This is a genomic window from Streptomyces sp. PsTaAH-137, from assembly GCF_003259365.1.
Classification (GTDB): Bacteria; Actinomycetota; Actinomycetes; order Streptomycetales; family Streptomycetaceae; genus Streptomyces.
Genome location: NZ_QLLY01000001.1, coordinates 571,744 through 629,414 on the forward strand (window position 1 = coordinate 571,744; position 57,671 = coordinate 629,414).

Below are 57,671 nucleotides of genomic sequence, written 5' to 3' on the forward strand. Positions count from 1 at the left end.
GACGTCAAGGACGTCAAGCCCGAGGTCATCCCGCAGTCGACGGCGAGCAAGGGCCGTGCGGAGATGTACACCGTCGTCCGCGGCGACACCCTGTCCGGCATCGCCGAGACACGGAAGGTGAGCGGCGGCTGGACCCGTCTGTACGCAGCCAACCGTACGGTCGTCGGCGGCGACCCGGACCTCATCGTCCCCGGTCAGCGGCTGACGGTGCCCGGACACGGCAAGAGCGCGCCGAAGCAGCCCGACACCCACCGGGCCACGCCGAAGAAGTCCGACGCCAAGAAGTCGGACACGAAGAAGTCGGACACGCAGAAGGCCGAGTCCCAGAAGGCCGAGTCCCGGAAGGCCGAGGCCAAGAAGACCGAGGCGAAGAAGGCCGGCGCCGAGAAGCACGGGACCAAGAAGGCCGGTTCCGCGCAGAAGGCGTCGGGCGGCGTCGTGGCCCCGGTCTCCGCCTCCATCGGCACCCCGTACCACGCGGCCGGTTCCTCCTGGTCGAAGGGCTACCACACGGGCGTCGACTTCGTGGTGCCCACCGGCACCTCCGTGAAGGCGATCGAGGCCGGCACGGTCGTCTCGGCCGGCTGGGGCGGCTCGTACGGCTACGAGATCGTGATCCGGCACGCCGACGGCAAGTACAGCCAGTACGGGCACCTGTCGGCGCTCACCGTCAAGAGCGGGCAGCGCGTGGTGACCGGGCAGCGCATCGCCCGCTCCGGGTCCACGGGCAACAGCACGGGCCCGCATCTGCACTTCGAGGTGCGGACCGGGCCCGGCTTCGGCAGCGACGTGGACCCGCTCGCCTATCTGCGGGCCCACGGCGTCAGGATCTGAGGAACCGGTCCGCGCACGGCCCGCGCAGCCCGTCGCGCCGGTCCTCGGACTGGCGCGGCAGGCTGTCCAGCGCCGCGGGACTGTCCGGGATCCTCGGGCTGTCCCTGGCCGCCGGGCCCTCCGGGGCCGCCGGACCGTCGGGAACGGTCAGCTCGTCGGGAACGGCCGTGGCCGTCCGTTCGGCCCGGCCGTCACGCTCCGCATTCTCGGCATGCCCCGCGTTCTCCCGTGAGCCCTGAGCGACGATGTGCGTCGGCTGCTGCTCGCGTCCGATGCGCTCGGTCGTCAGCAGGATCAGACCACCCGCCGCGACGACACCGCAGCCCAGCGCCAGCACCGTGCCGATCGTGCCGTGACGGAACGTCTCGCCGAACAGCGTGAGGCCGACGGCCGCCGCGACCACCGGGTTCACGACCGTGGCCGTCGCCAGCGGCACCGCCAGGCCCGCGCCCCGGTAGGACGCCTGCGACACCAGCATGCCGGTGACGGCCAGGCCCGCGATCGCCAGCAGCGTCGCCAGCTGCTCCAGCGGCTCGCCCGACCAGTCCACGGCCACCGACTTCGTGAACACCGACGCCATGCCGAACGCCCCGCCCGCCGCGACGGCCAGCAGCACCGAGCGCACCACCGGGTGCCGGTGCGCGGCCCGCGCCGACGTCATCAGGACCAGGGCGCCACCGGCCGTGATCAGGCCGACGAGCAGCCGCTCCGTGCCGCCCAGGGACTGCTCGGAGGAGCTTCCGGTGAGCGCGAGGAGGCCCGCGAGACCGGCCGTCGCCATGACCGCCCCGCGCCACGCGGTGGCCCCTGCCCGACGCCCCACGAGCAGGGCCGCCATCGGCAGCGCCAGGACGATCGTGAGCGCGCCCAGCGGCTGCACCAGGCTCAGCGGGCCCAGAGCGAGCGCCACGACGTGCAGGAGGGCGCCCAGGCCGTTCAGGCACCCCGCGCCCCACCACGCGGGCCTGCGCAGCGGCGCGTACGCCGTCTGCGGAGAGGTCTCCGCCACCCGCTCCTGCACGATCGCCCCGCCCGCGTAGGCCACCGCGGAGACGAGGGACAGCAGCACGGACAGCGCCAGGGCGCTCATGAGGCGTTCCTGGGGGAGCGGTGCGGCCGACGGTCGGTTGTCATATCTCCACGATCTCTCGTTCCGGCCTTTCGTGTCGTCCGCCCTGAGCAGTCATTGAGTACTACTGCCGATGGAGTACCCAGGATTCCGAGTCATCCCCAGGGCGGGTGTCCAGAGCGCTACCGAACGTGTCGGCCCTCTTCCGCGCGTGGCGTTCATGGGTGACCATGAGACGCGCCCCGCCTCCAGCCGTTCTCGAGCGGCGGTGGGAGGGCGGCTCTGACCAGTGGCGTTGGTGCCCGACCGATGACAGGGGTCGCGCGTGCGAGTGGGGTTGCTCAGCCGGGAATATCCGCCGGACGTCTACGGCGGTGCGGGGGTGCACGTCGAGTTCCTGGCGCGTGAGCTCCGGCCGCTCGTCGACCTGGAGGTGCACACCTGGGGCGAGGGCGCGGGCGACGGGGTGCGCAGGCACCGCGCCTGGCCGGCCCTGGACGGGGCGAACGACGCGCTGCGCACGCTCTCCGTGGACCTCTCCATGGCCGCCGCCCTCGAAGGGCGCCAGCTCGTCCACTCCCACACCTGGTACACGAACCTCGCGGGACACCTCGCGGCGCTGCACCTCGGCATCCCGCACGTGCTGACCGCCCACTCCCTCGAACCGCTGCGCCCGTGGAAGGCCGAGCAGCTCGGTGGCGGGTACGCCCTGTCGGCCTGGGCGGAGCGCACCGCGATCGAGGCCGCGGACGGGGTCATCGCGGTGTCCCGGGCGATGCGCGACGACATCCTCGCCTGCTACCCGGCGCTGGAGCCGAAGCGGGTCCGCGTCGTGCACAACGGCATCGACGTCTCGCTCTACCAGGCCGACCCCGGCACCGACGTGCTGCGCCGCTTCGGCGTCGACCCGGACCGCCCGTACGTTTTGTTCGTCGGCCGCATCACCCGGCAGAAGGGCGTGCCCCATCTGCTGCGCGCCGCCCACGAGTTGACCAAGGGTGTGCAGCTGGTGCTGTGCGCGGGCGCGCCGGACACCCCCGAGATCGGGCGCGAGTTCCGGGAGCTGGTGGAGGAGCTGAAGCGGACGCGCGACGGGGTGCACTGGATCCCGTCGATGCTGCCCCGCTCCGAGGTCGTCCAACTCCTCGGCCACGCGACGGCGTTCGTCTGCCCGTCGATCTACGAACCGCTCGGCATCGTCAACCTGGAGGCGATGGCCTGCGGCACCGCCGTCGTGGCCTCCAAGGTCGGCGGCATCCCCGAGGTGGTGGCCCACGGCGAGACCGGTCTGCTCGTGCCGTACGCGGAGCAGGACCCGCAGGGCTTCGAGCGCGGCCTGGCCGAGGCGCTGAACACGGTGGTCGCCGACGCCGGCGAGGCGCGCCGCCTGGGCGCGGCCGGACGGGAGCGGGCCGCCGCGGAATTCGGCTGGGACGCGATAGCCCGGCGCACGGTCGGGGTATACGAGGAGATCCTGAACGGCGCTTGAGACATGGGGGGTTGATGGTCATGCGCGGTGGGCCTTCGGTACTCGGGATCGTTCTGGCGGGAGGAGAGGGGAAGCGGCTGATGCCACTCACCGCGGACCGGGCGAAACCGGCGGTGACCTTCGGCGGCATGTACCGCCTCGTCGACTTCGTGCTCTCCAACCTCGTCAACGCCGACATCCTGCGCATCTGCGTCCTGACGCAGTACAAGTCGCACTCGCTGGACCGGCACGTGACGACGACCTGGCGGATGTCGAGCCTGCTCGGCAACTACGTCACGCCGGTCCCCGCCCAGCAGCGGCTCGGCCCGCGCTGGTACTCGGGCAGCGCGGACGCCATCCTCCAGTCGCTGAACCTGGTCCACGACGAACAGCCCGACTTCATCGCGGTGTTCGGCGCCGACCACGTCTACCGGATGGACCCGCGGCAGATGCTCACCCAGCACATCGAGTCCGGCGCGGGCGTCACCGTCGCCGGGATCCGGGTGCCCCGCGCCGAGGCGTCCGCGTTCGGCATCATCACGCCCGCCCGCGACGGCACCCGCGTCGAGGCGTTCCTGGAGAAGCCCAGCGACCCGCCGCCGCTGCCCGGCTCCCCGAACCAGGTCTTCGCCTCCATGGGCAACTACCTCTTCACCACCAAGACGCTCGTCGACGCCCTCAAGGAGGACGCCGAGGACGACAACTCCGCGCACGACATGGGCGGTTCGATCCTTCCGCTGCTCACCGAGCGCGGGGTCGCCCAGGTCTACGACTTCGACGGCAACCACGTCCCCGGCGAGACCGAGCGCGACCACGGCTACTGGCGCGACGTCGGCACGCTCGACACGTACTACGACGCCCACATGGACCTGGTCTCCGACCGGCCCGCCTTCAACCTGGACAACCGCCGCTGGCCGATCTACACCCACGCCGGACAGCTGCCGCCCGCCCGGTTCTGCGCCGCCGGCATCGCGAGCGAGTCCATCGTCAGCCCCGGCTGCGTGATCCGCGGGCAGGTCACCCGCTCCGTCCTGTCGCCCGGGGTCAGCGTCGAGGACGGCGCGGTCGTCCAGGGCTCGGTGCTGCACGACAACGTCCGGATAGGCCGCGGCGCCGTGGTGCGCGGCGCCGTCCTCGACAAGAACGTGGAGGTCCCGGCGGGCGCCACCATCGGCGTCAACCCGGGCCGCGACGCCGAGCTGTACACCGTCTCCAAGGGCGGGGTGATCGCGCTCGGCAAGGGGCAGGCCGTGCGCTGACCTACTCCCCGGCAGGGGCCGGCGGCGTGCCCTCGAAGCCGTTGGCCCAGTAGCGCCCGCGCAGCGACAGATCGAGCAGCATGCGGGTCGCCTCCTCCGGTGACATGGGGTGCGGGTCCGACTCCAGCCACCAGTGCAGTACGGCGAGTTGCTCGCCCACCCAGGCGCGGGCCAGCACGTCGACGCTGATCCGCGGAGTGACCTTCTCGTGCGCCGCGCGCGCCCGGAACACCTCCGCGGTCGCCTCGGTCTGCGCCGCGGTGAACTGACGCAGCGCCCGTCCGTCGCCCTCGCCGCGCAGCATCATCCGGTACGCGTCCCGCTCCTGCTCGGCGTGGCGGAAGATCTCCAGTGCCGGCTTGCCGGTGAAGCCCACCTCGGACGCCGGGACCAGCGGCCGCAGCCGCTCCTCCAGCTCGTCCAGCAGATCCGTCACGACGCGGTCGAGCAGCTCGTCCTTGTCGGTGTAGTGGCTGTAGAAGGTGGCCCGGCCCAGGTCGGCCCGTTCGGTGATGTCCTCCACCGTCACGGCGGCATAGCCCCGTTCGAGGACCAGTGACACCAGCGCGTCCCGCAGCAGGCGTCGGGTGCGGCGTACTCGGCGATCGCCTGCTTCCGGCGGCATGGTCCCGGCTCCTCTCGGCTCCCTGACTGAGGACCGCAGCCTACCGGATTATTGACAGCCCGAAAGTTTCTGTACATGGTGTCCATTAGTGGCCGCCGTGAACATTTGAGCCGACGAGCGTGGGAGCAGCCCGTGAACCTGGGCACGTACATCACTCGAAGCAGTACCTTCTGGCCGGAGCGCGAAGCCCTGGTCTGCGGTGAGCGCAGGCTGAGTTACGCGGACCTGGAGCGCACCACCAACCGCCTGGCCTCCGCGCTGACCGGCCGCGGTCTGGTGCGCGGCGAGACCGTGGCGACGTACGCGGGCAACTGCGCCGAGGTCGTCGAGACCGAGATGGCCCTGTGCAAGGCCGGGCTCGTGCGGGTGCCGATCAGCCCCCGGCTCTCCGTCGACGAGGTCGCGCACATCCTGGGCGACGCGTCCGTGCGGGTGCTGTTCGCGGACACGGGCCGGCTGGACGCGGCACGCGCCGCACTCCACAGGTCCGGCGCCGACTGCCTCCTGGTGCACTACGGCGAACAAGACGGCCTCGCCTACGCCGAGTTGCTCGGTGAGGGGCATGACGGGACCGTCGCCGTCGAGGTCGACGAGCACGACCCCGCCGTCCTCAACTTCACCTCGGGCTCCACCGGCCGGCTCAAGGCCGCCGTCCAGACCCAGGGCAACCGGCTCGCCAACCTCCGCAAGCGGATGATGAGTCCGGAGAGCGCGCCCTCCACCGGAGAGCGCTATCTCGCCGCCGGTCCCATCACCCACGCCCCCGGGATGCCGCTGCTCGCCTCCCTCACCTACGGATCCACGGTCGTCGTCCTGCCGCAGTGGGACACGGAGCTGTTCCTGAGCACCGTCGAGCGGGAGCGGATCACGGCCACGTTCGTCGTGCCGACCATGCTGAACATGCTCCTCGCGCACCCCAGGACGGCCGCCACTGATCTCTCCAGCCTCAAGGCGCTGCACGTCGGCGGCGCGCCTGTCGCCCCACAGCGGCTCAAGGAGGCCGTCGAGACCTTCGGGCCGATCGTCGTCCAGGGCTACGGGCAGGTCGAGACGACCAGCGGCATCACCGTGCTGACCCGCCAGGACGTGCTCACCGGCGCCACCACCGACCCGGAACTCCTGAAGTCCTGCGGTCGGCCCGTCTTCGACACCGAGGTGCGCGTCGTCGACGAGACCGGCGCTGCCGTGCCCGCGGGCACCGTCGGTGAGGTCATCGCCCGCGGGCCCGACTGCGTGACCGAGTACTGGCACGAGCCCGAACTCACCGCCGAGACCTTCAAGGACGGCTGGGTGCACACCGGCGACCTGGGCTATCTGCGCGCCGACGGCTACCTCTTCATCGTCGACCGCAAGAAGGACATGATCATCTCCGGCGGTTACAACGTGTACAGCAGCGAGGTCGAGGCCGTCCTGTACACGCATCCCGCCCTCGCCGAGGTGTGCGTCGTCGGCGTCCCCGACGAGCACTGGGGCGAGGCCGTCAAGGCCGTCGTCGTCCGCAGGCCCGACAGCGCCGTCGGCGAGGACGAGGTGATCGCCTTCTGCGCCGAACGTCTGGCCCGCGTGAAGAAGCCGCGGTCCGTCGAGTTCGTCGACGCGCTGCCCGTCAACCGCAACGGCAAGATCGACCGCCGGGCCGTCCGTGCCCGCCTGCGGGCCGCCGCCGAGCGCCGCGCCCACTGACAGGAGACCGCCGTGACCTTCACTCTCACGCCCGCCCACGAGGACAACCCCCGGCTCCAGGACCTGGTGGGCCGGCTGCGCGACTACCTCGACGGGGAACTCGCCGACTACGAAGCCGGGCTGGGGCTCGGCCCGGAGAGCGTCTACACCCGGGCCGACCTCGAACCCGTCTGGCGGCGCAGCCGCGAACTCGGCTTCTACGGCGTCCACCTGCCGCCCGACCAGGGCGGCCAGGGACTGACGTACACCGAACTCGCCGCGCTGAAGGAGGAGGTGGGAGCCTCCGGGCGGATACTCCAGCACAGCGTCCTCGGCGACATGGGCGGACCGCTGCGGGCCGGCTCCGTCCTCGAGTACGCCACCGACCACCAGCTGGAGAAGTACCTGCTGCCGGTCGTCCGCGGCGAGCGCGCCTGCTGCTTCTCGCTGACCGAGACCGACGCCGGCTCCGACGTACGCGCCCTGCGGACCGTCGCCGTACCGGAGGAGAACGGGGACGGCTGGCGGATCAGCGGACACAAGGTGTTCTCCTCGGCGGGACCGTTCGCCGACTTCTCCGTGCTCATCGCGCGCATGGCACCCGAGCCGGGCGCGCCGGACGACGCGCCCCCGGTCTTCTCCGCCTTCCTCGTCGACCTAGACGCGCCCGGCTGCACCGTCCGGCCTGGCGAGACACCGATGTCCGGCGAGCGCATCGAGAGCGACATCGTCCTCGACGACTGCCGCGTGGGGCCGGAGCAGCTGCTGGGGAACGTGGGCGACGGACTGCGGATCGGGCTCGGCCGCGTCACCACCAACCGGCTGCTGCACTGCCCGACCGTCCTCGGCCTCACCCGCCGCGCCCTCGGCCTCACCCTCGACTTCGCCCGCACCCGGGAGGTCTTCGGCGCACCGCTCGGCGCGCTCCAGTCGGTCCAGCACAAGCTCGCCGACATGGCCACCGCCTACTACGCGGCGCGCAGCATGACCTACGACGCGCTGGCCGCGCTCGACGCGGGCGGCAAGCCGCGCACCGAAGCCTTCATGTGCAAGCTGTTCGTCGCCGAGAACGCCTTCCGGATCGCCGACGAGGCCGTGCAGATCCACGGCAAGGCCGGTCTGGTGCGCGGCGCCGAGATCGAATGGATCTTCCGCAGGCTGCGGATGTTCCGGGTCCTGACCGGCTCCTCCGAGATCCAGAAGAACGGGATCGCGCGCAACCTGCTCGTCCCGAAGGACCCCACCTGACCGGCCCCGGTCAGCCCGCCACGGACCTGACGTCGATCGGCACCGCACCCGTGCGGTAGCCGCGCTCGTCCAGCAGGTTCCCGTTCAGCTTCATCGGCCACAGGGCCACCGCCCGGTCGACGACGGTCAGGGCGGGCACCCGCTCGGCGAGCCGGACCTCGAAGCGCTGGGCGTCGTCGAGCGAGCGGACCCAGGCGACCAGCTTGAGGTTGTGCCGGCCGATCACGCCCGCGCACAGCCGCACCTCGCGTGCGCCGGTGACCTGCTCGGCCACCGTGCGCAGCTCGGCGGGCGCGGCGCGGCCCCACAGGATCAGCGAGACCGGCCACTCCGACAGGGGCCTGGCCACCTCGCAGCGGAACTGCGCCATACCGGAGGAAAGGAGGCGGTTCACCCGGCGACGGACGGTGTCGGGGCTCGTCCCGCACCGCTCGGCCAGGACCGTGTTGCTCGCCCTGCCGTCCACGGACAGTTCGGCGAGCAGGGCGTGGTCGAGGTCGGTCAGCTCGAAGACGGACGCGTCACCCCGGGGCGCCGCGTCCTCGGCGAGCCGGGCGATCTGCTCGCTGCTCAGGGCGCGCAGCCGCCACCGGCTGCCCTCCGTGTACACCGTGCTCGCCAGGTGGGTGCGGGTGGTGACGATGCCGTCGAGCGCGCCGAGCCGGTGCGTCACCCAGTGGGTGAGCGCCGACAGCCGGGGCGCGAGCACCGTCAGCAGCAGGTCACGGCCACCGCTGACGTGCTCGACGGTGATCACGTGCGCCTCCGCCGTGAGCGCGCGGGCGACCTCGGTGAGCCGCCCGTTCGCACAGTCGACCTCGACGAACGCCAGACAGCCCTGCCCGGACTCGGCGGCTGCGGGACCGGGATGGCAGCCGATCCAGGCTGCCCCGCTCCGGGCCAGCCGCTGCCAGCGGCGGGCCACCGTCACCGGGTCCGCACCGACCGCCGCGCCGATCCGGGCCCACCCGGCCCGGGGCGCGATCTGCAGGGCGTGCACCAGGGCCTGATCCAGATCGTCCAGCGCAGCCGTGCCGAATTCCTGCGTCACCGCTCCACCCCTGCGTTTTCCCTGCGATTCATCGTCCGTTCCTGCGGCAGGGCAGCACCCTGACGCCATTCCCTCACTCTCCCCAGTGGTCAGCCGGACCGTACCAGGAGGTTCACCCCCTATGTCGTTCACCGCACGTGCCCAGGAGCTCCAGCCCGACCTGGTCCGGCTGCGCCGCGCCCTGCACCAGGAACCCGAACTCGGCTTCGACCTGCCGCGCACCCAGGAGAAGGTCCTCGCCGCGCTGGACGGACTGCCCCTGGAGATCACCCTCGGCAAGGGGCTCAGCTCCGTCACCGCGGTGCTGCGCGGCGCGAAGCCCGGCGGCGCCGTCCTGCTCCGCGGCGACATGGACGCCCTGCCCGTCACCGAGCGCAGCGGCGTCGCGTACGCCTCCCGGATCCCCGGCGCCATGCACGCCTGCGGCCACGACCTGCACACCGCGGGCCTCGTCGGCGCGGCGACGCTGCTCGCCGAGCGCCGCGAACAGCTCCAGGGCGACGTCGTGTTCATGTTCCAGCCGGGGGAGGAGGGCCACAACGGTGCCAGCCTCATGATCGAGGAGGGGGTGCTGGACGCGGCGGGCAAGCCCCTCGACGCCGCCTACGCCCTGCACGTCGCCGCGAACACCCTGCCCGGCGGCTGGATCGCCACCCGCCCCGGCACCGTCACCTCGGCCTCCGACATCCTGACCGTCACCGTGCGCGGCAAGGGCGGCCACGGCTCGACCCCGTACAGCGCCAAGGACCCGATCCCGGTCGCCTGCGAGATCGTCACCGCGATCCAGACCTGGGTGACCCGCCGCTTCGACCTGTTCGACCCCGCCGTCGTCACCGTCGGCACCTTCCACGCCGGCACCCAGCAGAACGTCATCCCGGACACCGCCACCTTCGAGGCCACCGTGCGCAGCTACTCCGAGGTCGCCCACGAGCGCCTCATCGAAGGGCTGCCGCGCCTGGTGCGCGGCATCGCCGAGGCACACGGCGTCGAGGCCGAGGTGGACTACAAGGTGAGCTACCCGGTCACCGTCAACGCGCCCGACGAGACCGCGTTCGCGATCGACACCGCCCGCGACCTGTTCGACAAGGACGAGGTGTGGCAGGCGCCCAACCCGGCCAACGGCTCCGAGGACTTCGCCTTCGTGCTGCAACGCGTCCCCGGCGCGATGCTCATGATCGGCGCCGCCCCCGAGGGCACCGACGTCGCGAACGCCCCGATGAACCACTCCCCGATGGCCGTCTTCGACGACGCCGTCCTCGCCCGCCAGGCCGCCCTGCTCGCCGCGCTCGCCGAGCGGCGCCTCGCCCGGGGAACAACCGCGTGAGCGCCCAGGGGGGCACCGGCACGGACGCCGGTACGCGGGCCGGTACGCAGAAGGTCCGCGCCGTCGTCGGGCTGCTCATCGCCTTCGAGCTGGTCAGCGGATTCCTCCAGGGCGCGGCCGTGCCGCTGGTGCCCGAGATCCGCGACTGGCAGGGCATCACCACCGGGCAGGCCCAGTGGTTCACCTCGGTCCAGTACCTGGCCGCCGCGATCAGCGTCCCGGCCTTCGGCCGCCTCGGCGACCTGTACGGGCACCGGCGCATGATCCGGGTGGCCCTCGGGACCATCGCGGCGGGCACGGTCCTCGTCGCCTTCGCCCCGAATCTCACCGTGCTGCTGCTGGGCCGCGCGCTGATGGGCCCCCTCGCGGCGCTGCTGCCGCTGGAGATCGGCCTCGTACGGGACCGGCTCAGCGTCGACGGCGGACGCCGGGCCGTCGGCATGCTCGTCGGCGCCCTCACCCTCGGCACCGTGCTCGGGCACGGGCTCGTCGGACCGGTGCTCAGCCTGCTCGGCGATCTGCGCGCGACCCTGATCGTCCTCGCCGTGGCCGCCGTCAGTTGTCTCGTCCTGTCCTTCACCGCGATCCCCGAGTCCCGCACCCGGGGCCGCGGCCGCATGGACTGGTCCGGCGCCGCCCTGCTCGCGCTCGCCCTGGTCACCCTGCTCGGCACGGTCTCGCGCGGCGCCGCCTGGGGCTGGGCCTCGGCGCCCACGCTCGGCGGACTGCTGCTCGCCGCCGTGCTCCTCGCCGTATGGATCAAGGTCCAACTCGTCCGCCCGCACGCCCTGGTGGACGTCCGCGCGGTGGCCCGCCGGCAGAGCGCCCCCTACTACGCGTCCGGGTTCGTGCTCGGCGCCGTGATGCTCGGCGGGCAGTCCGTCGCCGTCAGCTTCATGGCCGAGAACCCGGCTGAGACGGGATACGGCTTCGACCTCGCGCCCTGGCAGATCAGCCTGTACGGCGTCATCCCGAACATCATGGCGTTCGTCGGCTCCGCCCTGTGCGCGGCGCTCGCCGCCCGGATCGGGTACCGCAAGCTGCTCCTCGTCTCCTTCGGCCTGCTGACCGTCGGCTACTTCGGCCTGCTCGGGGTGCACGCGGGGCTCGCCCCGTTCGCCGTGGCCAACGCGCTGGTCGGCGTCGGCTGCGGGCTCGCGCTCGGCGGGCTGCCCACCGTGATCGTGGAGGGCAGCGCCACCGACCGCACCGCCAGCGCCACCGCCGTCTACAACAATCTCAAGACCCTCGGCGGCAGCGTCGGCGGGGCCGTCTTCGCCGTCGCGCTCGGCTCCTTCGTCCTCGGCGGCACGGACACCCCGTCACTGACCGCGTACCTCGCGATCTGGATCGGCGGGGGAGCGGCCTGCGCGCTCGCGGTCCTGGTCCAACTCGGCCTGAGCCGCGGGCGGTCCGCAGCGCGGGCGTCCACCGCTCCCGCCCCGGCGGGGTCGGTGTCCGACCGCGCCGGCTGATCCGCGCACGGGAGCGCGCGCCCCGGGCGCACAGACTGCCCTCCGGTGCCTGGAGCACCGGAGGGCAGCCGGCTCACAGCACGCGCCGCCGCCTCCCGAGCCAGGTCTGCGCGATCACCACGACGGCCAGGAACGCGCCGCTGACCACCTGCTGGTACGCGGAGTCCAGCGAACCGATCTGGTTGATCACGTTCTGGATGACCTTCAGCAGCAGCACGCCCACGAGCGAGCCGCTGATGAAGCCGAAGCCGCCCGTCAGGAGCGTGCCGCCGATGACGACCGCGGAGATCGCCTCCAGCTCCATGCCGGAGCCGAGGATGGTCACCCCGGACACCAGCCACGCCGCGTTCAGCGCACCGGCGAGCCCCGCGCACAGCCCGGACACCGTGTACACGCCGATCTTCGTGCGGGCCACCGGCGCGCCCATCAGCGCCGCCGCGTCCTCGTTGCCGCCGACGGCGTACACGTACTGCCCGAAGCGGGAACGGCGCAGGACGACCGCGCCCGCCACGAACAGCGCCAGCGTGATCCACACCGGCACGCCGATGCCGAGCAGCTTGCCCTGGCCGAGCGTCGCGAAGAACGTGGACTTGTCGACGAGATACGTGGTCGAACCCTCGTCGGTGATCGCCAGCAGCAGTCCGCGCGCGCCCAGCATCGCCGCCAGCGTCACGATGAACGGGGCGAGCCGGGAGCGCGCGATGAGCAGCCCGTTCACCAGGCCGATCAGCCCGCACACCGCGAGCGGCAGCAGCAGCGCCACGACCGTCCCGTACTGCGAGCCCCACGCGGCGAGCACCCCGCCGAGCGCGAACAGCGACCCCACCGACAGGTCGATGCCCCCGGTGACGATCACGAACGTCATGCCGAGCGCCACGACCGCGAGGAACGCCGACGACAGCGCCATGTTCTCCAGGTTGTCGCCGGTCAGGAACGTGTCGAAGGAGAACGACGCGACGATCACCGCGATCACCAGCGTGACCAGGGCGCCGTGCTGCTGGGCGAGCGCGCTCAGCCGTTCCGCGCGCGTCGCGCCGAGCGGCTCGTCCTCGGCCGCCCCGACCTGCCCTGTCGTCTTGCTCGTTGTGGAGTCGGTCATCGTCATCGCTTCCCCCGCTCCCTGGCCGCGTAGACGGCGAGCACGATCACCACGGCCTGCGCGATCTGTGTCCACGACGGCGGCAGGTCGTGCTTGATGAGCGTGGCCGTGAGCAGCTGGATCAGCACCGCGCCCGCGACCGTGCCGCCGATCCGGACCCGGCCGCCGGTGAGCGGCGTACCGCCGACCACCACCGCCGTGATCGCGGAGAGTTCCATCAGATTGCCGAGCGACGTCGGGTCGCTCGCGGTCAGCCGCGCCGTCGCCAGCACCCCGGCGATCGCCGCGAGGACACCCGACGCGACGTAGACCAGGATGAGGACCCGCCGCACCGGAAGCCCCGCGAGCTGCGCGGCCGGTCGGCTGTCGCCGATGGCCAGCAACTGCCGGCCGAACGTGGTGCGCCGCACGACGAAGGCGACCAGCAGGGCCAGCGCCGCCGCGATCAGCACCAGATAGGGGATGCCGAGCACGTCACCGGTGCCGAGCGAGCGCAGCCCCGGATCCCGTACGTCCTTCAGCTGCGGCAGCAGCACGAGGGCGAGACCGCGCCCGGCGACCATCAGCGCCAGCGTGGCGACGATCGGCTGGACTCCGATGAACGCGACCAGCGCCCCGTTCGCGACACCGATCAGGGCGCCGCCGACGAGCGCCGCCACGACGGCGATCAGCGGGCCGTAGCCCAGATAGAGGGAGATCACGGACGTGGCGAGCGCCATCACCGAGCCGACCGACAGGTCGACGCCCTCGCTGCCGATGGCGAGCGCCATGCCGAGCGCCACGATCAGCACCGGCGCCACCTGCACGGCCTGGGTACGGAAGTTCTCCGTCGACAGGAAGTGCGGGGTGAACGCGATGTTCACCAGGAGCAGCACCGCGACACCGGCGTACACGCCGTAGTCCTGGAGGAGGCGCAGCAGCCGGTCGCGGTCGACACCGGCCCTGCCCAGGGTCAGTTCACTCAACGTGCTTCCCTTCGGCGGGAGTCGCGGCGATCGCGCGCATCAGACGATCCTCCGTCACCGCGTCTCCGGTGAGCTCGGCGACCACCGCGCCGTCCTTCAGGACGACGACCCGGTCCGAGCCCTCGATCAGCTCCTCCATGTCGGAGGAGATCAGCAGCACACCGAGACCGTCGTCCGCCAGCTCGTCGATGAGCTTCTGGACCTCGGCCTTGGCGCCGACGTCGATGCCGCGCGTCGGCTCGTCGAGCAGCAGCACCTTCGGGTTCATCGCCAGCCAGCGGGCGAGCAGCACCTTCTGCTGGTTGCCGCCCGACAGCTCGCCGACCTTCTGGTGCGGGCCCGACGCCTTGATGTGGAGCCGCTTCACGAACGTGTCCACGATCTTGTCGATCCGCGCCTCGTCCACCAGACCGAACCGGGACAGGCCCGGCAGCGCGGCCAGCGCGATGTTCTCCCGCACCGAGAGCCCCGGCACGATCCCCTCGGCCTTGCGGTCCTCGGGCAGCAGGCTGATGCCCGCGCGGATCGCCGCCGGAGTGGACCCCGTACGGACCGGCGAGCCGGCCACGACGACCCGGCCGCCGTCCGTCGGCAGCGCGCCCGCGATCGCCTTCGCCGTCTCGCTGCGCCCCGAACCGAGCAGCCCGCCGAGCCCGACGACCTCCCCGGGCCGCACTTCGAGCGACACCCCGTGCAACTGATGCCGGGCTGTCAACTCCTCGGCCCGCAGTACGGGTTCGGCCGCCGCGTCGTGCTCGCCGGAGAACTTGGTCAGCCCCTCGTCCTGTACGTCACCGATGGCGCGGCCGAGCATCAGCGACACCAGGGCCAGCCGGTCCAGTTCGGCGAGATTCCCCGTGTGCACGACCTTGCCGTCGCGCAGCACGGTGACCGCGTCGCACACCTCGTACAGCTCGTCGAGGCGATGGCTGACGTAGACGACCGCGATGCCCCGCTCGCGCAGCATCCGGATCACCCCGAACAGAGTCTGCACCTCGCGCGGCTCCAGCGACGACGTCGGCTCGTCCATGATGACGACCTTCGCGTCGACCGAGACCGCCCGGGCCAGGGCCACCATCTGCTGGGCCCCGACGCCGAGTTCGCGCAACGGGCGCTGCACGTCCACCCGCACGCCGAGTTCGCGCAGCGCCTCGCCGGCCTCCCGGTGCATCCGCCGGAAGTCGATCAGTCCGAGACGGTTGCGCGGCTCACGGCCGAGGAACAGATTGCGCGCCACGCTCATCAGGGGGACGAGATTGACCTCCTGGTAGATCGTGGAGATACCGGCGTGCTGCGCGTCGAGCGGAGTGGCGAAACTGACCGGCTCACCGTCGTAGACGAGTTCCCCCGCGTCCGGATCCGGCCGGTACACGCCGGTGAGGACCTTGATGAGCGTGGACTTGCCCGCCCCGTTCTCCCCGATGAGCGCGTGCACCTCCCCGGCGCGCGCGGTGAAGTCGACACCGTCGAGAGCGCGCACGCCGGGGAACGTCTTGCTGAGACTGGTCACCGACAACATGTCAGAACGCCTTGTTCAGGTCCGTCTTGGCGTTGTCCTTGGTGTAGGCGCTGTCCTTGATGACGATGTCCTGGCCGACCTTGTCGCCCTTGGTGAAGGAGTCGAGGGTCTGGAAGGCGAGCGGGCCGAAGCGCGGGTTCGACTCGATGACACCCGATATCCAGCCGTCGACGATGCCCTGCACCGCGTTCCGCGTGCCGTCCACCGTCACGATCTTCACGGCGCCGGCCTTCTTGCCCGCGCCCTTCAGGGCGTTGACGGCGCCGAGGCCCATCTCGTCGTTCTCGGCGTAGATCCCGGTGATGTCCGGCTTGGACTGGATGAGCTGCTCGGTGACCGCCTGGCCCTTCTCGCGGGCGAACTCACCGGTCTGCTTGAAGACGACCTTCAGGCCCGGTGCCTTCGCCTTGATCTGGTCCTCGAAGCCCTTGGTGCGCTCGGTGGTGACGTTGTTGCCCGCGGCGCCGAGCAGGATCGCGATGGTGCCCTTGCCGCCGGTGGCCTCGATCATCTGGTCGGCGGCGCGCTTGCCCTGCTCGACGAAGTCCGAGCCGATGAAGGACACGTAGTCCTTGCAGGCGGTCGCGTTGATCTTGCGGTCGACGGTGACGATCGGGATGTGCTTGGCGCTCGCCGCGCGCAGCACGGGCTCCCAGCCGTCGGAGTTCAGCGGCGCGATGACCAGCAGGTCCGCGCCCTTGGCGATGAGGTCCTGGACGTCGCTGATCTGCTTGGAGAACTGCGACTGGGCGTTGGCCGTCAGCAGCTTGATGCCGCGCTTCTGGGCCTCGGCCTTGATGGACGCCGTCTCCGCGATACGGAACGGGTTGGCCTCCTTCTCGGACTGGGAGAAGCCCACGGTGGCGCCCTTGAGGTCCAGCTTCTTGCCGCCGAACGCGGCGACGTCACAGGTCTTGCCGTCGCCGGACGAGGCGACCTCCTGGCCTGCGTTGTCGCCCTTCGAGCTGGAACTGGCCTTGTCGGAGCCGGAGTTGTCGTCCTCCGACTTGGCGCAGCCGGTGGCGAGCGCGAGGCTCGCGACGAGGCCGGCGGCGAACAGGGCCCGGGCGGAGGTACGGCGACGGTGGAGCACGGTCTGCGTCATGTTCAGGTCCCCAAAACGGCACGGCCCGGCGCGAAACGCGGCAACGGGGTGGGTCGGCTGGTGCGATGGCTTCAGTGTTCGACCGGTCGGATCGAGAGGTGCATCGGCGGTACAGGGGAGGTTTTTACATCGTTGGAAGGATGCTGTAAAGGGTTCGCGCAACGCCGGGTGCGGGCGCGGTGACGATCCGGTGTCAGCGGCGCCCCAGTGTGCTCTCCCGTTCCACCAGCCTGAATTCGGCGGTCAGTTCACGTCCTGCCTGCTCGGCGGGGTGTTCCAGGCGGTCGAGGAGCGACTGCACCGCGAGCCGGGCGATGGCCAGCTTGTCGGGCGAGATCGTGGTCAGCGTGACCGCCCCGAACCGGCCCTCCGCGATGTCGTCGAAGCCGACCACCGCCACGTCCCACGGAACCCGCAGGCCACGCTCGTGCAGCACCCGCATCGCCCCGATCGCCACCAGGTCGTTGTACGCGAACACCGCGTCGGGCCGGACCCCGGAATCCAGCATCCGGGCCATCGCCTCGGCCCCGTCCCCGCGGTCCCAGCCGCCCGTCGCGCCCACCAGCGTCTCCGGCGCGGGCAGCCCCGCCGCCGTCAACTCCTCGCGCCAGCCCGCCAGTCGCAGCCGGGCCGGCTGGTTCGCCGAGTCGGTGCGTTCGCCCAGGTAGGCGATCCGGGTGCGGCCCCGGCCGATCAGATGGCGCACCGCGGTGCGGGCCGCCGCGACGTTGTCGATGGCGATGTGGTCGTAGGGCAGCCCGTACTCGCGCTCGCCCAGCAGCACCAGCGGCACCTCGTCGCCGTCCCGGCCGCGCAGATCGTCCGCCTCCAGCTCCAGCGGGCTGAGGATCAGCCCGTCGATCACCCGGGCCCGGAACCCCTGGCTGACCAGCAGCTCCTGCTCACGCTCGCCCCGGGTGTGGTCGAGCAGCACCGTCACGTCGTGCTCGGCGGCGGCGTCGATCACCGCCCCGGCCAGCTCGGCGAAGTACGGGTTGCCCAGCTCGGGCAGGGCCAGGGCGATGATGCCCGTACGGCCTTTGCGCAGGTTGCGGGCGGTCAGGTTCGGCCGGTAGCCCAGCTCGTCGATGGCCTCCTGCACCCGGGCCCGCATCGCGGGCGTGACGTGCTGATAGTTGTTCACGACGTTCGAAACGGTCTTGATCGAGACGCCCGCGCGTTCCGCGACATCCTTCAGGCTCACCCGCACGGAATCTCCTTCGGCTCACCGCGCCCGCTCTTCGGACGCGCTTGTCATGACCCTGGACAGCGCGCCGGAACGCGTGCTGTCATGCCAACTGCCGTTCTTTCCAACGATGTACAAACGAGTTGTACCGACTAGAGCGGCGAGCCGCCACCCTTCCTCGACGCCTCATCCGCGTTCCACACCAGGAGGATCCGTGCGCACCAGTAGCTTCAGACACCGGGGCCGACCGCTGGCCCTGCTGCTCACCGCGGCCCTTGGACTCACCGCGCTCTCCGTGGCACCGCACGCCACGGCCGGCACGGCGAAGGCCGCGCAGCCCACTGCCGACGAACCCGTGGTCCCGCACGGGCTCAAGGGCGAGTACTACACCCAATCCGCCCCCGGCGCCTTCGACTTCGACACGCTGAAGGCCACCGGGTTCGACCCGCAGATCGATTTCGGCAGCCTGGAGTCCCGGCTCCAGGCCGCCACCGGCAGCGCCGACGACGCGACCGTGCGCTGGACCGGGAAACTCGTCCCGGAGAAGTCCGGCTCGACAACGTTTTCCCTCATCGGGGACAACGGTTTCCGGCTCTGGGTCGACGGCAGGCTCGTCGTCGACCACTGGGTCGACGACTGGGACAAGGAACAGACCTCGGCGCCGGTCGAGCTGACCGCCGACAAGGCCGTCGACATCAAGGTCGAGTACTTCGAGCACTACGGTGGCTCCAACCTCCACCTGCGCTGGACCGAGCCGGGCGAGGCCAAGGAGGCGATCCCGTCCTCCGCGTTCCGGCTGCCCGACGACTGGAAGTACGACGGCGCCATCGGCACCACCGTCCTGGGCGACGGCCGCACCCTCAAGCTGGACTTCGCGCAGAAGCTCGGCAAGATACCGGCCGATGTCGGTGACCACCTGTCGGCCGTCGTCGGCGGCGCGAAGTGGCCGCTGAACAAGGTCAAGGCGGACCGCGACGACCCCCGGGCGCTCATCGTCGGCCTGAAGGAACCGGTCGTCGGCAACAAGCAGGGCGACGCCGACGGTCTCGCCGACGTCACCTACGACGGCAAGGGTGGTCTGACCGGCAGCGACGGCACGGCCGTCGGGTCCTTCTGGTCGAGCGGCCCGAACCACTCCACGTACGAGCTGAGCACCAAGTGGGGCGACGACGTCACGGCGGGCAACGCCCACCGCGAGTACCCGCGCCCCCAGCTCACCCGCGACGACTGGCAGAACCTCAACGGCACCTGGGAGTTCGCGGGCGCCAAGGAGGGCGACCCGGTCCCCGTCGGCAAGAAGCTCGGCGAGAAGATCCTCGTGCCCTACCCGGTGGAGTCCCAGCTCTCCGGCGTCGAGCGCCACGAGGACCGGATGTTCTACCGGCGGACCTTCACCGTCCCGGCCGGCTGGAAGATCGGGAGCGGCAAGCGGCTCCAGCTGAACTTCGGCGCCGTCGACTGGCAGTCCGAGGTGTACGTCAACGGCAAGAAGGTCGCCGACCACAAGGGCGGCTACGACAAGTTCAGCGCCGACATCACCGACGCGCTGAAGCCGGGCCGCACCCAGGAGCTGATCGTCGGCGTCTACGACCCGACGGACGCCAAGGACGGCGAGAACCCGCCGATGGGCAAGCAGCGCACCGACCCCAGCGGCATCTGGTACACCCCGTCGTCGGGCATCTGGCAGACGGTGTGGATGGAGCCGGTCGCCGGGGACCACGTGGACGACCTGAAGCTGACCCCAGATGTCGAAAAGGGCCAACTGGCCGTCGAGACGACGGGAGTTCGCTCCGGTCTTCCGGTGACCGCCACCGCGTACGCGGGCAAGCGCAAGGTCGCCACCGCCACCGGCACCTCCGGCGGCACGGTCACCCTCAAGATCAAGAATCCGCGCCTGTGGACCCCCGACGACCCCTACCTCTACGACCTCAGGGTGAGCGTCGGCGGCGACCGGGTCGGCAGCTACTTCGGGATGCGCTCGGTCAAGGTCGAGAACGTGAACGGCACCCCGCGCACGGTCCTCAACGGCAAGCCCACCTTCATGATGGCCACCCTCGACCAGGGCTTCTGGCCCGACGGCCTGTACACCGCACCCAGTGACGAGGCCCTCGCGTACGACCTGAAGATGCACAAGCAGATGGGCTTCAACTCCGTCCGCAAGCACATCAAGGTCGAACCCGACCGCTGGTTCTACTGGGCCGACAAGCTGGGCCTGCTCGTCTGGCAGGACATGCCGGCGATGGAGGCGGGCACCAACCCGTCGACGGCCGCCCGCGCCGAGTTCGAGCGCGAGATGAAGGTCATGATCGACCAGCACTACAACCACCCGTCGGTCATCATGTGGGTCACCCTCAACGAGGGCTGGGGCCAGTACGACGAGGCCCGCCTCGCCGACCAGGCGAAGTCCTGGGACCCGACCCGCCTGATCAACTCCATGTCCGGCATCAACCTGGGCCGGGACGGCGGCACCGGCGACATCATCGACGAGCACGGCTACCCGAGCCCCGCCCTGCCGCCGCACCCCGACGGCAAGAGAGCCCTGGTCAGCGGCGAGTACGGCGGCCTCGGCCTCGCCGTGCCCGGCCACGCGTGGGCCGTCCAGCAGAGTTACGTGGACGTGGACCCGGCGACGTACACGGACGACTACCTCGAGAAGCTCGGTGAGGTCCACAAGCTGGCCTGCCAGGGCTCCAACGGCGCCGTCTACACGCAGATCTCCGACGTGGAGGGCGAGCTGAACGGCCTGCTCACCTACGACCGCAGGGTCGTCAAGCCGGACGTGAAGCGCCTGCACGACGCGCAGCAGCAGCTGATCAAGGACGCCTCCCAGGCGACCGTGGCGAACTGCGCCTGATCCCGCACACCCCCTCGGGGCGGGCCCGCACCGCCGGGCCCGCCCCTCTCTCTCGTGGGAGCACTCTCATGACAGTGACACGACGCGGCGTGCTGCAAGCCGCGACGGTGGTCTCCGCGGCCACCGCGTTCGGCCTGCCGGCCGTCACCGCACGCGCGGCGGCGGGCGCCCCGGCCGCCGACGCCTTCACCCGCCTTCCCGTCGGCAGCATCACCGCGAAAGGCTGGCTCGCCGAGCAGCTGAGGATCCAGCTCGCCGGACTCTGCGGCCGCTACGCCGAGACGTCCCACTTCCTCGTCATGGACACCTGCGGCTGGGTCCACCCCGAACTCGGCGGATGGGAAGAACTCCCTTACTGGCTGCGGGGATACGTCCCGCTCGCGATCGCCACCCGGGACGCCGACGCGCTCGCCGCCTGCAAGCGCTGGATCGACGCGATCCTCGCCACCCAGGAGGCGGACGGCTTCTTCGGCCCGCGCGCCCTGCGCACCTCCCTGAACGGCGGCCCCGACTTCTGGCCGTTCCTGCCCCTGCTCATGGCATTGCGCACCTACCAGGAGTACACGCACGACGAACGCATCGTGCCGTTCCTGACCCGCTTCCTCACCTTCATGGAAGCGCAGGGCAAGGGCGCCTTCGACTCCAGCTGGGTCTCCGTGCGCTGGGGCGACGGCATCGACACCGCGCGCTGGCTGTACGAGCGCACGGGCGACGCCTTCCTGAAGAGCCTGGTCGACAAGATGCACCGCTACGGCGCCGACTGGACCGGCGACCTGCCCACCCCGCACAACGTGAACATCGCCCAGGGCTTCAGGGAGCCCGCCCAGTACGCCCAGTGGGCGGACGGCGACACCGACGCCCTGACGCGGGCCACCTACCGCACGTACGACCAAGTCCTGCACGAATACGGGCAGTTCCCCGGCGGCGGCATCGCCGGCGACGAGAACGTCAGGCCCGGCTTCGGCGACCCGCGGCAGGGCTTCGAGACCTGCGGCATCGTCGAGTTCATGGCCAGCCACGAGCTGCTCACCCGCATCACCGGCGACCCGGTGTGGGCCGACCGCTGCGAGGACCTGGCCTTCAACATGCTGCCCGCCTCCCTCGACCCGCAGGGCAAGGGCATCCACTACGTCACCAGCGCCAACAGCGTCGACCTCGACAACTCCCGCAAGACGGACGGGCAGTTCCAGAACGGCTTCGCCATGCAGTCGTTCCAGCCGGGCGTCGACCAGTACCGGTGCTGCCCGCACAACTACGGCATGGGCTGGCCGTACTTCACCGAGGAGCTGTGGCTCGCGACGCCGGACGGCGGACTCGCCGCCGCGCTGTACGCCCCGAGCGAGGTGCGGACGCGGATCGGGGACGCCACCGTGACCGTACGGGAAGAGACGGACTACCCGTTCGACGAGACCGTCACGCTGACCCTGAGCACCGACAAGCCCGTCGCGTTCCCGCTCCGGCTGCGGGTCCCGGGCTGGTGCGACAAGCCCCGCCTCGCCGTCAACGGCCGCACGGTACAGGCGGGTTCCGGCCCTTCCTTCGCCGAGGTCAGCCGTACCTGGAAGAACGGCGACCGCGTCACCCTCCGCCTGCCCCAGCGCATCACCCTGCGTACCTGGAGCGGCAATCACGACAGCGTCAGCGTCGATCACGGGCCGCTCACCTACTCGCTGAAGATCGCCGAGAAGTACGTCCGCACCGGCGGCACCGACACGTTCCCGGAGTACGACGTGCACGCCGCGTCCGCGTGGAACTACGGCCTCGTACCGGGAAGTTCACCGCAACTGCGGCGCCGCTCAGGGCCGCTCCCCGCCAACCCGTTCACCCTGGACGGCACCCCGCTCACCCTCGCGGCCACGGCGCGGCGCCTGCCGGAGTGGATCGCGGACGACGAGCACGTGGTCGCGCCGCTCCAGGCCGGCCCCGCGCGCAGCCGGGCGGCCGTCGAGACCGTGACGCTGGTGCCGATGGGCGCGGCCCGGCTCCGGATCACGTCCTTCCCGACGGCGGCCCCGGACGGACACCCGTGGACCCCCGAGCCGCCGTACCGCCGCATCCAGAACAAGCACAGCGGCAAGGTCCTCGCCGTCGACTCCATGTCCACCGCGAACGACGCGCGGGTCGTCCAGTTCGACAACTCCGGCACCGGCGACCATGCCTGGCAACTGCTCGACGCGGGGGAGGGGCGACTGCGTATCCGCAACGGCCAGAGCGGGAAGTACCTGGCTGTGGAGGGCGGTTCGACCGCCGACAGCGCGCGGGTCGTCCAGTTCGACGATTCCGGCGACGGGCGCCCCGACCTGCTGTGGACCCGAGTCGACCAGGGTGACGGCTGGTTCCTGCTGCGCAACGAGCACAGCGGCAAGGTCCTCGGCGTCGACGGGATGTCCACCAACAACAGCGCACAAGTGGTGCAGTTCACCGACAACGGGACGGAGGACCATCTGTGGCGCCTGACGTCTTGACGGGCCACCGACACCGACGAAGAATGACCGCGCTTGCTGACAACGTTGTCGAGAGGCCTGGTATGAGAAGCCGTACGACGAGAACGCGCACGACCGGGCCGAGGGCCCGCCGCGCCCTGGGAGCGCTCGGCGCGGCCGTGCTCCTGGGCACCGGCCTGGCCGCTCCGGCGGCGCAGGCCGCGACCGCCGACGCCGGGCAACTGACCGATCTGGTCAACCCGTTCATCGGAACCGAGAACGAGGGCAACACCTACCCGGGCGCCGCCGTGCCGTTCGGCATGGTGCAGTTCTCGCCGGACACCGGGCACAACACGGGGTACGACTACTCGGAGAACCACATCCGCGGTTTCTCCACCGTGCACCTCTCGGGCGTCGGCTGCGGCCTCGGCGGCGACCTGCCCGTCCTGCCGACGACCGGCGACATCACGTCGACCGACTACGCGAAGTACGCCGCCGAGTTCAGCCACGACGACGAGAAGGCGTCGCCCGGCTACTACAAGGTGGGCCTGAAGACCGGCATCGAGGCCGAGTTGAGCGCCACGAAGCGGACCGGCGTGCAGCGCTACACCTTCCCCGGCACCGACAAGGCCAACGTCCTCGTCAACGCCGGGCAGTCGCTCCACAAGACCGGGCACACCAAGGTCGAGATCCTCGACAACCGCACCGTGCGCACCGCCATCACCGGCAGCGGCTTCTGCCAGGACACCAAGCAGTACACCGTGTACACGATCACCCGCTTCGACCGGCCGTTCACGGCGTCCGGCACGTGGAAGGGCGACACCGTCACGGCGGGCTCGAAGACCTCGGAGGCGGACGCCGACCGCAACGGCGCCTACGTCCGCTTCGACACCGGCAAGGACCGCACCGTCGAGGCGACCACCGCGATCTCCTACGTCGACGCGAAGGGCGCCGCGCTCAACCTCAGTACCGAGGGCGGCCGTTCCTTCGACCAGGTGCGCGGCGCCGCGCAGGCGGCCTGGGAGGACCGGCTGGACGACGTCCGCGCGCAGGGCGGCACCGACACGCAGCGCCGCACCTTCTACTCGTCCCTCTACCGGTCCTTCCTCGCCCCGAACATCGGCAGCGACGCCGACGGCCGCTACACCGGCTGGGACCAGAAGATCCACCGGGCCCGGGACTTCACCTACTACCAGAACTGGTCCCTGTGGGACACCTACCGCACCCAGGCCCAGCTCCTGTCGCTGCTCGCGCCGCGCGAGTCGCGGGACATGGCGCTGTCCGTCGTCCAGATCGACAAGGACAGCGGCTGGCTGCCCAAGTGGGGCTACGGCACCGTCGAGACGAACATCATGACCGGCGACCCGGTCACCCCGTTCCTCACCAACGCGTTTGAGCAGGGGCTGCTCAAGGGCCACGAGGAGGACGCGTACCGCGCGCTGAAGAAGAACGCCGACGGGGTGCCGCCGGCCGACTCCGCGCCGGTGGGCCGCGAGGCGAACAAGGAGTACCTCGCCGACGGCTTCGCCCCGTACATCAAGGACCGCGCGCACGTGAAGCCGGGCGACTCCGACTACGACCACGGCGCATCGGCCACCCTGGAGTACGCCCTCGCCGACGCGATGCTCGGCCGCATGGCCCGCAAGCTCGGCCACACGGACGACGCGCGGCGGTACGCCGAGCGGGCCCAGAACTACCGCAAGATCTTCGACGGCTCGACCGGCTTCTTCCGGGCCCGTGACGCGGCCGGGAACTTCACCGGACCGGCGGATCCCGCCCAGAGCGAGGGCTTCCACGAGGGCACCAGCTGGCAGTACCAGTGGCTCGTCCCGCAGGACCTGCCCGGCATGGTCTCGCTGATCGGCGGGACGGACGCGGCGAACCAGCGCCTCGACTCGTTCTTCGCCTACGACCAGCTGCTCGCCGACCCCGCGAAGACCGCCCGCGAGGTGTGGGTCAACGGGCCGTACGACTACTACAACGCCGACAAGTACAACCCGCAGAACGAGCCCGACCTGATCGCGCCGTACACGTACCTGTCGACCGGGCAGCCCTGGAAGACCACCGACGTCGTGCACGGCGCCCTCACCCTGTTCACCGACGAGCCGACCGGCATGACCGGCAACGACGACCTCGGCACCATGTCCGCCTGGAACGTGCTCTCCTCCATCGGGATCTTCCCGGTGCAGCCGGGCACCGACACCTGGGGCCTGTCGACCCCCGTCTTCGACCGGGTCGACCTCACCCTCGACCGGCGCTACTACCCGAAGGGCAGGCTGACCGTCCGGGCGCAGGGCACCTCGGACACCGACCGCTACATCCAGTCGGCCCGGGTCGGCGGCGCCACCTACGGCAAGACGTACCTGACCACCGCGGACCTGCGCGGCACGAGCGAGCTGTCGTTCACCGTCGGCCCGCGCCCGTCGTCGTGGGGGACCGGCGCCGACGCGGCACCGCCCGTCGTGAAGTGACGCACCGCACGCTTCCCTGACAGAGCACAGACGTCACACGAGACCCGCCATGCGCAGCCGTACGCGCGCGTGGCGGGTCTTAATCTGCTGTTAACTGTGCGTGCCTAGATCGTACTTGACCGTAATCGACTGTGGGTTGTTGACTTCGTCTCCTCGTTCCCCGTTCCCCCGTCGTCGACGCGAGAGCACTCCATGACTGCGAAGAGCCCGGACCTGCTCGCCCCCCTCGACCTAGCCTTCTGGAACATCGAAACCGCCGAGCACCCCATGCACCTCGGTGCGCTGGGGGTGTTCGAGGCCGACGCGCCGGGCGCCGCCCAGCACGCCTGGGAACTGCTCGCCGCCCGCGCGCCCGCCGTGCCCGGCCTGCGCATGCGGATCGCCGGGGTGCTCGTCCCGGTGGGCGGCGCGGCCCGGGTGCCCGTCGCCGACTTCGACCCGCTGGACCATGTGCGGATCACCGGCCCGGTGACCGACTTCCACGCCGCCGCGGGCGCCCTCATGGAGCGCCCCCTCGACCGCCGCAGGCCGCCCTGGGAGGCGCACGTCCTGCCCGCGGCGGACGGCCGCTCCTTCGCCGTGCTGTTCAAGTTCCACCACGCCCTGGCCGACGGACTGCGCGCCCTCACCCTCGCCGCCGCCGTCATGGACCCGGTCGACCTGCCCGCCGCCCGCGCGCCCAAGCCGGAGCCCACGCCCCGCCGCGGCCTGCGCCTGCCGTTCCCCGGCCTGCGCGACATCACGCTCGGCGACCTCGACCCGCGCCGCTATCCGGCCCACGTCCGCGCCGTGACCGGCGCCACCGCGCAGGCCGTCTCGATCGGCGCCTCCGTGGCACGGGCCACCTGGGGCGTGCGGACCTCGCCCGCGCTGGCCGCCGAGCCCACCGGCACCCGCCGCACGGCGGGCGTCGTCCTCGACCTCGACGACGTGCACCGCATCCGCAAGACCGAGGGCGGCACCGTCAACGACGTCCTGATCGCGGTCGTCGCCGGAGCCGTCCGGCGCTGGCTCGACGAGCGCGGCGACGGCAGCGAGGGCGTCGAGCCGCGTGCCCTGATCCCCGTCTCGCGCCGCCGCCCGCGCACCGCCCACCCGCAGGGCAACCGGCTCTCCGGCTACCTCGTGCGACTGCCCGTCGCCGAGCGCGACCCCATGGAGCGCCTGCGGACGGTCCGCGCCGCGATGGACCGGCACAAGGACCGGGGCCCGCACCGCGGCGCAGGTGCCGTCGCCCTGCTCGCCGACCATGTACCGCCGCTCGGCCACCGGCTCGGCGGCTCGCTCGTCGGCCGGGGCGCCCGCCTGCTCTTCGACCTCATGGTCACCAGCGTCCCGCTGCCCAGCCTCGGCCTGACCCTCGGCGGCTGCCCGCTCACCGAGGTCTTCCCGCTGGCCCCGCTCGCCCAGGGCCAGTCCCTCGCCGTCGCCGTCTCGACGTACCGGGGGCGCGTGCACTACGGGCTCGTCGCCGACGCCGAGGCCGTGCCGGACCTCGACCTGCTGGCCCGCGCGATCACCGCCGAGGTCGCCGCGCTGACGGCGGCCTGCGCACCGGCCGAGGGCACGGGTTTGGAGACACCCGGCACCGCTACGTAAAATTCGCCGTTCAGCAGCGTGCGCGGTTCGCGCGCCACGCGCGGACTTCAGGAAGCAGCGGCGATGACGGTGACAGAGAACCATGAGGCCCCGGAGGCCGAGGACGAGATCGCGTACGGTCCCGGCATCGACCCCGAGCGTCTCGCCGTCTGCCTCTCGGTCCTGGCGGAGCTCGACACGATCGACGTCGACCACCCCGACGCGATCACGGTCCGGCGGGCCACCGCCGGCATCTACCGGACCGTGAAGCAGCGCCGCCGCCAGGACCGCCGCGCCGCCAAGACCGCCCACGACAAGGCCGTCACCGAGGCGACCGCGACCGGCTCCGCGCAGCGCATCGACGACGAGACCGAGGGCATCCTGCCCTCCTCCGTCACCGAGGCGGGCCGGATCGCGGGGATACTCCAGCGCCCGCGCTCCTGCTACACCTGCAAGACCCGGTACGTGGAAGTCGACTACTTCTACCACCAGCTCTGCGCCGACTGCGCCCGCCTGAACCGCGAGAAGCGCGACGTCCGCGCCGACCTGTCCGGCAAGCGCGCGCTGCTCACCGGCGGCCGCGCCAAGATCGGCATGTACATCGCGCTGCGGCTGCTGCGCGACGGCGCGCACACCACCATCACGACCCGCTTCCCGAAGGACGCCATCCGCCGCTTCACGGCGATGGAGGACTCGGGAGACTGGATCCACCGCCTGGAGGTCGTCGGCATCGACCTGCGCGACCCGGCGCAGGCCGTCTCGCTGGCCGACCGGGTCGCCGAGGCGGGCCCGCTCGACATCCTGATCAACAACGCGACGCAGACCGTGCGCAGGCTCCCGTCCGCGTACGCGGCCCTGGTCGACGGCGAGAGCGCGCCGCTGCCCGCCGGTGAGCTGCCGCCCTACTCCGTCATCGGCGCCTTCAACTCGGGCGCCGTCGACGGCATCGCCGCGCTGCCGCTCGGCACCAGCGGCATCGCCGCGCAGAAGGTCGCCGACCTCGCGCTCGTCGCGGGCAACGCCAGCGTGGCCCGGCACCTCGACGGCACCGCCATCGACGCCGGTGGCCTCGTCCCCGACGTCGTCGACAGCAACACCTGGGTGCAGAGCATCGAGCAGATCTCCCCGGTGGAGCTCCTCGAGACCCAGCTGTGCAACTACACGGCGCCGTTCATCCTCATCAGCAAGCTGCGCGCCTCCATGGCCGAGGCCGCGAAGAACGCCGGGAGCGGCCGCGCCTACGTCGTCAACGTCTCGGCGATGGAAGGCGTCTTCGGCCGCGGCTACAAGGGCGCGGGCCACCCGAACACCAACGCGGCCAAGGCCGCGATGAACATGGTGACGCGCACCAGCGCCCAGGAGATGTTCCAGACCGACGGCATCCTCATGACCTCCGTCGACACCGGCTGGATCACCGACGAGCGCCCGCACTTCGACAAGCTGCGCCTCGCCGAGGAGGGCTTCCACGCCCCGCTCGACCTGGTCGACGGCGCCGCCCGCGTCTACGACCCGGTGGTGCGCGGCGAGGCCGGCGACGACGTGTACGGCGTCTTCCTCAAGGACTACGCGCCCGGGAAGTGGTGACGCAGCTGCCGCTGCACGGCATGCGCGTCCCCGGCCGGTGAGGCCGCCCGGACGCGCGTGCCGCCGTCCACCAGCAGATCGGCCCCGGTGATCCACGCGGCCTCGTCGGAGACGAGCCAGCGCACGGCACGCGCCACGTCGTCCGGTTCGCCGATCCGGCCCGCGGGCAGCCCCGCCGCGATCGATTCCTCCGCCCGCTCCCACACGAAGCGGGCCGTCTCGGTGCGGACCAGACCGGGGGAGACGGAGTTCACCCGCACCGACGGGCCCAGTTCGCCCGCCAGTTGTGCGGTCAGGTGGAGCAGCGCCGCCTTGCTCGTGCTGTACGCGCCCACGTGCGGGCCGACGTGCGTGGCGCCCTCGGTGCACACATTGACCACGGCGCCGCCGTGCTCGCGCATCCAGGCCCGCCACGCGCACTGCACCAGACGCAGCGGCGCCTCGACGTTGACGGTGAAGGCCGTGCGCCACGCGTCCGGGTCGGCGTCCATGAGCGGACCGTAGGGCTGGTTCGTCGCCGCGTTGTTCACCACGATGTCGACGCTCCCGAACGCCGCCACGGTCCGCTCCGTCACCTCCCACAGATGGGCGGGGTCGGCGACCGTGCCCGCTGCGCCGATGGCGTCCGCGCCCTGCGCGCGCAGCGCCGCGACCGTGTCCCCGACGCCTTCGGCATCGCGAGCGGTGACACACAACTGCGCGCCCGCGCGGGCGAGTTCCTCGGCGATCGCCCGGCCGATGCCGCGCGAGGCGCCGGTCACGACGGCGGCCCGGCCTGCCAGGGAGCGCTGCGACGTCATGCGCGTACGGTCTCACGGCCGACGGCGACATGACGATCCGTCAGGCGTGCGGTGGTCGTGGATGGTTGGTGGGAATTCCGTGGGGCTGCCCGTCAGCGGGTGCGCAGCGGCGCGGGCTCCCGCCGGTGCTGCTCCGCCACCAGGTCCAGCAGCGGCTGCCAGTCCTCCATCACGCCCGCGTCCAGGCCGACCACCTTGCCCGCGTCGTCCGCCTGGCGCAGTTCCACCGCGTCCGCCCCGTGCGGATCCGCCTCGAACGCCGCCACCTCGGCCGGTGTCATCGGGCCGCCCTGCGCCGCCATCGTCAGCGCGCTCTGCGGCGACAGCGCGCGCGACGGCTCGACCGCCGCCAGATACCGCTTGGCCGGGACATGAAGGCGTATCAGGTGCGCGACCCGGGCGCCGAGCAGTTCGCGCACCGCCTCCGCGGCGGTCTCCGCGTGGCCCGCGTCGTCACCGGGGCGCAGCAGATGGCCCAGGTCGTGGACCAGGCCCGCCACCTGCAACTCCTTGTCGCTGGGGTGCGAGCGGCGCAGCAGCGCCGCCGTCTGGAGGGCGTGGTCGTGCAGATCGACGGGATCGCCGCTGCGGTCGGGGGTGTCCCACGCACCCCGGCAGGCGCGCAGCGCGGCCATCAACTCGTCGACGGTGCGCAGAACGACCCGGTCCATGGACGACTCCTCCCGCAGATCTTCCGAGGTCTGTCCGGAAGCAGACCATGCGGACCTGACCGACCGGTCAACGGGACGTTAACGCCCGCGCACGGTCCGGAGCGGCGCGGCCGCGCGGGCGGCGTGCGCCGATGACGGCGGACCGGTGCCCATGGGGCAGAATTGCCGCGTGCCCCGTCTCGCCGTCCCCGCGCTCCTGGTGACCCTCCTGGTCGCCGTGCTGGGCTGCGCGCAGGGCACCGCCGTCGAGTCGGCGGCGTACGCGCCGGTGGCAGCGGCGGCGGTCGACCGGGCCGTCCCCAGCAGCCCGGGCTGCGCCCCCGAACAGCAGCACGCGCCCGACAGCCGCCAGGGCGTGCCCTCGCGCGGCACGGCCGCGCACGAACTGCTCGCCCCGCTCGCGCACGACCACGGGTGCGGTGCGACGGTTGTCCTCGAAGGCAGCGCGCCCACCGTCCCCGCGGGCCGCGGCCCGCCCCCGCACGACCCGCCGTCACCCGTCGAACTCTCCGTCCTGCGCGTGTAGCGGACACGGCCCCCACCGTCTCCGCTCCCAACCCCCTTCACGCAAGGACGACTTCGCCATGCCGAAAAGCCCCACCCGTCCCGCCTCCTCCAAGGCCCGCCCCCTCGCCCTCGTCGCAGCCGTCGCGGTGGCCGCCGGCCTGCTCGGCACGGTCTCGTACACCGCGACCCGCCCCGAACCCCGCACGGACGTCTCCCGGCAGGAGACCGCTGCGGGACAGCAGCCGGACCCCGCCACGGCCCGGCTCGCGAAGCTCGCCCGGCGCGACACCGACGACCGGCTCGCGCGGGGCAGGACCGACGCGCCCGTCGTCCTCATCGAGTACGCCGACTTCAAGTGCGGCTACTGCGGCAAGTTCGCCCGCGACACCGAACCCGGCCTCGTGAAGAAGTACGTCGACGCGGGCACCCTGCGCGTCGAATGGCGCAACTTCCCGATCTTCGGAGCCGAGTCCGAGGCCGCCGCGCGCGCCGCCTGGGCGGCCGGACAGCAGGGCCGCTTCTGGGAGTTCCACCGCGCCGCCTACGCCGAGGGCGCCAAGGAGAAGGGCTTCGGCGCCGACCGGCTCGACGCGCTCGCCCGCGAGGCGGGCGTGAACGACCTCGACCGGTTCCGCACCGACCGCGACGGCGCGGCGGCCCGCGCGGCCGTGCAGAAGGACCAGGCCGAGGCCTACGCGCTGGGCGCCACCTCGACCCCGTCCTTCCTCGTCAACGGGCAGCCCATCGCCGGGGCCCAGCCCGACGCCGCGTTCGAGCAGGCCATCGAGACGGCGAAGGCGCAGGCCGCCCGGTGAGCGACATCGGCTACCTCGCCGCCTTCCTCGGCGGACTGCTCGCCCTGCTCAGCCCGTGCAGCGCGCTGCTGCTGCCCGCCTTCTTCGCCTACTCCATCGACAGCCCCACCCGCCTCGTCGCCCGCACCGGCATCTTCTATCTCGGGCTCGCCACCACGCTCGTACCGCTGGGGGCCGCGGGCTCCTACGCGGGACGGTTCTTCTACGGCAACCGGGACCTGCTCGTCTCGGCCGGCGGCTGGCTGATCATCGCGCTCGGGGTGCTCCAGATCGCCGGGCGCGGTTTCGCCTCGCGCCGGATGAGCGAACTGTCCGGCCGCATCCGGCCGACCGGCGCCCTGTCCACGTACGCGCTCGGCGCCGTCTACGGCCTCGCCGGATTCTGCGCGGGCCCGATCCTCGGCAGCGTCCTGACGGTGGCCGCGCTCGGCGGGCACCCGGTGTACGGCGGACTGCTGCTCGCCGTCTACGCGCTCGGCATGGCGGTACCGCTGTTCCTGCTCGCACTGCTGTGGCAGCGCTGGGACCTGGGCCGACGGCGCCTGCTGCGCGGGCGGCCGGTCCGGCTCGGCCGCTTCGAGACGCACAGCACCACCCTCGCCTCGGGCCTGTTCTTCATCGCCCTCGGCACCCTCTTCCTCGTCTTCGACGGGACGACCGCGCTGCCCGGACTGCTCGACGTGGACGGCTCGTTCGCCGCCGAGCAGTGGGCCCGCGAGGTCGGCGCCCGTGTCCCCGACGGGGTGCTGCTCGCGGGCGTCGTGGCCCTGGTGGGGGTCGTCCTCGTCGTACGGGCGTGGGGGCGGGGCCGGCCGACGGCAGCCGTACCCGACGAGAACCCCGTGGACCCCGTGAACCCCGCGAACTCAGCGGGAAACTGAACACGAGGTCCGTCCCGCGCGTATCTTCCCGTGTCACCATCCGGCTCGCCGTCCGGGCGAGCCGGATCCGGTCTCCGGGAGGCTTGCTTGCGTCGCGTCAACGGCACCGCCCTCATCCTCGCCGCCCTGGTCGCCACCGTCGGTGCCCTGGCGTTCCCGATCTGGTCGTACGCCAGCCGGTCGGGAACCGGGCAGGCGAACCTGAACGCCGCGACCGTGGCCACCCAGTGGGGCCCGCTGTCGGCGAGCGACCGGGACTTCGTCGTGCGCGTCAGACTCGCCGGGCTGTGGGAGATCCCGGCGGGCCAACAGGCCATGGAGCGCGCGCCGACGAAGGCGATCAGGGACGCGGGCGACCATCTCGTCGTCGGCCACACCGACCTCGACCAGCGGGTGCGCTCCGTGGCCGCGAAGCTGGGCGTGGAGCTTCCCAACCAGCCCAACGCGCAGCAGCAGGGCTGGCTGAACGAGCTGACGGCGGCGAGCGGCAAGGACTATGAGCGGAAGTTCGCCAATCTGCTGCGGGACGCGCACGGAAAGGTCTTCGCGCTGCTGGCGCAGATCCGCCACACGACCCGTAACTCACTGGTGCGGGAACTGGCCACCGATGCCAACCAGACCGTTCTCGACCACATCACCATGCTGGAGAACACCGGTGACGTGGACTTCGACGCGATCGCCAACGAGGCGGCGAACGGCGCGAGTGCCAGCCCGACCGGCCCGCCCCCGCCGAACGGGCAGGCGCCGGACACGCCGGAACCCGCCCTGCCCACCGGCTCCCCGGACGCGACCTCGCGCCCGTCGGCGGAGTCGACCGCGGACGAGGGCCGCACGATCAACACCGACCGCCCCGCCCCCACCTCCTGACCCGTGCGTTCCGGGCCGAAGGGCGGCCGGAGTCAAATTCGGTCGCGCGGGAACGGACCGGCATGGCTGAATGAACACCTGGCGGCCCCCGAGGGGACGACAGATTCCAGCCCCATCGAGCGGACCCCCGCTCATTTGGTTAGTCTGTAGCCGGACGGTTACCGCACGTGGGTCCCACCCGTACCCATGGTTCCGTCCGGGGAGAGGCCGGTCACCACGGCCGATCCCACCAGCGCAACCGGCGCCACCGCGCCCGAACTGGCCCTCTACTCACACCCGATCGGGCGTCCGGTGTCCTGCGAGACGCTGGGCCGGTACCGCCGGAGCGGGTTACCCGACACACAAGGAGTGCGCGGTGACACCAGAGCAGACGAATCGCGAACAACGCCCGAAGGATCGCACGGAGCGCGCCGGCCGCAGGCCGGAGAAGCTCGGCAGCCTGGATGTCTGGGCCCGCTCGGCGCCCATTCGGCTGGCCGGCTACGAGGACGACCTCGCCGAGCCGCACATCCTGCCCAGCGTCGACTGAACTTCGGGGTAGCGCCGCCCTGAGCCCGTCGCCCGCACTCCTCGATGACGAGGGGTGCGGGCGCACGGGTTTCCGGGGCGTTCCCGTGCCATGCGGTTCCGGGCTATTCATCGGAGGGCTTACGAGGGTCCCCCAGGAGGGCCCCCACGAATGTCCAAGTAGTCAGGGACTCTGATCCCTTGACACGTTCATGCAGAGCTTGAAGCATCCGATGTCATGACCGAATCGAGTGCGCTCAACCCGTTGCGGCGGCGCGGACACCGGCTCGTCGGGGCCGTCGCGGCGCTGCTGCTGCTCGTCGCGCCCGCCCCGCTGGCCCGGGCCGCCGACCAGCCGGCCGAGGCCCCCGCCACCGTGCCCGCCCTCGCCGACTGGACGCCGGGGGAGGGGACTTACACCTTCGCGGACGGCAGCCGTCTCGTCGCCTCCGATGCCGCGTCCCGGCGTGTGGCCCACACCCTCGCCGACGATCTGCGGGCCTCGGGCCACGGCGCCGTGCCGGTGGTCGGCGGCCCCTCCCGCACCGGTGACATCGTTGTCGACATCGCGTCCGGCGAGCGGGACCGGCTGGGCGGTGAGGGCTACGAGCTGACCGCCGGGACGCGGCTGCGGATCACGGGCGCCGCCGAGACCGGCGCCTTCTACGGCACCCGCACCCTCCTCCAGCTCCTCGCCCAAGGGGACCGGATCCCCGCGGGACACACCGTCGACGTGCCGCGCTACCGGGAGCGCGGCGTCGGCGTCTGCGCCTGCTGCGTGCACATCTCCACCGACTGGCTGGAGAACCTGGTCCGCGACATGGCGTACCACAAGCTCAACCAGCTCCTCCTCGAACTCAAGGTGAAGAGCGACGCCCACCCCGAGGCCAACTCCTGGGGCTACTACACCAGGAGCGAGATCCGCCGGCTCGTCGCGCTCGGCGAGAAGTACCACGTGACGATCGTCCCGGAGATCAACTCGCCCGGACACATCGACCCGTGGATCGAGAGCCGCCCCGACCTGCAACTCGTCGACGCGGACGGCCAGGCGCAGCCCTCGCGGCTCGACATCACCGCGCCCGAGGCGTTCGACTACTACACGAGCCTCATCGACGAGTACAGCGAAGTGTTCCCGGCCAAGTGGTGGCACATGGGCGCCGACGAATACATGCTGGGCTCCGACTTCGCCAAGTACCCGCACGTCCTGGAGTACGCGCGGGCGAAGTACGGGCAGGACGCGACGCCCCAGGACGCCTTCATCGACTTCGTCAACCGGGTCGAGGCGTACGCGGCGAGCAAGGGCAAGCGGCTGCGCATCTGGAACGACGGGCTGACCGGCGACAACACTGTGCCCGTCACGCCCGGTACGACGGTCGAGCACTGGCTCGGGGTGAAGGTGAAGCCCAGCCGGCTCATCGCCCAGGGCTACCCCGTGATGAACGCCGCCTACTCCCTCTACCTCGTCCGCGGCGGCTTCCACAGCGACACGGAGAAGCTGTACGACGAGCAGTGGGACCCGCGCAGCTTCGAGGGCGAGAAGCTCACCTCCAGCAAGGGCGTCACCGGCGCCAAGATCAGCCTGTGGCCGGACTACGCCGCCGCCGAGACCGAGAACCAGGTCGCGGAGACGACTGAGCTGCCCCTCGCGCACATCGCCCAGGCCACCTGGGGCGCACCGCACCCCGACGCCACCTACGCCGCCTTCACCGCGCGGGCCGGAGCCGTCACCCACGCCCCCGGACGGCGCGACCTCACCCGCGTACCGGTCGCCGACGGCGCCTACACGTTCACCGACACCCGGCACCGCGCCGGGGTCCGGGACCTGAAGGTCACCCGCACCGCCGACGGCTACGTCACCCTGACCGACGCGGCCGGCGCCTGCCTGGAGACGCGCAGCGGCAAGCTCACCCACAACCTGCCGCTCGAAGCGGGCTCCGCCGTCACCCGGGAGACCTGCGACGCCGAGAACACCCTCCAGCGCTGGCGGCTCACCACGACCTCCGGCGGCTACCGGCTCACCAACGCCCTCACCCAGATGCCCGTCCATGTCACGGCGGACGGCTCGCTCGTCCAGTACCCGGCCGATCAACAGACACCGGCCGTCTGGAAGTTGACCCGCTCCTGACCCGACCGAAAGGACCCTCGAGGCCCATGGCTCACAGCAGACGGCACTTCCTCCTCGCCGCCACCTCCACGGCGGTCGTCGCCACCACCGGCCTGCCCGCGACCGCCGCACCGGCCGCCGCCGAACCCCGTTTCCGGATCCCCGTCGGCCCCGACGACACCCCCGCGGAACTCATCGCCAAGGCCGCGCGCGTGCGGCCGACCGAGCGTCAAGTCGCCTGGCAGGCACTGGAGAAGACCGCCTTCCTCCACTTCGGCGTCAACACCTTCACCGGCCTCGAATGGGGCACCGGCGACGAGGACCCGGACGTCTTCCGGCCCACCGGCCTCGACACCGACCAGTGGGCGCGCGCCCTGCGCGACGGCGGGTTCAAGCTCGCCATTCTCACCGTCAAGCACCACGACGGCTTCGTCCTCTACCCCTCGCGGTACACCAAACACAGTGTACTGAGCAGCAGTTGGCGCGACGGGCAGGGCGACGTCCTGCGCTCCTTCGCCGACTCGATGCGCGCGCACGGCATCAAGGTCGGCGTCTACATCTCGCCCGCCGACGAGAACCAGTACCTCGACGGCGTCTACGCCAACGGCAGCGCCCGCACCACCCGCACGATCCCCACCCTCGTCGACGGCGACGACCGCACTGGCCATGACCTGCCCGCGTACGATCTCGACGCCACCGACTACGGCGCCCACATGCTCAACCAGCTCTACGAGGTCCTCACCGAGTACGGACCGGTCGACGAGGTGTGGTTCGACGGCGCGCAGGGCCGCATCCCGCCGGACAAGGTCGAGACGTACGACTGGGACAGCTGGTACGCCCTCGTGCGCGCCCTCGCCCCGGACGCGTCCATCGCCGTGTCCGGGCCCGACGTCCGCTGGGTCGGCAACGAGGACGGCATGGCCCGCGAGAACGAGTGGAGCGTCATCGCCGTCAAGGAGAGCGGCAACGGCAGGTACGACCGTGTCCTGCCGTACGACTCCGCCGACGAGGGCAGCCGCGACGCCCTGCTGACGGCCCAGCCGGACGCCGCCGCGCTCCAGTGGTGGCCGGCCGAGTGCGATGTGTCGATCCGGCCCGGCTGGTTCTACCACGCCGACCAACAGCCCAAGTCCGTCGACGAGTTGACCGACATCTGGTACCGGTCCGTGGGGCGCGGCGCCGTGCTGCTGCTCAACGTCCCGCCGGACACCGACGGGCTGCTGCCCGCCGCCGACGTCGCCCGCCTCAAGGAGTTCCGGGAGCGCACCGACCGGGAGCTGCCCGAGGACCTGGCGCGCGGCGCCCGGGTCACGGCCGGGCGGGACGGCGGCCGCACCGTCGATCTCGGCGCGCCGCGCGCGGTCGACCGGATCCGGATCGCCGAGGACATCCGGCACGGCCAGCAGATCGAGCACTTCGTGGTCGAGGCGTGGGCCGACGGCGCCTGGACCACCGCCGCCGAACTCGGCACCGTCGGCGCGGCCCGCATCATCGCGCTGCCCGCCCCGGTCACGGCCCGCCGCTGGCGGCTGCGGGTGCCGCAGGCCCGGTCGACGGTGCACCTCAAGGAGTTCGGTCTGTACAGGTCACGGGCGTGAGAAGGCGGCGGGGCCCGGGTGCGGGTCCCGCCCCTCGGCCGCCCTGTTCCGGTGCCGGGGCGGCGTGCGAGGATCGGCGGCAGGCGAACACGAACATCTGTGCCTGTACCGGGAGAGAGCTTTGAGCGCGCACGACCCTTCTGCGACCCGCGACGGAGACAAGACCGGGGCCCGCGCGTGCTGCGCCGCACCGCGCGGCGCCGCGGCCCCCGCGCAGGCGCTGCCGACCCTGACGGTCCCGGCCCGCGCCAAGGCCCCGGGCAAGGGCATGGTCACGCTCCCCGGCGGCACCTTCCGGATGGGCAACGAGGACGAGCACGCCAACCCCGGCGACGGCGAGGGACCGGTCCGCGAGGTCACCGTCTCCGCGTTCCGCATCGACGAACACGCCGTCACCAACGCCCAGTTCGCCACCTTCGTCAAGGAGACCGGATACGTCACGGCCGCCGAGCGGTTCGGCTGGTCGTACGTGTTCGCGGGCTTCCTCACCCCCCAGCAGGTGCGCGCCACCCCGGCACCGGCCGCGACGCCCTGGTGGCGCGGCGTCGAAGGCGCCACCTGGCGCGCGCCCGAGGGACCGGGCACCGGCATCGGGGACCGGACCCGGCACCCCGTCGTCCACATCAGCTGGGACGACGCGCACGCCTACGCCCAGTGGGCGGGCAAGCGGCTGCCCACCGAGGCCGAGTGGGAGTACGCGGCCCGCGGCGGCCTCGACCGGGCCCGCTACCCGTGGGGCGACGAGCTGACCCCGCGCGGCCGCTGGCGCTGCAACATCTGGCAGGGCGACTTCCCCCGGGTGAACACCGGCGACGACGGCCACCTCGGCACCGCCCCCGTCGACGCCTACCGCCCCAACGCCTACGGCCTGCACAACATGGTGGGCAACGTATGGGAATGGGTGGCCGACCGCTTCACGGCCACCCACACCGCGACCCCGGCAACCGACCCGCGAGGCCCCGAGGAGGGCGAGAACCGGGTGATGCGCGGCGGCTCGTACATGTGCCACGACTCCTACTGCAACCGCTACCGCGTGGCGGCCCGCACCAGCAACACCCCGGACTCCAGCAGCGGGAACTGCGGGTTCCGGTGTGCCGCCGATGTCTGACCCGCGATGGACGGAGCTGCCCGCCTCCGTCCGCGACGCGACCGACGCGCACGTCCTGGCCGACGCCCTCTTGCCCGCGGCACTCGTCCTCGTAAGGCACGGCCTGAACCTGCGCGACGCCCAGCTCACCGTGCACGAACGGTACGAACACCTGCGTGACCGGGTGGCACGGCGGCCCGAACCACCGCTCGGGGTGGACGAACTGGCGGCCCGTGCCGCGGACGCACCCGGGCCGGTCGTGCGGATCGCAGCGGAGTGGGACGGCGACACGGTGCACGACTGGTTCGTCGACCTGATCGCCGTCACGTCCACGGGACACCACTCCCTCACGACCGTCACATGGGGCGCGGCCCATCGGCGCCTGACGGAGGCCGAGGCGGGTTCGGCGCATCCGGTGGCCGTGCTCGCCGCGCGGCTCGGCAGCGAACTCGCCGCCCGGCTCGGGGTTCCGTTCCGCTTCGACAGCCCCGATGAACCGGGCGGCGCCGCGCCTCAGCCGAACACCCGCTGACCGCCCACGAAGGTCTGCTCCACGCGGGTCGTGCCGATCTCCTCGGGCGGGCCCGCGAACGGGTCGCGGTCGAGGACCACCAGGTCCGCCAGGAAGCCCTTCGCGATGGTGCCCGTCTCGTGGTCGAGGTGGTTCGCGTAGGCGCTGCCCGCCGTGTACGCGGTGAGCGCGTCCAGCAGGCCGATCCGCTCCTCGGGCAGGAAGACCGGGGTTCCGTCCGGCGCGTCCGGCGCCACCCGGTTCACCGCCACATGGATGCCCTGCAGCGGATCGGGGCTGCTCACCGGCCAGTCGCTGCCCGCCGCGAGCGTCGCCCCGGAGCGCAGCAGCGCGCCGAACGGGTACTGCCATCCCGCCCGCTCCGCGCCCAGGAACGGGATGGTCAGCTCGTCCATCTGCGGCTCGTGCGCCGCCCACAACGGCTGGAGGTTCGCCGTCGCGCCCAGTGCCCGGAACCGGCCGATGTCGTCCGGGTGCACCACCTGGAGATGGGCGAGATGCGGCCGGGTGTCGGTGCGGCCGTTGGCCCGGCGGGCCGCCTCCACCGCGTCCAGCGCCTCGCGCACGGCCCGGTCGCCGAGCGCGTGGAAGTGCACCTGGAAGCCGTGGGCGTCCAGCTCGGTGACGTACTTCTTGAGGTCCTCGGGCGGGACGAAGCTGATCCCGCTGTTGTCGGACACGCACCCGCAGCCGTCCAGGTACGGGCCGAGCAGCGCCGCCGTGCCGTTCTCGGCGACCCCGTCCTGCATGATCTTCACGGTCGTCGAGCGGAACCGGCCCCGGGTGCCCGCCGCGCGCCGGGCCAGCAGCTCCTCGATCTGCTCGGTGCCGCGCGCCCGGTCCCACCACAGCGCGCCGACCACCCGCGCGGTCAGGCTGCCGTCGTCGGCGCAGGCCAGATAGGCGTCGGTGGGGTCGGTGAGGTTGGCGTGGTCGCCGAGCAGGGCGTCCTGCCAGGCGGTCACGCCGAGGGAGTGCAGGAGCTCCTGGGCGCGCAGCAGCCCCGCGACGCGCTCCTCCCGGGTGACCGTCGGCACCAGCCGGCCGACGAGGTTCGCGGCCCCCTCCTGGAGCATGCCCGTCGGGGAGCCGTCCGGATTCCGCTCGATCCGCCCGTCGGACGGGTCGGGTGTACGGGCGTCGAGCCCGGCCCGCTCCAGAGCGAGGGAGTTGACCCAGGCGCCGTGATGATCACGGTTCACGAGGTAGACCGGCCGGTCGGCGACGACGGCGTCCAGCTCGGCCGCGGTCGGCAGCCCACCGGGGAACGCCTCCATCGCCCAGCCGCCCCCGGCGATCCACTCGGCGCCTGGATGCGCCTTCGCGTAGGCGGCGATCGTCTCCCGGTACTCGGAGAGCGTAGTCGCCCCGCTCAGATCGCACTGGCCCATCTCCAGACCGCCGCCGACCGGATGCGCGTGCGCGTCCTGGAAGCCCGGGATCAGCAGCCTGCCCGCCAGGTCGACGACCTCGGTGCGCGGGCCGATCAGCTCGCGCACCTCGTCGTGACCGACGGCCACGACGCGCTCGCCGCGCACGGCCACGGAGGTCGCCCGGGACCGGGCCGGCGCTCCGGTGTGGACCGGGCCGCCGGTGAGGACGAGATCGGCGGGGGTGGTGTCGGGCATGTGCTGCAACTCCTCGCTTCAGTAAGGGTGTTACGGGTCTCTACGGGTTTCTACAGTTGTCTACGGGTTCGGTCGGGTTACGGGGCTCCGGTGGTGGCCAGCGGGACGGCGTCGGCGTCGGTGCCCTGGCCCGTGACGAAGTAGGGCGAGCGGCGACGGTACTTGGCGACGGCCGCCATCACGAGCCCGGAGAGCAGGATCGCCGCGGGCACCGACAGCATGAACCAGCCGTTGGCCGGGCTGAGTTCGAAGTGGTCGCTCATCGTCGCGTAGTCACGGCCGAGGTACACGCCGATGCCCAGCAGCGCGATCCCGCTGAGTCCGGGCGCGACGACCGCGCGCAGCGCCTCACGCGGTGCGGTGCGCAGCATCCCGCGGAAGCGCACCGCGCACGCGAGCGCCGTGAGGCCGTAGTACAGGGCGACCACGAGACCGATGGAGTTCACGGCCGCCAAGATCATCTCGTTGAGCTTCGGGATGGCGAGCGCCAGCAGGGCCACGGCCGCCGAGATCGACGTGACGAGCACGGTGCCGATCGCGGGGGAGCCGTAGCGCGGGCTGACCTTCGTCCACACCTGCCCCATCGTGCGGTCCCGGCCCATGGCCAGCAGCCCGCGCGCCGTCGGGATGACGCTGGACTGGAGCGAGGCCACCGCCGAGAACAGCAGCGCGAGCAGCGGCAGGCTCGCCCACGGCTCGTCGGCGAGCTTCGCGCCGAGGTAGGTGAGCGCCTGCGGTCCCCGCTCCATCAGCTCGGACAGCGACATCTCGCGCTGGAAGGCCACGGACCCGTACAGGAACAGCGCCAGCATCGTGAACAGCGCGATGAACCCGCCGCGCCCCGCGTCCCGTACGTCGTTCGTCTCCTCGGTGACGCTGAACGCCGCGTCCCAGCCCCAGAAGAAGAACACCGCGAGGACCAGGCCCTGCGCGAAGCCGGTGCCGTCGTGAATGGCCAGCGGGTTCAGCCACGACCAGGAGAAGCCGTGCGAGCCGTGGACGAGCGCCCAGCCGCAGAAGCCGAGCAGCACCGCGTACTCGAAGACCAGCAGCCACGCCTGGAGCCGGGTCGCCTTGCGCACCCCGGTGACGGCCGTGACCGTCACCGCGGCCAGCACCAGCAGGCCGACGACGGTGGACAGCGCCGTCGAGTTCGGGTCGAGCCGCAGGCCGCCGACGGACTGCAGGTGGGCCTTGTTCGCGAACTGCAGGAACACCGAGCCGGTCACCGCGCTCGTGTACGCCATGAAGATCAGGGTGCCGACCAGGGTGACCCAGCCGGTGAGGAAGCCCAGCCACGGGCCGAGCGAGCGGCCGACCCACACGTAGCCGCTGCCCATGTTCCGCTCGACCCGGTTCAGCCGGGCGTACGCCGTCGCGATGCCGAGGATCGGGACGAACGCGACGAGCAGGATCGCCGGCGCCTGAAGGCCCACGGTCGCGGCGAGCGAGCCCATGCCGATGCCGATGCTCGTGGTGGCGGCCGTGCTGGAGGCCGCGATGGCGATGCCGTCGACGACACCGAGGGAACGACGCAGGCCTGGCGGTTCACTTCTCATGGACAGACTCCTGGGACCGGAGAACGGGAGGTGTGGGAGGAGGCTGCGATCAAACCGGCCTTGTCAACATTGCGTCAATGGTGTTGACATAAGAGTGCGGGGGTCGCGGACTCTCCGGGAGAAAGGGGTGCACACGGTGGCTGACGGGCGGATTCCCGCGGAGCGGCGACGCCGCAAGCCGACCAGGTCGGGGGTGCTGCTGTCCGAGGACGTGATCGTCGACTGCGCGCTCCGGCTCGTCGGGCAGCACGGGCCCGACGCGCTCAGCGTGCGGCGGCTCGGTGCCGCTCTGGGATGCGACCCGAGCGCGCTGTACCGGTACTTCCACAACACGGACGATCTGCTGCTGGCCGTCGCCGACCGGATCATCGGGGACGCCATGGCCGGGTTCGAGCCCGACAGCATGCCGTGGCGGGACGCGCTGCGGGAGATGGCGCTGCGGATCCATCGGGGGTACCGGGAGCAGCCTCGGGTCGCCGCGCTCGCGGCTTACCGGGTGACGCGGCGGGCGCACGAGTTCCGGGCCGTGGACGCCGGGATCGGGATTCTGCGGCGGGCCGGGTTCGGGGGCGCCGATGCCGTCCGGCACTATTCGGCGTTCGTGGACACCGTGCTGGGGCATGCCGCGCTCGACGCCGCGCATCTGGCGCTGCCGGTGGAGCGGCGGGAGGCCGATGACCGGGCGTGGGCCGGGGTGTACGCCGAACTGTCGGACGCCGGGCATCCGCATCTCGCGGCTGTACGCGGGGAGCTGCCGCTCATGGCCGGGAGCTCGTTCGAGACGGCGCTGGAGCTGGTACTGGCCGCGCTTGTTGCGGCGGCGCCAGGGGGGTAGGGGGTGCGTCGCCGGGTGCGGGTCGCGTCGTGGCTGGTCGCGCAGTTCCCCGCGCCCCTGAGATGCGCACTTCGTGCGCCATCTCATCACCAGAGGCGCGGCGGAGCCGCAGCCTCAAGGGGGAGGCGGCGCGCAGCGCCTGCCTCAGGGGCGCGGGGAACTGCGCGCCCAGCCACGACGGTGGCGCGCTCGAAGAACTGCCCAGGGGCGCGGGGAACTGCGCGGGAAGCGGCCACCGGGCTGCGGACGGCGAACGACCTAGGGGCGCGGGGAACTGCGCGACCGCCCCCACCGGGGCCGCAGATGATGGAGGAGCCCTCAGCCCAGCTGGCCCCGCAACCAGGCCTCCACCTCGCCCACGTGCGCCGCGGCAGCGGCCCGCGCGGCTTCCGGGTCGTGGGACACCAGCGCCCGGTGAATACGGGCGTGCTCCCGACGGGTCCGCTCGAAGGCGCCCTCCTCCTGATACCCCCGCCACACCCGCGCCCGGAACGTCCGCGACGACAACCCCTCCAGGATCGCCGCCATCGTGTCGTTCCCGGCGGCGGCCACGATGGCCCGGTGGAAGGCGAGGTCGTGGGAGAGGATCTCCTCCGGATCGTCGGTGGCCTCCATCGCCGCCAAGTGCTCCTCGACTTCGGCGAGTTGAGCCCGAGTGATGCGCGCCGCGGCCAGCGCGGTCGCCGTCGACTCCAGGATGCGCCGCACCTCCAGAAGCTCCACGAGCTGCGGCCCGCGTGACAGATCGGCGACGACCCCGAAGGTCTCCAGCAGGTCTCCGGCCTCCAGCTGGGTGACGTAGATGCCGGAACCGTGCCGCGCCTCAAGCACGCCGAGCACCGTCAGCGCCCGGATCGCCTCGCGCATCGACGAGCGCGAGATGCCCAGTTGCGCCGCGAGGTCGCGCTCGGTGGGCAGCCGTTGGCCCGGCTCCAGACGGCCGCCGCCGATCATCGCCTTGATCTGCTCGATCGCCCGCTCCGTGACGGTGCCCCGATGGGGCGCGGTCTGCTCCACGATGACGTCCTCCCGCACAGGATCCGTTGCCGGATGCCGCGCAGTCTAACCAGCCGAGTGGTCTGACCACTATCCAGGTGGTCGGACCTTTCCAGGTCTCAGGGGACTAAACACCGGGAAAATTCGCGACGAAGGGTGTTGGGCGAGCGAAGTGGTCTGATAAATCTCGGGGCGCGGCCGGTGCCTGGACGGGCAGGAACCGGTCCGTCCCCCTGACCTCCGGAGCCGAGGAGCGGTCCGATGACTGGCACCACGAAAGGCACGAAGAGTTCAAGAGCCGCACAGGGCCCGAGCGGGCGGACGCTGCGCGCGGCGGCCGTCGCGGGCTGTGCCGCCCTCGCCCTGAGCGCGTGCGGCAGCACGAAGGACACCGCGGCCGGCTCCGGCGGATCGGGCGGCGACGGCACGGGCAAGGTCGGTGTCATCCTGCCGCTGCTGACCTCGCCGTTCTGGCAGTCGTACAACGACTACGTGCCGAAGATGGCGACGTCCGAGGGGGTGGACGCGCTGAAGACCGTCAACTCCAACAGCGACCCCTCGCAGCAGATCACGGACATCAACAACCAGCTCAACCAGGGCGTCAAGGGCCTGGTCGTCGCCCCGCTGGACAGCGCCGCCGTCGCCGCCGGGCTCGACCAGGCCGAACGCAAGGGCGTCCCCGTCGTCGCCGTGGACGTCGCGCCCGAGAAGGGCAAGGTCGCCATGGTGGTGCGCGCCGACAACGTCGCGTACGGCGAGAAGGCCTGCGACTACCTCGGCGGACAGGTCACGTCCGGCAAGGTCGTGCAGATCATGGGCGATCTGGCGTCGGTCAACGGACGCGACCGGTCCAAGGCGTTCCGCGACTGCGTGAAGAAGAAGTACCCGAAGCTGAAGGTCCTGGAGATCCCCGCCAAGTGGGAGTCGGACACCGCCGCCTCCAAGCTGGACACCCTCCTCAACGCCAACCCCGACATCAAGGGCATCTACCTGCAGGCGGGCGGCGTCTACCTGGCGCCCACCCTCCAGACCCTCAAGTCCAAGGGGATGCTGAAGACGGCGGGCACCGCCGGGCACATCGCCATCGTGTCGAACGACGGCATCCCGCAGGAGTTCGACGCCATCCGCAAGGGCCAGATCGACGCCACCGTCTCCCAGCCCGCCGACTCGTACGCCAAGTACGGCATGTACTACATCAAGGCGGCGATGAAGGGAAAGACGTTCGAGCCCGGACCGACCGATCACGGCTCCACGATCGTCAAGCTGCCCAACGGCATCCTGGAGGACCAGCTGCCCGCCCCGCTGGTCACCAAGAAGAACGTCGACGACCCCGAGCTGTGGGGAAACACGGTCAAATGACGCCTACCACAGCGCCGTTGGTCGAGGCCGACGGCATCGCCAAACGGTACGGGCCCACGGTCGCCCTCGCCGACGGCCGGCTGACCGTGCGCGCGGGCGAGTCGCACGCCCTGGTCGGCCGCAACGGCGCCGGCAAGTCCACCCTCGTCACCGTACTGACGGGCCTTCAGGCGCCCGACGCGGGAACCCTGTTGTTCGACGGTGAGCCCGCGCCGCCGCTCGGCGACCGTGCCGCCTGGCGGGCCAAGGTGGCCTGCGTCTACCAGAAGCCCACCGTCGTCCCCGAACTGACCGTCGCCGAGAACCTCTTCATCAACCGGCAGCCCGAGGCCCGCCACGGATTCTTCAGCTGGAAGAAGCTGCGCGCGGAGGCCGGCCGGCTGCTGCGGACCTGGGACATCCGCGTCGACCCCGACGCGCGTACCGCCGACCTCAAGGTCGAGGACCGGCAAATGGTCGAGATCGCGAGGGCGTTGAGCGGTGGCGCCCGGTTCATCGTCCTCGACGAGCCGACCGCCCAGCTCGACAACAAGGAGATCGAGCGCCTCTTCGCCCGGATGCGCGCCCTCCAGGACTCCGGCGTCACCTTCCTGTTCATCTCCCACCACCTGCAAGAGGTCTACGAGGTCTGCCAGACGGTCACCGTCCTGCGCGACGCCCGCTGGATCACCACCGCGCCCGTCGCCGAACTGCCGCGCCCCGCCCTGGTGGAGGCGATGGCGGGCGAGGCGATCGCCGAACAGGCGGCCGCCGCGGCGGAGGCGGTCGTCGCACAGGACGGGGTGGACGCCCCGGTGGTCCTCTCCGTCGAGGGGCTCACCTCGGACACCTACGCCGACATCGACCTGACCGTGCGCCGCGGCGAGGTCGTCGGTCTCGCCGGATCCAGTGGCAGCGGCAAGACCGCACTCGCCGAGTCACTGGCCGGACTGCACACCCCCACCTCCGGCACGGCCCGGATCGACGGCGCGGAGCTGCCGTTCGGCGACGTACCGGCCGCGCTCCGCGCCGGAGTGGGGTGCGTCCCCCGCGACCGGCACGACCAGGGCCTGGTCACCGGGATGACCATCGGCGACAACGCCACGATGTCCGTCCTCGGTCGGCTCGGCCGGTACGGATTCGTGGGCGCGGACCGCCGCCGCGCCGTAGCCCGGGACCTGATAGACCGGCTCGACATCCACACCGAGGGCCCCGACCAGCCCGTCTCCGACCTGTCCGGCGGCAACGCGCAGAAGGTCGTCATGGCGCGCGCCCTCGCCTCGGACCCGCATCTCCTCGTCCTCATCAACCCCACCGCGGGCGTCGACGTGAAGTCCAAGGAATCCCTGCTGCGCCGGGTCGACAGCGCCCGCGACGACGGCACCGCCGTGCTCGTGGTCTCCGACGAGCTGGACGATCTGCGCCGCTGCGACCGGGTGCTCGTGCTCTTCCACGGACGCGTCGTCGCCGAGCACGCCGCCGGCTGGTCCGACCATGAACTCATCGCCTCCATCGAAGGGGTGGACCGTGACTGACCTCAAGGCACGGGGCTCCGCCCCGAACCCCGCTCCGCGATCGCCGGAGGGGCCCGAAAAGGCCGGAGCCCGCACCACCCAGGGCGTCCTGCTGCGCCGCGCCCGTGAACTCGCCCTCGTACCGGCGCTGTTGCTGATGCTCGTCCTCGGCTCGGTGCTGAACGACGCGTTCTTCACCGAGGCCAACCTCATCTCCATCCTGAGCTCATCGGCCGCCATGTCGATGGTGGTGCTCGCCGAGTCCCTCGTCCTGATCAGCGGAAAGTTCGACCTGTCCCTGGAATCGGTGGTCGGCATCGCACCCGCGGTCGGCGCGCTGCTGCTCCTGCCCGTGGCGCAGTCCGGCTTCGGCACCGAGTTCCCGGCCTGGCTGGCGATCCTCGCGATCCTCGTCGTCGGCGCGGCCATCGGCGCCTTCAACGGCGTACTGGTGGTGAAGCTGAAGCTCAACGCCTTCATCGTCACCCTCGCCATGCTCATCATCATGCGCGGCCTGCTGGTCGGGGCCACGAAGGGGAAGACCCTCTTCGGCCTGCCCGACTCGTTCTTCGCCCTCGCCACCACCACCTTCCTGAAGATCCCGATGTCGGTCTGGGTCGCCGGTGCCTGCTACCTCGTGGCCGGACTGCTCCTCAAGTACCACCGCTGGGGCCGCTCCCTGTACGCGATCGGCGGCAACCGGGAGGCCGCCCGCGCCGCCGGCATCCGGGTCGACCGCGTGATGCTCGGCGTCTTCGTGCTCGCCGGAGTGCTGGCCGCCGTCGGCGGCATCATGCAGACCGGCTACGTCGGAGCCATCGGCGCCAACCAGGGCAACAACTGGATCTTCACCGTGTTCGCCGCGGCCGTGATCGGCGGCATCAGCCTCGACGGCGGCAAGGGCTCCCTCCTCGGCGCGCTCACCGGCATCCTGCTGCTCGGCGTCGTCAAGAACATGCTGACCATGGCGCAGGTGCAGTCCTTCTGGATCGACGCCATCTACGGCGGAATCATCCTGCTCGCGCTGATCATCGCCCGTCTCACGTCCGGCCGAGCCCAGGACTGATCTCCGCCCCCGCCCCGAAAGGCATCCCGTGCCCTCGACCATCGCCCGCATCACCGGGGTCGACACCTTCGACATCCGCTTCCCGACCTCCCGGGAACTGGACGGCTCCGACGCCATGAACCCCGACCCCGACTACTCCGCCGCCTACGTCGTGCTGCGCACCGACGCCGCCGACGGACACGAGGGGCACGGCTTCACCTTCACGATCGGCCGCGGCAACGACGTCCAGGTCGCGGCCATCCGCAGCCTGCGCCACCACGTCGTCGGCCGGCCGGTCGACGAACTGTGCGCCGACCCGGGCAGCCTCAACCGCGACCTGATCGGCGACAGCCAACTCCGCTGGCTGGGACCCGAGAAGGGGGTGATGCACATGGCGATCGGCGCCGTCGTCAACGCGGCGTGGGACCTCGCCGCCAAGCGCGCCGAGAAGCCACTGTGGCGGCTGCTCGCCGACGCCGAACCCGAATGGCTGGTCTCCCAGGTCGACTTCCGCTACATCGCCGACGCCCTCACCCCCGAACGCGCACTGGAACTGCTCAGGGCGGGCCGCGCGGGCGCCGACGGGAGGACGGCCGACCTGCTGGCCCGCGGCTACCCCGGCTACACCACGTCCCCCGGCTGGCTCGGCTACAGCGACGACAAGCTGAGCCGCCTCGCCCGGGAGGCCGTCGCCGACGGCTTCACCCAGATCAAGCTGAAGGTCGGCGCCGACCTCGACGACGACATCCGCCGCTGCCGCACCGCGCGCCGGGTCATCGGCCCGGACATCCGCATGGCCATCGACGCCAACCAGCGCTGGAACGTGGGCGAGGCCGTCGAATGGACGCGTGCGCTCGCCGAGTTCGACCCGTACTGGGTGGAGGAACCCACCAGCCCCGACGACGTCCTCGGCCACGCCGCCATCCGCCGCGCCGTCGGCCCGGTCAAGGTCGCCACCGGCGAACACGTCCAGAACCGCATCGTCTTCAAGCAGCTCCTCCAGGCCGGTGCGATCGACATCCTGCAGATCGACGCCGCCCGCGTCGGCGGCGTCAACGAGAACCTGGCGATCCTGCTGCTCGCCGCCGAGTTCGGCGTCCCCGTCTGCCCGCACGCCGGCGGCGTCGGCCTGTGCGAACTCGTCCAGCACCTCTCGATGTTCGACTACGTCGCCCTGTCCGGCACCACCGAGGACCGCGTCATCGAGTACGTCGACCATCTCCACGACCACTTCATCGACCCGGTCGTCGTGCGCGACGGCCACTACACGGCCCCCACCGCACCCGGCTTCTCCGCCACGATGCGGGCCGAGTCCCTCGCCGAATTCACCTTCCCCGACGGCGCGTTCTGGGTCCGCGACCGCGCCGGGCAGCACGACCCCCACACGAACGGAGCCGCGGCATGAGCGACACCCCGAAGGACCTCACCGACTTCACCGGGCTCAAGGCCCTCGTCACCGGCGGCGCCTCCGGGCTCGGCCGCGCCACCGCCGACCTCCTCACCGCGCGCGGCGCCGCCGTCGCCGTCCTCGACCGGGACATCACGGCCGTCGACAAGCCGCTGCGCGGGTACGCCGCCGACGTCACCGACGACGAGACCGTGCGGGCCGCCGTCGCCGCCGCCGTCGCCGACCTCGGCGGGCTCGACATCCTCGTCAACAACGCGGGCATCGGCGCCCAGGGCACCGTCGCCGACAACGACGACGCCGAATGGCACCGCGTCCTGGACGTGAACGTCATCGGCATCGTCCGCGTCACCCGCGCCGCCCTGCCCGCGCTGCGCGCCTCCGCCCACGCGGCCGTCGTCAACACCTGCTCCATCGCCGCCACCGCGGGCCTGCCGCAGCGCGCCCTCTACTCGGCCTCCAAGGGCGCCGTCCAGTCCCTCACCCTCGCCATGGCCGCCGACCACATACGCGAGGGCATCCGCGTCAACTGCGTCAACCCGGGCACGGCCGACACTCCGTGGATCGGCCGGCTCCTCGACAAGGCCGACGACCCGGCCGCCGAGCGCGCCGCCCTCGAAGCCCGCCAGCCCACCGGCCGCCTCGTCTCCGCCGCCGAGGTCGCGGGCGCCGTCGCCTACCTGGCCAGCCCGCTCTCCGGCGCCACCACCGGCACCGCCCTCGCCGTCGACGGCGGCATGCAGGGACTGCGGCTGCGCCCCGCGGGACAGTGACCCCGATGCGCACCCGCACTCTGGGCCGCACCCGCGTCCCCGTCACCGCACTCGGCTTCGGCGCCGCCGCCATCGGCAACCTCTACACCCCGGTCGCCGACGACGACGCGCAGGCCGCGCTCGAAGCCGCCTGGGACGCGGGCATCCGGTATTTCGACACCGCCCCGCACTACGGCGTCGGCGTCTCCGAGCGCCGCGTCGGCGCCTTCCTGCGCACCCGGCCGCCCGCCGAGTACACCCTGTCCACGAAGGCCGGCCGGCTCCTGGAGCCCACCGGCGACGGCGGCGCCGGGGGAGACGACCGCGCGGACGGCTTCGCGACCCCCGCCGCCCACCGCCGCGTCTGGGACTTCAGCGCGGCGGGGGTGCGCCGCTCCATCGAGGACAGCCTGGATCGGCTCGGCCTCGACCGGATCGACGTGGTCTACCTCCACGACCCGGACGACCACGCCGAACAGGCCTTCGCCGAGGCCTACCCGGAGCTGGAACGACTGCGCGCCGAGGGCATGGTCGACGCCATCGGCGCGGGCATGAACCAGGCAGAAATGCTCACCCGGTTCGTCCGGGACACCGATGTCGACGTGGTGCTCTGCGCGGGCCGCTACAGCCTCCTCGACCAGCGGGCCCTGCACACGCTGCTGCCCGAGGCCGCCGCACGCGGGGTGTCCGTCGTCGTCGGCGGCGTCTTCAACTCGGGCCTGCTCGCCGACCCGAAGGAGGGCGCCACCTTCGACTACGGCCTCGCCCCGCCCGCCGTCCTGGAACGCGCCCTGACCTGGCAGTCCCTCGCCCGGCGCCACGGCATCACCCTGCGCGCCGCCGCGCTCGCCTTCCCTTGCGGGCACGAAGCCGTCACCGGCGTCCTCGTCGGCACCCGCTCCGCCGCCGAAGTCACCGACACCATCCGCCAGTTCGCCGCCGCGGTGCCCGCCGCGTTCTGGCAGGAGGCCCGCGAGACGCACCTGCTGCCCGCCGGCGTCCCGACCCCGACAGCCCCAGGAGAGGAGCAGCCCGCGTGAGAGTCGCCCTGCACACCAAGGTCCGCGCCGACCGCGTCGAGGAGTACGAGGCCGCCCACCGCGAGGTCCCCGCCGAACTCGTCGCCGCGATCCGCGCGGCGGGCGCCGAGCGCTGGACGATCTGGCGCAGCGGCACCGACCTCTTCCACGTCCTGGACTGCGCGGACTACTCCCGGCTGCTCGCCGCACTCGACCGGCTGCCGGTGAACATCGCCTGGCAGGCCCGCATGGGCGAACTCCTCGACGTCGTCCACGACTACTCCGCCGAGGGCGCCGACGCCGGACTGCCGGTCGTCTGGGAGCTGCCGTGACCGGGATCGTCGACGCCCACCACCACGTATGGGACCTGTCCGTACGGGACCAGGACTGGATCACCGGCCCCGAACTCGCACCCATCCGGCGCGACTTCACCCTCGACGATCTCCTGCCCGAGGCGCGCGCGGCCGGTGTGACGGCGACCGTCCTCGTGCAGACGGTCCCGGTGGCCGACGAGACCCCCGAGTTCCTGGCGCTCGCCGCGGACAGCGACCTCGTCGCCGCCGTCGTCGGCTGGACCGACCTCACCCGCCCCGGCATCGCCGACGAACTCGCCCGACTGCGCCAACTCCCGGGCGGCGAACACCTGGTGGGCATCCGCCACCCGGTGCAGGGGGAGCCGGACCCCGACTGGCTGCTGCGGCCCGACGCGCGGCGCGGCCTGGCAGCGGTCGCCGACGCCGGACTCGTCTACGACCTCCTCGTGCACGCCCACCAGATGCCCGCCTGCGTGAAGGCCGCCGCCGAACACCCCGAACTCACCTTCGTCCTCGACCACGTGGGCAAGCCGGAGATCGCGGCCGGACGGCTCGACCCGTGGCGCGCCGAACTCCGGGCGCTCGCGGCGCTGCCGAACACCGTCTGCAAGCTCTCCGGCATGGTCACCGAGGCCGACCCGGCCGGCTGGACCGCCGCCACCCTCCGCCCGTACGCCGACACGGTCCTGGACGCCTTCGGCCCCGCACGCGTCCTGTTCGGCTCCGACTGGCCGGTGTGCACCCTCGCGGCGACGTACCAGCAAGTCCTGGACGCAGCAGTGGAGTTGGTGGGCGACCGCGACGAGAACGTGTTCGCGGGCACCGCCGAGCGGATCTACCTCAGCCGCGTCGGCGCCAGGAACTCCCGCACGTAGGTCCGCTCCCACCAGGCCCCCGACGCCCGCCGTTCACCCCAGGTCGTGTACCGGTAGCGGAACACCCTTGCCCGCACGTACACGGGCGGCGCGTCGGGGAACGGGCAGTGCCGCAGCAGCCGCAGCGTGTCCCGGTCACCCGCGAGGAGCCGCTCCACGAACGGCCCGAACCAGGAACGGGCGTACGCGGGCGACAGCGCCGCGAACCACATCATCCAGTCGAGCCGCAGATGGTACGGGGCGAACTGCCGCGGCATCCGGCGCGGATCACCCGGCTTGCCCTTGAACTCATAGACCCGCCAGTCGGATCCGGGCCCCGGCTCCGGGTCCGCCGTGCCCTCCAGCACGATTTCCTGCCGCACCCGGCCGACGGTGCCGAACGCCCCGTACGTGTTCACCAGGTGCAAGGAGTCGTAGGAACGGTTCATGGACTGGCGCCGGGAAAGCAGATTGCGCACCGGCCGGACGCTCAAGCCGGCGACCAGGCACACCAGCGCCAGGACCACACCCTCGTACCAGAGCGGGGGAGCCGACGGCTGCGGCGAGAGCCGGAGGGAGAACGGGGGCAGCGAGCGATCGAGGACGGAAGCCGCGAGCACGACCGTCAGCCAGTTCAGCCAGGCGAAGTTCCCCGACAGGATCAGCCAGAACTGGGTGACGATCATCAGCGCGGCCGCTGCCGACGCCACCGGCTGCGGCGCGAACAGCAGGAACGGCACCACGAGCTGGGTGACATGGTTCGCCGCCGCCTCCACCCGGTGCAGCGGCCGGGGGAGACGGTGGAAGAACCAGCTCAGCGGGCCCGGCATCGGCTGCGTCTCGTGATGGAAGTACAGACAGGTCAGCCGCCGCCAGCAGGCGTCCCCGCGCAGCTTGATCAGCCCCGCCCCGAACTCCAGGCGGAACAGCACCCAGCGCAGCAGGAACAGCACGAGCACCGGCGGCGCCACCTCGTCGTTGCCGAGGAAGACCGCCAGGAAGCCGACCTCCAGGAGCAGCGACTCCCAGCCGAACCCGTACCAGACCTGCCCGACGTTCACGATCGACAGATACAGCACCCAGGGCACCAGCCACAGCGCCATCGCGCCCCACAGCGGCAGCAGCCCGTCCGCCCCCGCGAGGAGCGCCGCCGCGACGGCCGCGCCGCCCCACGCGCACCCGGCGAAGAACCGGTCCGAGAAGTACAGCCGGAACAGCGTCGGCGCCCGCCGCCACGGCACCCGCTCCAGGAACTCCGGCACCGGCAGCATCCCGCGCTCCCCGATCAGCGCCCGGAACTGGAGCGCCGCCCCGGCGAACGCCACGAGGTACAGCGCCGCCAGACCGCGCTGGAACACCAGCCGGCCCAGCCAGGCGGAATCGGACGCCGAGAACCAGTCCACGCCCTCAGTGTGGGCCCGGCCCCCACGAAGGTCACGACTTGCGGCTCCCGCGCGGCGGGCCCAGAGATGGAGGGACACATCGCTGGTGCACAGGTGGGAGAGGCGCGTGCGCGCACGGATCAGGACCAGAACCTACGTCACGGCCCTCGGCATATCGGCGGCCCTGCTGCTCGCCGGATGCTCCGGGGACGGAACCAAGAACGCGGCCGACGGCAAGGGCGAACTGTTCATGCAGCCCGTCGCCGCCCAGGGCCCCGACCCCTTCACCGACTCCACCGCCGGCGCGGACACGAGCAGCCCGCCCGTCACCCGAACGCCGCAACCCTCACCGACCGGCACCCCCTCGGCCACCCAGCAGGGCGCCCGCGAGATCTCCGGCGCCACCCCCGGCCTCTACGGCGGCACCCACGCACTGGGCAGCTGCGACGTCGAGAAACAGGTCCGCTTCCTCACCGCCGACCAGGCCAAGGCCGGCGCCTTCGCCCAGGCCTCCGGGATCTCCCGCGCCGACGTCCCGAGCTTCCTGCGCGGCCTCACCCCCGTCGTGCTGCGCGCCGACACCCGGGTCACCAACCACGGCTACCGCGACGGCAGCGCCACCACGTTCCAGTCGGTGCTCCAGTCCGGCACCGCCGTCATGGTCGACGGACGCGGTGTGCCGCGCGTGCGCTGCGCCTGCGGCAACCCGCTGAAGCAGCCCGTCGCCCTCAGCGGCAGCCCGAGCCGCCAGGGCCGGGCCTGGAGCGGCTACGAGCCGACCAAGGTCGTCGTCGTGACCCCGGCCCCGACGGTCATCGAGAACATCACCATCGTCAACGTCGTCAACAACACCTGGATCGAGCGGAAGACCGGCGATGACGGGCACAAGGACCGCGTGGTCCCGGCGCCCAGGCCCACGCCGACCCCGACGCCCACGCCGACCCCCACCCCGACGCCCTCGCCGAGCACCACGTCACCGAGCGCGAGCGACTCGACGTCCGAGAGCGCCACCGACACCGGCACGCCGAGCGAGACCACCTCCAGCACCGCCTGCCCCACGGTCACCGCGACCGACAGCAGCGGCGACCCCTCTCCGTCCCCCTGGCCGTCCGGCTGCCCGACGCCCACCCCGGAGACGTCGGAGCCCAGCAGCTCCGGCACGGACGTGTCACCGGACGACTCCAGCGACGTACCCACCGACCCCCCGAGCCTCGACGAGCCGTCCGACACCGGCGGGGACACGACGGACTCCGGCACGATGTCCGAAAGCGCCACCGACACCGGCCCCGGCACGGTCCCCGACAGCCCCGACCAGCCCGACAGCGGCGGCCTGATCCCGGACGCCTCGGACGGCACCTCTCCGTGACCGGGCGCAGACGTGCGGCCCCCCGGACCTGCGCATAGCGTGGCGTTATGGACGCGGACAGCGGGGGCGGCGAGGAGCCAGGGAGTTCCCCGGGCGGGGAGCTCCCTGGGGACGACTCGCCGCACGGATTCCTGGAGGCCTACGGGCGCGGTCTGCGCATGGGCAGCTTCGAGTGGGACCTCTCCAGCGGCCTGATGCACATGGACGGCAACGCCCACGACGTGTTCGACCTGCTGCCCCAGGAGTACGACGGGCACCCCGAGAGCCTCGGGGTGCGCGTCCCCACCGCGGACGCCGGACGCCTCGACGCGATCGTCTCGCAGGCGCTGAAGAGCGGCGAGGAGAACTACGGCGCCTACTTCCGCATCCGCACCCGCGACGGCGCCCTGCGCTGGACCCACACCCGCGGCTACATCCGGCGCGACGAGGACGGCCGCCCGCGCCGCATCGTCGGCATCGTGCGCGACGCCACCGACGAGCTGAACGACGCCACCGTCCAGCACGAGCGCGCCGTCCGCGCGGCTGCCCGGCGGCGCGAGACCAGCGTCGTGCAGAACACCACCGCGGCCCTCGCCCACGCCCGGACCGTCCGCGACGTCATCGACGTGCTGCGCGAGACCCACGGCGTCGAGAACCTGGGCGCCACCAGCTTCGTCATGGGCCTCGTGCGCGCCGGCCGGATCCATCTCGTCGCCGAGGGCCCGCGCGGCAGCTTCGTGCCGGGCACCCATGTCACCCGCATCGACGACCCGTACCCGATGAGCGAGGTCGTGCGCACCCTCACGCCCCGCTTCATCGAGTCGCCGCAGGACTTCGCGGACTCCTACCCGCTGCTGTGGCCGCACATCGACCACCTCGGGATCCGCTCCGCCGCCTATCTGCCGCTCATCGCCCAGGCCCGGCCCATCGGCGTCGTCGGCCTGCTCTACCACGACCGCAAGGGCTTCTCCGACTCCGAGCGCAACGTCCTCGTCGCCCTCGGCAGCAGCATCGCGCAGAGCCTCCAGCGCGCCATGTTCTACGAGCAGGAGAAGGACCTCGCCCAAGGGCTCCAGCAGGCCATGCTGCCCCGCACCATCCCCAACGTGCCCGGCGCCGACATCGCCGTCCGCTACCGCTCCGCGTCCCTCGGCCGGGACATCGGCGGCGACTGGTACGACGTGATACCCCTGCCCGGCGGCCGGGTCGGCGCCGTCATCGGGGACGTCCAGGGGCACGACACGCACGCCGCCGCCGTCATGGGACAGCTGCGCATCGTGCTGCGCGCCTACGCCGCCGAGGGTCACACCCCCGCGACCGTCATGGCCCGCGCCTCCGTCTTCCTCCACGAACTCGACACCGAGCGCTTCGCGACCTGCCTGTACGCCGAGACCGACCTGTCCACCGGCGTCGTGCAGTTCGTGCGCGCCGGCCACCTCGACCCGCTGCTGCGCCGCACCGACGGCATGTGCCGCAAGGTGCCCGTCGAGGGCGGCCTCCCGCTCGGCCTGTCCGCCGAGTTCGGACGGCTCGAATACCCGGTCACGACCGTCGAGCTCGACCCGGGCGAGATGCTGCTGCTGTGCACCGACGGCCTCGTCGAACAGCCCGGCACCGACCTCGACGACGGGATGCAGGCCCTCTCCACGCTCGTCGGCAACGGCCCCGCCGACATCGACCGGCTCGCCGACCGGCTCTGCAACTCCGTCGACGAACGCGGCGGTGACGACGACGTCGCGCTCCTGCTGCTGCGCCGCCGCGGCGCGGGCGCGGCCCGCAGCGGCGGCCGGCTCACCGAGCACGTGCCGCCCGGCGACCCCGAGGCCCTCGCCGCGGCCCGGCACATGATCCGCGCCGCCGTACGCGCCTGGGGCGCGGCCGACCGCACCGACGAGATCGAGCTCGTCGCCGACGAACTCGTCACCAACGCCCTCATGCACACCGAAGGCCCCGCCATCGTCACCCTGCGCGTCCTGACCGGCACCGACCGGCGGCTCCGGGTCGACGTCGAGGACACCTCCAGCGCCCTGCCACGCCGCCGCGAGGCGGGCGAGGACGGCGTCTCGGGGCGCGGACTCCTCCTCGTCGACCGGCTCGCCGACGTGTGGGGAGTGGAGGCGCGCGGCGGGGGCAAGTGCGTGTGGTGCGAGTTCGTGGTGCGCGCCCGCGGCTGACAGTCCGTCGTCGACAGGAGGAGGAACCCCATGCCGGAACTGCCCGAGGTCGAGGCGCTGAGGGACTTCCTCGCCGACCATCTCGTGGGCCGCGAGATCGTGCGGGTGCTGCCCGTCGCGATCAGCGTCCTCAAGACCTACGACCCCGCGCCCACCGCCCTCGAAGGCCGCACGGTCACCGCCGTCGCCCGGCACGGCAAGTTCCTCGACATCGACGCCGGCGGACTGCACCTCGTCACCCACCTGGCCCGGGCGGGCTGGCTCCAGTGGAAGGACCGGCTCCCCGACGGCCCGCCGAAACCCGGCAAGGGCCCCCTCGCGCTGCGCGTCGCCCTGGAGACGG

At 71.9% G+C, this 57,671-nt stretch carries 47 protein-coding genes (2 of these 47 only partly in view); 33 read left to right on the plus strand and 14 right to left on the minus strand.

Translation table 11 applies throughout. The annotated features are described in order from the left end of the window. Nucleotides 1-834, plus strand: partial view of a transglycosylase family protein gene (locus tag K377_RS02455; protein ID WP_111661383.1) — the 3' portion only. The gene continues 435 nt to the left of window position 1, outside the view; only the last 834 of its 1,269 coding nucleotides appear in the window; its start codon lies off the left edge, out of view; its stop codon occupies nucleotides 832-834. Here K377_RS02455 and K377_RS02460 read toward each other — a convergent pair. Beyond that, the gene (locus K377_RS02460; RefSeq protein WP_111661384.1) at nucleotides 824-1,924 is read right to left on the minus strand and encodes a DMT family transporter; all 1,101 of its coding nucleotides are present in this window, start codon (nucleotides 1,922-1,924) and stop codon (nucleotides 824-826) included. The two genes, K377_RS02455 and K377_RS02460, sit on opposite strands and share 11 nt — an antisense overlap. A 310-nt stretch (nucleotides 1,925-2,234) precedes the next feature. Between K377_RS02460 and glgA the strand changes: the two genes are divergently transcribed. After that, nucleotides 2,235-3,392 (plus strand): glycogen synthase, encoded by a 1,158-nt coding sequence (glgA, locus tag K377_RS02465; RefSeq protein ID WP_111661385.1) that lies wholly within the window; start codon nucleotides 2,235-2,237, stop codon nucleotides 3,390-3,392. A gap of 20 nt (nucleotides 3,393-3,412) precedes the next feature. Then, nucleotides 3,413-4,630, plus strand: coding sequence for a glucose-1-phosphate adenylyltransferase (glgC, locus tag K377_RS02470; RefSeq protein ID WP_375605896.1), 1,218 nt, complete (start codon nucleotides 3,413-3,415; stop codon nucleotides 4,628-4,630). 1 nt (nucleotide 4,631) lies between these two features. Here glgC and K377_RS02475 read toward each other — a convergent pair whose 3' ends face one another. After that, a complete protein-coding gene (locus K377_RS02475) occupies nucleotides 4,632-5,255 on the minus strand; it encodes a TetR/AcrR family transcriptional regulator (RefSeq protein WP_111661387.1) in 624 nt (207 codons plus the stop codon). Nucleotides 5,256-5,387: 132 nt separating this feature from the next. Here K377_RS02475 and K377_RS02480 point away from each other — a divergent pair, with 132 nt between their 5' ends. Further along, nucleotides 5,388-6,938 carry a long-chain fatty acid--CoA ligase gene (locus K377_RS02480; RefSeq protein WP_111661388.1) on the plus strand — a complete coding sequence of 517 codons (1,551 nt, stop codon included), beginning with the start codon at nucleotides 5,388-5,390 and terminating at the stop codon, nucleotides 6,936-6,938. Nucleotides 6,939-6,950: 12 nt separating this feature from the next. Continuing rightward, the gene (locus K377_RS02485; RefSeq protein ID WP_111661389.1) at nucleotides 6,951-8,165 is read left to right on the plus strand and encodes an acyl-CoA dehydrogenase family protein; all 1,215 of its coding nucleotides are present in this window, start codon (nucleotides 6,951-6,953) and stop codon (nucleotides 8,163-8,165) included. A gap of 10 nt (nucleotides 8,166-8,175) precedes the next feature. On the opposite strand, the gene K377_RS02490 is transcribed toward K377_RS02485, so the two are convergent. After that, nucleotides 8,176-9,216, minus strand: a complete 1,041-nt coding sequence (locus K377_RS02490; RefSeq protein WP_258394954.1) for an Lrp/AsnC family transcriptional regulator — start codon at nucleotides 9,214-9,216, stop codon at nucleotides 8,176-8,178. 121 nt (nucleotides 9,217-9,337) lie between these two features. Between K377_RS02490 and K377_RS02495 the strand changes: the two genes are divergently transcribed. Continuing rightward, nucleotides 9,338-10,540 carry a M20 family metallopeptidase gene (locus tag K377_RS02495; protein WP_111661391.1) on the plus strand — a complete coding sequence of 401 codons (1,203 nt, stop codon included), beginning with the start codon at nucleotides 9,338-9,340 and terminating at the stop codon, nucleotides 10,538-10,540. Continuing rightward, the gene (locus K377_RS02500; RefSeq protein WP_111661392.1) at nucleotides 10,537-12,015 is read left to right on the plus strand and encodes an MFS transporter; all 1,479 of its coding nucleotides are present in this window, start codon (nucleotides 10,537-10,539) and stop codon (nucleotides 12,013-12,015) included. Before K377_RS02495 ends, K377_RS02500 begins: the two co-directional genes overlap by 4 nt. A 73-nt stretch (nucleotides 12,016-12,088) precedes the next feature. On the opposite strand, the gene K377_RS02505 is transcribed toward K377_RS02500, so the two are convergent. From K377_RS02505 to K377_RS02525, 5 genes are all read right to left on the minus strand, one after another. After that, nucleotides 12,089-13,120, minus strand: coding sequence for an ABC transporter permease (locus K377_RS02505; RefSeq protein ID WP_111661393.1), 1,032 nt, complete (start codon nucleotides 13,118-13,120; stop codon nucleotides 12,089-12,091). Beyond that, nucleotides 13,117-14,079, minus strand: a complete 963-nt coding sequence (locus K377_RS02510; RefSeq protein ID WP_111661394.1) for an ABC transporter permease — start codon at nucleotides 14,077-14,079, stop codon at nucleotides 13,117-13,119. Before K377_RS02510 ends, K377_RS02505 begins: the two co-directional genes overlap by 4 nt. Further along, nucleotides 14,072-15,598, minus strand: coding sequence for a sugar ABC transporter ATP-binding protein (locus tag K377_RS02515; RefSeq protein ID WP_111661395.1), 1,527 nt, complete (start codon nucleotides 15,596-15,598; stop codon nucleotides 14,072-14,074). Before K377_RS02515 ends, K377_RS02510 begins: the two co-directional genes overlap by 8 nt. A 1-nt stretch (nucleotide 15,599) precedes the next feature. After that, complete coding sequence (locus K377_RS02520) at nucleotides 15,600-16,703, minus strand: ABC transporter substrate-binding protein (RefSeq protein ID WP_111661396.1); 1,104 nt, start codon at nucleotides 16,701-16,703, stop codon at nucleotides 15,600-15,602. 193 nt (nucleotides 16,704-16,896) lie between these two features. Then, entirely contained in the window at nucleotides 16,897-17,913 is a 1,017-nt protein-coding gene (locus tag K377_RS02525; protein WP_111661397.1) for a LacI family DNA-binding transcriptional regulator, read from the minus strand. Nucleotides 17,914-18,103: 190 nt separating this feature from the next. Between K377_RS02525 and K377_RS02530 the strand changes: the two genes are divergently transcribed. The 5 genes from K377_RS02530 to K377_RS02550 all read left to right on the plus strand — a co-directional run bounded on the left by K377_RS02530 (nucleotide 18,104) and on the right by K377_RS02550 (nucleotide 28,799). Continuing rightward, nucleotides 18,104-20,743 carry a PA14 domain-containing protein gene (locus K377_RS02530; protein ID WP_258394955.1) on the plus strand — a complete coding sequence of 880 codons (2,640 nt, stop codon included), beginning with the start codon at nucleotides 18,104-18,106 and terminating at the stop codon, nucleotides 20,741-20,743. A gap of 68 nt (nucleotides 20,744-20,811) precedes the next feature. Then, a complete protein-coding gene (locus K377_RS02535; RefSeq protein WP_111661398.1) occupies nucleotides 20,812-23,208 on the plus strand; it encodes a beta-L-arabinofuranosidase domain-containing protein in 2,397 nt (798 codons plus the stop codon). A gap of 62 nt (nucleotides 23,209-23,270) precedes the next feature. Beyond that, entirely contained in the window at nucleotides 23,271-25,637 is a 2,367-nt protein-coding gene (locus K377_RS02540; RefSeq protein WP_237551867.1) for a GH92 family glycosyl hydrolase, read from the plus strand. A 192-nt stretch (nucleotides 25,638-25,829) separates the two neighbouring features. Then, the gene (locus K377_RS02545; protein WP_111661399.1) at nucleotides 25,830-27,236 is read left to right on the plus strand and encodes a wax ester/triacylglycerol synthase family O-acyltransferase; all 1,407 of its coding nucleotides are present in this window, start codon (nucleotides 25,830-25,832) and stop codon (nucleotides 27,234-27,236) included. Between the two features lie 63 nt (nucleotides 27,237-27,299). Continuing rightward, nucleotides 27,300-28,799: an SDR family NAD(P)-dependent oxidoreductase gene (locus K377_RS02550; RefSeq protein WP_111661400.1), complete on the plus strand. Its 1,500-nt coding sequence runs from the start codon at nucleotides 27,300-27,302 to the stop codon at nucleotides 28,797-28,799. On the opposite strand, the gene K377_RS02555 is transcribed toward K377_RS02550, so the two are convergent. Then, nucleotides 28,778-29,599 carry an SDR family oxidoreductase gene (locus tag K377_RS02555; protein ID WP_111661401.1) on the minus strand — a complete coding sequence of 274 codons (822 nt, stop codon included), beginning with the start codon at nucleotides 29,597-29,599 and terminating at the stop codon, nucleotides 28,778-28,780. The two genes, K377_RS02550 and K377_RS02555, sit on opposite strands and share 22 nt — an antisense overlap. Nucleotides 29,600-29,691: 92 nt before the next feature. Beyond that, a complete protein-coding gene (locus K377_RS02560; protein WP_111661402.1) occupies nucleotides 29,692-30,270 on the minus strand; it encodes an HD domain-containing protein in 579 nt (192 codons plus the stop codon). A 169-nt stretch (nucleotides 30,271-30,439) separates the two neighbouring features. On the opposite strand from K377_RS02560, the gene K377_RS02565 reads away from it, so the two are divergent. From K377_RS02565 to K377_RS02605, 9 genes are all read left to right on the plus strand, one after another. Next, a complete protein-coding gene (locus tag K377_RS02565; RefSeq protein WP_111661403.1) occupies nucleotides 30,440-30,796 on the plus strand; it encodes a hypothetical protein in 357 nt (118 codons plus the stop codon). A gap of 58 nt (nucleotides 30,797-30,854) precedes the next feature. After that, nucleotides 30,855-31,592 (plus strand): DsbA family protein, encoded by a 738-nt coding sequence (locus tag K377_RS02570; RefSeq protein ID WP_111661404.1) that lies wholly within the window; start codon nucleotides 30,855-30,857, stop codon nucleotides 31,590-31,592. Further along, nucleotides 31,589-32,473 (plus strand): cytochrome c biogenesis CcdA family protein, encoded by an 885-nt coding sequence (locus tag K377_RS02575; protein WP_111661405.1) that lies wholly within the window; start codon nucleotides 31,589-31,591, stop codon nucleotides 32,471-32,473. The genes K377_RS02570 and K377_RS02575 overlap by 4 nt, the downstream gene beginning before the upstream one ends. A gap of 87 nt (nucleotides 32,474-32,560) precedes the next feature. Next, complete coding sequence (locus tag K377_RS02580; protein ID WP_111661406.1) at nucleotides 32,561-33,340, plus strand: DUF4142 domain-containing protein; 780 nt, start codon at nucleotides 32,561-32,563, stop codon at nucleotides 33,338-33,340. 355 nt (nucleotides 33,341-33,695) lie between these two features. Then, on the plus strand, nucleotides 33,696-33,869 hold the full coding sequence (locus K377_RS02585; protein WP_111661407.1) for a hypothetical protein: 174 nt from the start codon (nucleotides 33,696-33,698) through the stop codon (nucleotides 33,867-33,869). Nucleotides 33,870-34,085: 216 nt separating this feature from the next. Next, nucleotides 34,086-35,972 (plus strand): family 20 glycosylhydrolase, encoded by a 1,887-nt coding sequence (locus K377_RS02590; RefSeq protein ID WP_111661408.1) that lies wholly within the window; start codon nucleotides 34,086-34,088, stop codon nucleotides 35,970-35,972. A gap of 26 nt (nucleotides 35,973-35,998) precedes the next feature. Beyond that, nucleotides 35,999-37,549, plus strand: coding sequence for an alpha-L-fucosidase (locus K377_RS02595; protein WP_111661409.1), 1,551 nt, complete (start codon nucleotides 35,999-36,001; stop codon nucleotides 37,547-37,549). 121 nt (nucleotides 37,550-37,670) lie between these two features. After that, a complete protein-coding gene (locus tag K377_RS02600; RefSeq protein ID WP_237551868.1) occupies nucleotides 37,671-38,657 on the plus strand; it encodes a formylglycine-generating enzyme family protein in 987 nt (328 codons plus the stop codon). Further along, nucleotides 38,650-39,168, plus strand: a complete 519-nt coding sequence (locus tag K377_RS02605; protein ID WP_111661628.1) for a hypothetical protein — start codon at nucleotides 38,650-38,652, stop codon at nucleotides 39,166-39,168. Before K377_RS02600 ends, K377_RS02605 begins: the two co-directional genes overlap by 8 nt. On the opposite strand, the gene K377_RS02610 is transcribed toward K377_RS02605, so the two are convergent. Then, on the minus strand, nucleotides 39,150-40,796 hold the full coding sequence (locus K377_RS02610; protein ID WP_111661410.1) for an amidohydrolase: 1,647 nt from the start codon (nucleotides 40,794-40,796) through the stop codon (nucleotides 39,150-39,152). The genes K377_RS02605 and K377_RS02610 overlap by 19 nt on opposite strands. A 77-nt stretch (nucleotides 40,797-40,873) precedes the next feature. Beyond that, nucleotides 40,874-42,355, minus strand: coding sequence for an APC family permease (locus tag K377_RS02615; RefSeq protein WP_111661411.1), 1,482 nt, complete (start codon nucleotides 42,353-42,355; stop codon nucleotides 40,874-40,876). Between the two features lie 136 nt (nucleotides 42,356-42,491). Here K377_RS02615 and K377_RS02620 point away from each other — a divergent pair, with 136 nt between their 5' ends. Then, on the plus strand, nucleotides 42,492-43,190 hold the full coding sequence (locus K377_RS02620; protein WP_258394956.1) for a TetR/AcrR family transcriptional regulator: 699 nt from the start codon (nucleotides 42,492-42,494) through the stop codon (nucleotides 43,188-43,190). A 318-nt stretch (nucleotides 43,191-43,508) separates the two neighbouring features. On the opposite strand, the gene K377_RS02625 is transcribed toward K377_RS02620, so the two are convergent. Then, nucleotides 43,509-44,207 (minus strand): FadR/GntR family transcriptional regulator, encoded by a 699-nt coding sequence (locus K377_RS02625; RefSeq protein WP_111661630.1) that lies wholly within the window; start codon nucleotides 44,205-44,207, stop codon nucleotides 43,509-43,511. A 240-nt stretch (nucleotides 44,208-44,447) separates the two neighbouring features. On the opposite strand from K377_RS02625, the gene K377_RS02630 reads away from it, so the two are divergent. Genes K377_RS02630 through K377_RS02665 form a run of 8 tightly spaced genes read left to right on the plus strand, consistent with a single transcriptional unit; the run spans nucleotide 44,448 to nucleotide 52,448 of the window. Then, complete coding sequence (locus tag K377_RS02630; RefSeq protein WP_111661412.1) at nucleotides 44,448-45,545, plus strand: sugar ABC transporter substrate-binding protein; 1,098 nt, start codon at nucleotides 44,448-44,450, stop codon at nucleotides 45,543-45,545. Continuing rightward, nucleotides 45,542-47,059 (plus strand): sugar ABC transporter ATP-binding protein, encoded by a 1,518-nt coding sequence (locus tag K377_RS02635; protein ID WP_111661413.1) that lies wholly within the window; start codon nucleotides 45,542-45,544, stop codon nucleotides 47,057-47,059. The genes K377_RS02630 and K377_RS02635 overlap by 4 nt, the downstream gene beginning before the upstream one ends. Beyond that, a complete protein-coding gene (locus K377_RS02640) occupies nucleotides 47,052-48,104 on the plus strand; it encodes an ABC transporter permease (protein WP_375605897.1) in 1,053 nt (350 codons plus the stop codon). The genes K377_RS02635 and K377_RS02640 overlap by 8 nt, the downstream gene beginning before the upstream one ends. A gap of 28 nt (nucleotides 48,105-48,132) precedes the next feature. Beyond that, entirely contained in the window at nucleotides 48,133-49,488 is a 1,356-nt protein-coding gene (locus tag K377_RS02645) for an L-fuconate dehydratase (RefSeq protein WP_111661415.1), read from the plus strand. Continuing rightward, nucleotides 49,485-50,261 carry an SDR family NAD(P)-dependent oxidoreductase gene (locus K377_RS02650; RefSeq protein ID WP_111661416.1) on the plus strand — a complete coding sequence of 259 codons (777 nt, stop codon included), beginning with the start codon at nucleotides 49,485-49,487 and terminating at the stop codon, nucleotides 50,259-50,261. The genes K377_RS02645 and K377_RS02650 overlap by 4 nt, the downstream gene beginning before the upstream one ends. A 5-nt stretch (nucleotides 50,262-50,266) precedes the next feature. Beyond that, entirely contained in the window at nucleotides 50,267-51,280 is a 1,014-nt protein-coding gene (locus K377_RS02655; protein ID WP_111661417.1) for an aldo/keto reductase, read from the plus strand. Beyond that, nucleotides 51,277-51,591, plus strand: a complete 315-nt coding sequence (locus K377_RS02660) for an L-rhamnose mutarotase (protein WP_111661418.1) — start codon at nucleotides 51,277-51,279, stop codon at nucleotides 51,589-51,591. The genes K377_RS02655 and K377_RS02660 overlap by 4 nt, the downstream gene beginning before the upstream one ends. Then, nucleotides 51,588-52,448 (plus strand): amidohydrolase, encoded by an 861-nt coding sequence (locus K377_RS02665; protein ID WP_258394957.1) that lies wholly within the window; start codon nucleotides 51,588-51,590, stop codon nucleotides 52,446-52,448. Before K377_RS02660 ends, K377_RS02665 begins: the two co-directional genes overlap by 4 nt. On the opposite strand, the gene K377_RS02670 is transcribed toward K377_RS02665, so the two are convergent. Next, nucleotides 52,409-53,830, minus strand: a complete 1,422-nt coding sequence (locus K377_RS02670; protein WP_111661420.1) for a lipase maturation factor family protein — start codon at nucleotides 53,828-53,830, stop codon at nucleotides 52,409-52,411. The genes K377_RS02665 and K377_RS02670 overlap by 40 nt on opposite strands. A 106-nt stretch (nucleotides 53,831-53,936) precedes the next feature. Between K377_RS02670 and K377_RS41530 the strand changes: the two genes are divergently transcribed. The 3 genes in view from K377_RS41530 to K377_RS02695 are tightly spaced (at most 47 nt apart) and all read left to right on the plus strand, a layout consistent with a single transcriptional unit that may run on beyond the window. After that, complete coding sequence (locus K377_RS41530; RefSeq protein ID WP_161195162.1) at nucleotides 53,937-55,175, plus strand: DUF6777 domain-containing protein; 1,239 nt, start codon at nucleotides 53,937-53,939, stop codon at nucleotides 55,173-55,175. Between the two features lie 47 nt (nucleotides 55,176-55,222). Beyond that, on the plus strand, nucleotides 55,223-57,328 hold the full coding sequence (locus tag K377_RS02690; RefSeq protein ID WP_111661424.1) for a SpoIIE family protein phosphatase: 2,106 nt from the start codon (nucleotides 55,223-55,225) through the stop codon (nucleotides 57,326-57,328). Between the two features lie 30 nt (nucleotides 57,329-57,358). After that, nucleotides 57,359-57,671, plus strand: partial view of an Fpg/Nei family DNA glycosylase gene (locus K377_RS02695; RefSeq protein WP_111661425.1) — the start only. Its footprint extends 548 nt past the window's final position; only the first 313 of its 861 coding nucleotides appear in the window; its start codon is at nucleotides 57,359-57,361; the stop codon falls past the right edge of the window.

Coding starts and splice junctions, on each gene's coding strand:
- K377_RS02460 (WP_111661384.1), bottom strand. CDS start 1,924: ATGAGCGCCCTGGCGCTGTCCGTGCTGCTGTCCCTCGTCTCCGCGGTG.
- glgC (WP_375605896.1), top strand. CDS start 3,413: ATGCGCGGTGGGCCTTCGGTACTCGGGATCGTTCTGGCGGGAGGAGAG.
- K377_RS02475 (WP_111661387.1), bottom strand. CDS start 5,255: ATGCCGCCGGAAGCAGGCGATCGCCGAGTACGCCGCACCCGACGCCTG.
- K377_RS02495 (WP_111661391.1), top strand. CDS start 9,338: ATGTCGTTCACCGCACGTGCCCAGGAGCTCCAGCCCGACCTGGTCCGG.
- K377_RS02505 (WP_111661393.1), bottom strand. CDS start 13,120: ATGACGATGACCGACTCCACAACGAGCAAGACGACAGGGCAGGTCGGG.
- K377_RS02515 (WP_111661395.1), bottom strand. CDS start 15,598: ATGTTGTCGGTGACCAGTCTCAGCAAGACGTTCCCCGGCGTGCGCGCT.
- K377_RS02520 (WP_111661396.1), bottom strand. CDS start 16,703: ATGACGCAGACCGTGCTCCACCGTCGCCGTACCTCCGCCCGGGCCCTG.
- K377_RS02535 (WP_111661398.1), top strand. CDS start 20,812: ATGACAGTGACACGACGCGGCGTGCTGCAAGCCGCGACGGTGGTCTCC.
- K377_RS02540 (WP_237551867.1), top strand. CDS start 23,271: ATGAGAAGCCGTACGACGAGAACGCGCACGACCGGGCCGAGGGCCCGC.
- K377_RS02545 (WP_111661399.1), top strand. CDS start 25,830: ATGACTGCGAAGAGCCCGGACCTGCTCGCCCCCCTCGACCTAGCCTTC.
- K377_RS02550 (WP_111661400.1), top strand. CDS start 27,300: ATGACGGTGACAGAGAACCATGAGGCCCCGGAGGCCGAGGACGAGATC.
- K377_RS02555 (WP_111661401.1), bottom strand. CDS start 29,599: ATGACGTCGCAGCGCTCCCTGGCAGGCCGGGCCGCCGTCGTGACCGGC.
- K377_RS02560 (WP_111661402.1), bottom strand. CDS start 30,270: ATGGACCGGGTCGTTCTGCGCACCGTCGACGAGTTGATGGCCGCGCTG.
- K377_RS02570 (WP_111661404.1), top strand. CDS start 30,855: ATGCCGAAAAGCCCCACCCGTCCCGCCTCCTCCAAGGCCCGCCCCCTC.
- K377_RS02590 (WP_111661408.1), top strand. CDS start 34,086: ATGACCGAATCGAGTGCGCTCAACCCGTTGCGGCGGCGCGGACACCGG.
- K377_RS02595 (WP_111661409.1), top strand. CDS start 35,999: ATGGCTCACAGCAGACGGCACTTCCTCCTCGCCGCCACCTCCACGGCG.
- K377_RS02605 (WP_111661628.1), top strand. CDS start 38,650: ATGTCTGACCCGCGATGGACGGAGCTGCCCGCCTCCGTCCGCGACGCG.
- K377_RS02610 (WP_111661410.1), bottom strand. CDS start 40,796: ATGCCCGACACCACCCCCGCCGATCTCGTCCTCACCGGCGGCCCGGTC.
- K377_RS02615 (WP_111661411.1), bottom strand. CDS start 42,355: ATGAGAAGTGAACCGCCAGGCCTGCGTCGTTCCCTCGGTGTCGTCGAC.
- K377_RS02630 (WP_111661412.1), top strand. CDS start 44,448: ATGACTGGCACCACGAAAGGCACGAAGAGTTCAAGAGCCGCACAGGGC.
- K377_RS02635 (WP_111661413.1), top strand. CDS start 45,542: ATGACGCCTACCACAGCGCCGTTGGTCGAGGCCGACGGCATCGCCAAA.
- K377_RS02650 (WP_111661416.1), top strand. CDS start 49,485: ATGAGCGACACCCCGAAGGACCTCACCGACTTCACCGGGCTCAAGGCC.
- K377_RS02655 (WP_111661417.1), top strand. CDS start 50,267: ATGCGCACCCGCACTCTGGGCCGCACCCGCGTCCCCGTCACCGCACTC.
- K377_RS02690 (WP_111661424.1), top strand. CDS start 55,223: ATGGACGCGGACAGCGGGGGCGGCGAGGAGCCAGGGAGTTCCCCGGGC.